Source organism: Streptococcus atopicus, from assembly GCF_049166725.1.
GTDB lineage: Bacteria > Bacillota > Bacilli > Lactobacillales > Streptococcaceae > Streptococcus > Streptococcus hominis.
In genome coordinates, this window is the sequence record NZ_JBMHFC010000004.1 from 115,344 (window position 1) to 171,481 (window position 56,138).

Sequence of the window (56,138 nt, forward strand, 5' to 3'; positions counted from 1 at the left end):
GAAGCAGAATTGCGTGAGAAAGCATTGAAATTGCTAAAAATCTTTGACCTAGACGGTGAAGCAGAAACGCTTGCTAAGAATTTAGCTTACGGTCAACAACGCCGTTTGGAAATTGTGCGTGCTCTAGCAACAGAACCAAAAATTCTCTTTCTTGATGAGCCTGCTGCAGGAATGAATCCACAGGAAACAGCAGAATTGACAGAGTTAATTCGTCGCATAAAAAATGAATTCCAAATCACAATCATGCTGATTGAGCATGACATGAGCCTAGTTATGGAAGTGACGGAACGAATTTATGTATTGGAGTATGGTCGTTTGATTGCACACGGAACTCCTGACGAGATTAAAAATGATAAGCGTGTTATTGAAGCCTATCTGGGAGGTGAAGCCTAATGTCTATGCTAAAAGTTGAAAATCTTTCCGTCCATTATGGCATGATTCAGGCTGTCCGAGATGTCAGCTTTGAAGTCAACGAGGGCGAAGTTGTTTCTCTCATCGGTGCCAATGGTGCCGGAAAAACAACGATTCTTCGAACCATTTCAGGACTGGTTCGTCCAAGTGCAGGAAAAATTGAGTTTCTAGGAAATGAAATTCAAAAAGTTCCTGCTCAGAAAATTGTAGCAGCAGGGCTTTCTCAGGTACCCGAAGGACGCCATGTTTTCTCAGGCCTGACTGTTTTGGAAAACCTAGAAATGGGTGCTTTCTTAAAAACAAATCGTGATGAAAATCAAGCGAATCTAAAAAAAGTCTTCTCACGCTTTCCGCGTTTAGAAGAACGTAAAAATCAAGATGCTGCAACTCTTTCGGGAGGTGAGCAGCAGATGCTTGCTATGGGGCGAGCTCTCATGTCTACGCCCAAACTCCTGCTTTTAGATGAGCCTTCAATGGGACTGGCTCCTCTCTTCATTCAAGAAATTTTTGATATTATTCAAGATATTCAAAAACAAGGCACAACTGTTCTATTGATTGAGCAAAATGCTAACAAAGCCCTCTCAATTGCCGACCGTGGCTATGTTTTAGAAACAGGAAATATTGTCTTGTCTGGCACAGGAAAAGAATTGCTCGCTTCCGATGAAGTCCGCAAGGCTTATCTCGGTGGGTGAAAAAAGGAGAAAGAAGTGGTTTTCTACTTCTTTTTTATTCACTAATAATATTCTTGAAAACATAGGTAAGTAGATTGAAAGCGTTTGAAATAAACTAGAAAATACAGTATAATAGAACTGAAAGATCAAAGATAAAGGAGATTCCCATGGCAGTTAAAGATTTTATGACACGAAAAGTAGTGTACATTAGTCCAGACACGACGGTAGCGCATGCGGCGGATATTATGCGGGAGCAAGGATTGCACCGGCTTCCTGTTATTGAAAATGACCAATTGGTCGGTTTGGTGACTGAAGGAACGATTGCCGAAGCAAGTCCTTCAAAAGCGACCAGCTTGTCTATCTATGAGATGAATTATTTGCTAAACAAGACCAAAATTAAAGATGTCATGATTCGTGATGTGGTGACGGTGTCACAATTTGCTAGCTTGGAAGATGCTACTTACTTGATGCTGAAAAATAAAATTGGCATTTTGCCAGTGGTGGACAATCAGCAAGTATACGGCGTCATTACAGATCGTGATGTTTTCAGAGCCTTTCTTGAAATTGCTGGCTATGGTGAAGAAGGCATTCGCGTGCGTTTCATTACAGAAGATGAAGTCGGTGTGTTGGAGAAGATAGTGCATTTGATTGTCGAAGAAAATCTCAACATCTCTAACGCTGTTAATATTCCACGCAAAGATGGCAAGGTTATCATTGAAGTTCAAATTGATGGCAATGTGGATTTGCCGGCTTTAAAAGCGAAATTTGAAGACAAAGGTATTCAGGTAGAAGACATTACCCGTACTTCAGCAAAAGCTTTATAAGACAATAAAAACGCATGAAAACAGTTAAAAGACTGTTTTCATGCGTTTTTTATACTAATTGCAAGATTATTTCTGAATTGGTTGCTTATTAACATCTAAGGTAAATCCTTCACCAAGGATTTCATGGGCATCTGTAATGGTAATAAAGGCATGTGGATCGACGCTATGAATAACTTTTTTCATGGATTGCATTTCGTTTCGTCCAACAACGCAGTAAATGAGTTTCAGATCATTCTCGCTGTAGTAGCCTTGTCCATTGATAAAAGTAATTCCACGACCGAGATCTTCGTCAATTTTCTTTGCTAATTCTTCTGGATGGCTAGTGATAACCATGAAGCCCTTGCCGGCATAACCGCCTTCACCAATCAAGTCAATTACTCGTGAAGCGATAAAGACAAAAATCAAGGTATAAGTCACTAAGCGAACATCTTTAAAAACAAGTATAACGAAAATAAGGACGCAGAAGTCTACAGTAAACATCAATTTTCCCATGGAGATATTCGTATACTTGTTAGCGATTCGAGCAATAATATCGGTACCGCCAGTCGTACCACCGGCATTGAAAACAATTCCTAGTCCAACGCCAGCAATAATCCCTGTCAGAAGCGTCACAATCACGAGGTCGCCTTCAAGGTTAATCACGAAAGGGATTTTTTCAAAGACCGCCAGCCAAGCAGAAACGGCAAAAGTTCCTAAGATACTAGAGTACAAAAGCCGCGATCCAAAAATTTTCCAAGCAATAATGAAAAGAGGAATGTTGATGATGAGATTCATCAGTGAAACAGGAATCTTAAAAAGATAGTATGTAATGAGGGTCACACCAGTTGCGCCTCCCTCATACAAATGATTCGGAATAATCAGATAATTGATTGCAAAAGCAAAAATTCCAGCTCCTAGAATAATCGTTAGATAGTTTTTAAACTTAGACATAATAACCTCCTAATAATTTCTGTACATTCTATTGTATCAAATCTTGAAAACTTATGTATCATTTTGAAAAAATTTTTTTAAACTTTTTCTGGCAATGATTTTTCTGGAGTTTTTTGTTAAAATAGAAAGGAGAAAAAGGAAGAAATGAGTTAGTATGGCAAAAGGAATATTCATCTCTTTAGAGGGACCAGATGGTGCAGGAAAATCAAGTGTTTTAGAAGCCTTGATTCCGATTTTAGAAGCAAAAGGGCAGGCGTTTGTCACTACGCGTGAGCCTGGTGGAGTGGCAGTTGCGGAGAAGATTCGCGATGTTGTTTTAGATCCGAAGCATACGGAAATCGATGAAAAAACGGAATTGCTCCTCTATATTGCCAGTCGTAGGCAACATTTGGTGGAACGTATTTTACCTGCTTTAGATCGTGGTGAAATGGTGCTGGTGGATCGCTTTATTGATAGTTCGGTGGCGTATCAAGGTTTTGGTCGAGGCTTGAAGGTGGCTGATATTGATTGGCTGAATGATTTTGCGACCGACGGTTTGAAGCCAGATTTGACCCTTTATTTTGATATTGAAGCAGAGGAAGGCTTGGCTCGTATTGCTAAGAGCAAAGAGCGTGGTGCGGACCGCTTGGATCGTGAAAGTGTGGAATGGCATCGGCGCGTGCGTGAGGGGTATTTGTCTATTCTTGAAAAAGAGCCAAATCGTGTGAGAAAGATTGATGCTAGTCAGCCATTAGAAAAGGTCGTTGCAGATACTTTAGCAGTATTGGCAGAACGAGTTGAGAGTTTAAGATGAAAATAGAAGAATTAGCTCAGTTGCAGCCAGTTTTGTTTGAGCGTTTTGAGCACATTTTACAGCAACATCGGCTGAATCATGCTTATCTGTTTACAGGGGCTTTCGGCAGTTTTGAAATGGCTCAATGTTTGGCACAGAGCTTGTTTTGCACCAATAAAAATGGCGTTTTTCCTTGTGGAAAATGTCGAAATTGTCGGTTGATTGAGGAAGAGGATTTTTCAGATGTGACAGTCGTCCGTCCTGTCAATCAGATTATCAAGACAGAGCGTGTCCGAGAACTAGTGCGTAATTTTTCTCAGTCAGGGTTTGAAAGCAGCAAGCAAGTGTTTATCATTTGTGATGCGGACAAGATGCATGTCAATGCAGCTAATTCGCTGTTGAAGGTCATTGAAGAGCCGCAAAGTGAAGTGTATATTTTCTTGTTGACAGCGGATGAAAATCTTATTTTGTCCACGATTAAAAGCCGAGCGCAGCTATTTCATTTTCCAAAAAATCAAGTCTATTTGCTTGAAAAATTGGAGCAGGCTGGGCTGATAAAGACACAAGCAGAATTGTTAACTGCTTATAGTCAAACAGAAGAAGAAGCCCTACGTTTGGCGGCCAGCCCAGCTTTTTTTGACTTGGCAGCAGAATGTGAGCGTTTTGCATCGCTTTGCTTAAATCGAAAAGAGGCCGCTTATTTGCAGGTTGCGAAGTTGGCTAGTCTGGCAGATGATAAGGAAAAGCAAGAACAGGTTTTGAAACTCTTGGAGCTTCTCTGTGCAAAAGAAATACAAACAACGTGGGGACGCTTCTATTTAGAAGGTATATTTACAGCAAGAAAAATGTGGCAAGCCAATGTTAGTTTTCAAAATGCACTAGAATATATGGTGTTACAAGAAAGAGAATGATGTGCTACGTTGGCACAGGGAAATGGTAGTGAGGATGAATAAAAAAGAATTATTTGATGCCCTTGATGAATTTTCTCAAAATCTGCTTGTTACTTTGGCAGAGGTAGAGGCGATTAAGAAAAATCTGAAAAGTGTGGTGGAAGAAAACGTAGCGCTTCGCTTGGAAAATGATAAATTAAGAGAGCGATTAGGTCAAGTGGAGCACGCAGCAGCACCAAAAACGAAAAGAAATCGAGATAATCTGCGCAAACTCTATGAAGATGGATTTCACGTGTGCACGGATTTTTATGGTCAACGTCGTGAAAATGATGCAGAATGTATGTTTTGTGATGAATTGCTTTTTAGGGAGTAAGCATGCAGATTCAAAAGAGTTTTAAAGGTCAGTCTCCTTATGGGAAGCTCTATCTGGTGGCTACTCCGATTGGGAATATGGACGATATGAGTATCCGTATGGTGAATACTCTGAAAGAAGTTGACTTCATTGCAGCAGAAGATACCAGAAATACTGGTCTGTTGCTCAAGCATTTTGACATTGCTACGAAGCAGATTAGCTTTCATGAGCATAATGCCAAAGAAAAAATCCCTGATTTGATTCGTTTGCTGAAAAGTGGTCAGGATATTGCGCAGGTTTCGGATGCCGGCTTGCCTAGCATTTCGGATCCAGGGCATGATTTAGTCAAAGCTGCTATTGCTGAGGAAATCGCAGTAGTGACTGTACCTGGTCCCAGCGCAGGTATTTCAGCTTTGATAGCTAGTGGTCTTGCTCCGCAACCTCATATTTTTTATGGATTTTTGCCACGCAAGGCCGGTCAGCAAAAAGAGTTTTTTTCTAATAAAAAAGCCTACCCAGAGACACAGATTTTTTACGAATCTCCTCATCGGGTTAAGGCTACTTTAGAAAATATGCTTAGTGTCTATGGAAATCGCTCCGTTGTTCTGGTACGGGAATTGACTAAGATTTATGAGGAATACCAACGTGGTTTGATTTCCGAAGTGATAGACCATATTTCAGAAAATCCGCTCAAGGGTGAATGCTTGCTGATTGTAGAAGGAGCGAGCGAAGAAGTGGTTGAGCAGTCAGAAGCGGATTTGTTGGCAGAGATTGATTTTCTAGTAGCAGCAGGAGCAAAGAAAAATCAAGCTATCAAAGAAGTGGCTAAAAAATATGGTTGGAATAAGAGTGAATTATATGCTCGTTATCATGAGCAAGTCAGTGAGTAAAAATGACTTTTTATAAACAAATTTATACTTCCCCTTTAGGAGAAATGTCTTTAGTTGCTGATGAGACAGGGCTGGTTGGAGTCTGGTTTCTCAAGCAGAAATATTTTGAGCGCGGTTTAGAGGAGAATTTACTCTTAGCAGAAAATGAGGTTTTAAAAGAGACGAAGAATCTGCTAGATTGCTATTTTAACGGAGATTGTCCAGACTTTTCGAGTCTTGTTTTGGCTCCTGTTGGGACGGATTTTCAACAACGGGTCTGGGCTTATCTGCAAACTATTCCTTATGGGGCAACGGTTACTTATGGTCAGATAGCAAAGGAGTTAGATGTTCGCTCGGCGCAGGCTGTTGGTGGTGCTGTGGGTAAAAATCCTTTTTCAATCATCGTTCCCTGTCATCGAGTGCTGGGAAGTCAAGGACAATTAACTGGCTATGCTGGGGGATTAGACAAGAAAATATGGCTCTTGGAGCATGAAGGCGTAGAGCTTAGCGAGAAAGCTTTAGATAAATGATACAAATGGAGAAAATGATATGTTACGATTTATTGAATATCCAAAATGTTCGACCTGTCGCAAAGCCAAGGCTGAATTAAACCGCTTGGGTTTGGACTTTGAAGCGGTGGATATTGTCAAGGAAACACCGAGTAAAGAGGAAATTTTAACTTGGATGGAAACTTCTGATTTAAACATCAAATCTTTCTTCAACACTAGCGGGCTCAAATATCGTGAGCTAGGTTTGAAAGATGAACTATCAGGATTGTCCGCCGAAGAAGCCGCAGAGCTTTTAGCAACCGATGGTATGCTCATCAAACGACCAATCTTAGAAAAAGACGGAAAAATCCTGCAAATAGGCTACCGCACAGAGTATGCAACATTAAATTTGTAAACACAAAAGAAGTGAGGCAACAATTGCGATTTTAAAGAAATCCATTTTGTCGTCTCACTTCTTTTTAAGCTCTCTATTTTGGTATCATTGGTGTTCATGTTATAATGTTTTTATATACTGAGAAAATTTCTTCAAACCTTGTTAGCTTGATAGTGAGATAGATCTAAAATTTGAAAATGTTAATCGTCAGTCTCTTAATTTAATCATCCAATACAACATATCCCGCTAGATATTTTGTATAGTCTCACTTTGCAAGGTTGCTAAACAGTCTATGAGACTGTTTGATTTTCAGTGAATATTAGTAAAAAACGAAAAGAGAAAAAATGGTTTTATCAAAAAAACGTGCGCGAAAGGTAATTGAGGAAATCATCGCTCTATTTCCAAATGCGAAACCTAGCTTGAATTTTACCAATCATTTTGAATTGTTAGTAGCGGTCATGCTGTCAGCTCAAACGACCGATGCAGCAGTCAATGCTGTTACACCAGCCCTTTTTAAAACCTATCCAACTCCACGGGAAATGGCGGCGGCATCAGAAAGCGAGATTGCCAAGTATATCGCTCGTCTTGGACTTTATCGCAATAAGGCTAAGTTTTTGAAAAAATGTGCTCAGCAGTTGCTAGATGACTTTGGCGGTCAAGTCCCACATACACGAAAGGAATTGGAAAGTCTTGCGGGTGTAGGACGCAAAACAGCCAATGTGGTTATGAGTGTTGGCTTTGGTATTCCGGCTTTTGCAGTAGATACCCATGTGGAGCGGATTTGCAAACACCATGATATTGTCAAAAAGTCGGCTACCCCTTTAGAAGTCGAACAACGTGTGATGGAAGTGTTGCCCAAAAATGAATGGCTTCCAGCTCACCAAGCTATGATTTGCTTTGGTCGTGAAATCTGCCACCCAAGAAATCCTGAATGTGACCAATATCCACAACTGTATCATTTTGATTGAAAAAAAGAGGAGAAACCTCTTTTTTTATAACTCAATTTCCAATACAATTGGTGTGTGGTCTTGCCTTGTACCTGAGTCAATCATTTCTGACTTGGTTACTTTATCTGCAATTCGATTGCTGGTCAGCCAGTAGTCAATTCTCCAACCACTGTTATTGATTTTGCTGGTCTTGCTGCGTTGTGCCCACCAGCTATAAACATTTGGAATATCGCCGTGAATGTAACGGAAAGTATCAGTAAAACCACGATTTAACAGATTGGTAAATCCGGATCGTTCTTCATCTGTAAATCCAGGTGAGCGACGGTTGCTAGAAGGATGAGCGAGGTCAATCTCATTGTGGGCTACATTGTAGTCCCCTGTAGCAAGGACAGGTTTTTCTATGTCTAAAGCTGTTAGATAGTCAGCATATTTTTTGTCCCAGATTTGTCGTTCTTCTAAACGTTTTAAACCATCACCTGCATTGGGAGTGTAGACTTGTGTGACAAAGAATTTTTCAAACTCAAGGGTAATAATACGCCCTTCGGCATCCATAGTAGAAGGTGCACCGATTTCTGGGAAGGTTATTTTTGGAGATAGATTCTCTTTGTATAAAAACATAGTTCCGGCATAACCTTTACGTGCAGGTTCTATAGAAGAGCGCCATGTAGTTTCATAATGTGGGAATAATTCATCCAAAACTTTTAGATGTTTTTTAGTTGGTCCGTTAGCAGATAATTTAGTTTCCTGAATGGCGATAATATCAGCGTCTAATCTTACTAAAGTTTGTAAAACAGCTTGTGACAATTGCGCGCGTGCAGAGTCGCTGGTCAAAGCTGCGTTGAGAGAGTCAATATTCCAAGAAATGAGTTTCATACGGATACCTTTTCTAGATTTATTTTTTCTATTGTATCAAAAAATGACTGGCTAAGCGAGTTTGAGGTTGTAAAAAGGATAGTAAGGTGTATAATATTAGTCAAAGGGGATAAAAATGGGTGAATTATTATTACTATTATTATTGAAAGTCGTCTTATTCATATTCTTTCTTTGGTACCTTATTAAGTTACTTCGTTTGAGGGGAAAACAAACATCTTCTGAGCCATTTTGGGTACCGAAGAAAATTGGTGTTGGAATTGGGGTCAATCCAAGGAATACAGCTGGTTTTTGGGTAAGTCTGGCTGTGACACTTTCGGTCCTGATTGTTCTTTCTGCCTTGATAGTCTCTTTCTTTTTGTAGAAATCATTTGAAGGTGCAGGACCTTCTTTTTTATTTAGAAAGTTAACTAAATATCTATTGTATTTTTTAAAAATAAAGCGTATAATTCTATTTAGAAGAATATCTAAATAGAAAGTGGAAGTGATGAAGATGTCAAAAAAGAGTAGTATCTTTGCCTTTATTGTTCCTTACGCTAGCCATTTTACAAAAGGAAAGGAAGAGTAGACATGAGTTTTACTAATACCTTCAAGGCCCTATCTCATCCTGTGAGAAGAGCAATTTTAGATTTGTTAAAAATGGGCAAGATGTCTGCTGGGGAAATAGCAGACCAGTTTGAATTGACAGGAGCTACCATTTCGCATCACCTTAATATTTTAAAAAAAGCAGATTTGATTTTGGAGACGCGCCAGAAAAATTATATCTATTATGAACTCAATACTTCAGTCTTGGAAGACGTTGTAGTTTGGTTAGCTGAATTGAAAGGAGATAAGGCTAATGAAGATTGATAAAAAACTATTGATACTAACGAGTGCTAGTATTTTGGTGCCTATGTTGATAGGCTGCTTTTTCTGGCAACAGTTGCCCCAAACAGTCGCAACGCATTTTGATTTTTCGAATCAAGTAAATGGATTCAGTAGTCGAGGGTTTACAGTTTTTGGGATTCCTAGTTTTCTGCTGCTTATACATTGGTTTTGTTTATTTGTGACTAGCAAGGATCCTAAATCTAAGAATATTAGCTTGAAAATGTGGCATCTGGTTTATTGAATTATTCCTTTGACATCTTGTTTAGTCATGACAGCTATTTACGCGCAAGCCTTGGGTTATGCAGTTAATCATGCTCTGATGAATGGTATGTTTTTAGGAGTTCTATTTATTGCTATTGGGAATTACATGCCAAAAACTCGTCGCAATTATACGGTTGGTATACGTCTCCCATGGACTTTGGATAATGATGATAATTGGATGAAGACACATCGTCTGGCTGGTAAAATTTGGGTGATTGGTGGTATTATCATTTTCTTTAATGGTTTCGTTCAGATTGCAGTTACGTTTGTGCTTGTTTTTACTCTAATCATTATGATTGTAGTGCCAATGATTTATTCTTACTGGTTATCTAAAAGGATACATTGATTCATTTGCTGTTTAGCTTGAAACTTTTTTAGTCTAATTATCGTTGTGGGAGCGGGACGACAAAATTGAACTCTTTGAGTTGCTGATTTTTGTCTCGCTCCTATTATCTTGTTAAAATACGATTTCTAGAAATATTGAAAAATATTGAAAAATTTTCTATAATAGGCCGAGAAAATAGAGGGAGAAAAAATGAAATTTTATTCTTATGATTATGTTTTGAGTCAAATCAGCCAGCAAAACTGGGTGACGATTGGACTTTCTATTTTGTTGTTACTTGTGACAGGTTTTTTTGCTTTTAAGGCCTATCGAAATAAGCGCGATTCGAAATTTCGTGAATTGGCGATTATCTCCATTTTGTCTTTGATTGCTATCGTTCTGATTGGGATTAGTACTTTTCAGACCAATCAAGCCTCTAATAACCAGTTTCAAACTTCTCTTCATTTTATTGAAGTTATTTCAAAAGATTTGGGAGTAGATAGGTCAGAGGTTTATGTCAACACTTCAGCTGCGACGGATGGAGCGATTTTAAAAGTTGGAAAAGATTTTTATCGAGCTATGAGTGGCAGTGAGCCAGATAAGTATTTACTGGAAAAAATTAAATTGCATAAGACAATAGATATCAAATTAGTGGAGGTTAAAAAATGACATTGAATTTTCTTGAAATCCTGATTAAACTAGCGTTGGGACTGTTTTCACTCGTGTTTGTTATCAATGTGACAGGAAAAGGAAATCTGGCACCTAATTCCGCAATCGACCAGATTCAAAATTATGTTCTAGGTGGTATTATTGGTGGGGTGATTTACAATAGTTCTATTAACATTCTCCAGTATGCGATCATCCTCATTATGTGGACGATTTTGGTCTTGACTCTAAAATGGCTCAATAACAATATTCGGACAGTCAAGCATTTGATTGATGGTAAACCGACTACCCTGATTCAGCACGGGAAGTTGAGCCCTGAAGCCTGCCGCTCCGTTGGCCTTTCAGCGGCTGATGTGGCTCTGAAGTTGCGTAGCCAAGGAATTTTTCAACTAAAGCAAGTTAAACGAGCAGTCATGGAACAAAACGGTCAGCTTATTGTCGTACAGGCAGGTGAAGAAAATCCTAAATACCCTGTTATCACAGACGGTGTTGTCCAGATTGATATTTTAGATTCTATTGACAAAACAGAAGAATGGTTAATCGAGAGGCTTGCTAAGGAAGGCTATACTGATATTTCTAATATCTTCATCGCAGAATATGAAAGTGGTAACTTGAGCGTTGTGACGTATTAAGACTATTTTCCTTTTTGAATAGATAAAAGCAAAAAAGAGAAAAGGAGATCTTGCTAGGAATCTTGCAGAGAAATCAGGATAAAGGTGCTGCGAAGCTTATTTGAGATAAAAAGGTGAAAAATGAAGCTGCTGTTGAAATTATAGTTTAAAAACAGATAGCATTAAAGATAGCAAAGGAATATTAAAAAATCTTTTTCTAAAACGGCACAAATATAAAAAATAAAGCTCTATCTGACTAGTCCATCCAGATAGAGCTTTTGTTTTTGAGTAAATCAGAGTTTTTGTTTGTAATTCTATTCTTGTAAGAACTGTCAACAAAAATCCTTACTGTCAGATAGGACAGTAAGAGAATTCAATCAGGGTTAGAACATTGCTGTTAGTACAGTAATAAGTCCAAATACAATACCTGGAGCATTTGCGGCAGCAAGTGGTAAATCGCGTTCTTTTTTAAACAAACCATAATAAACCCAAAGGCTACAGTTGATTGCAGCTACCAAAGGTTGGATAAAGTTTCCCTTATGTCCAGCTAAATTATCCATAATTTGTGGTATATAAGATACATACATCATGACAGACATGAATGTTGCCATCCATCCTATCATTTTCATTCGTTTTTCGTCCATTTATATAATTTCTCATAAAATGTAGTGTAGAAAACTAGAATTCATTTATAACTAAATTAATGTAAAATAATTAATGCAATATCACTATTTTATACTAATCATAAAATTTAAGCAAGAATAATATACTAATAACTATGAGTGTAGCATAAATCAACTCTATTTTTTATTTAAAAAACTATGTAATATGTTATAATAAAGTGTTATCAAATATGAGGTTTCATTTGCCTTGAAAGGAAAAGCTATGACTGAAAAGAATTTTTATATTACAACGCCAATTTACTATCCAAGCGGTAAGCTCCATATTGGGAGTGCTTATACGACCATTGCTTGCGATGTCCTTGCTCGTTACAAACGTCTCATGGGTTATGATGTTTTTTATTTGACAGGGCTTGATGAGCACGGTCAAAAGATTCAGCAGAAAGCGGAAGAAGCAGGTATTACACCGCAAGCCTATGTTGACAGCATGGCAGTTGGTGTTAAGGAACTTTGGAAACTTCTTGATATTTCTTACGATAAATTTATCCGTACGACGGATGATTACCATGAAAAAGTAGTAGCAGATGTTTTTGAACGTCTTCTGGCGCAAGATGATATTTATCTAGGTGAGTATTCTGGTTGGTATTCTGTTTCGGATGAGGAATTCTTTACAGAAAGTCAGTTAGAAGAGGTCTTCCGTGATGAAAATGGCAAGGTGACAGGGGGAATTGCTCCGTCAGGTCACGAAGTGGAATGGGTTTCAGAAGAATCGTATTTCCTCCGTCTCAACAAATATGCTGATCGATTGGTAGCCTTCTTTAAAGCCCATCCTAACTTTATCCAACCAGATGGTCGGATGAATGAAATCATCAAAAACTTTATCGAGCCAGGCTTGGAAGATTTGGCAGTATCACGGACTTCTTTCACTTGGGGAGTGCCTGTACCGTCCAATCCAAAACACGTGGTGTATGTCTGGATTGATGCTCTGCTCAATTATGTGACAGCTCTGGGCTATGATCAAGATGCAGATGCCAACTTTGAAAAATTCTGGAATAATGGAACAGTCTTCCACATGGTTGGAAAGGATATCTTGCGTTTCCACTCTATCTACTGGCCAATCATGCTCATGATGCTGGATATGAAATTGCCAGATCGCTTGATTGCCCATGGTTGGTTTGTCATGAAGGACGGTAAGATGTCTAAATCTAAGGGCAATGTCGTCTATCCAGAAATACTGGTGGAACGCTTTGGGCTGGATCCGCTTCGCTATTATCTCATGCGTAGTCTTCCAGTCGGTTCTGATGGCACTTTTACGCCAGAAGATTATGTTGGTCGTATCAACTATGAACTTGCCAATGACCTTGGAAATCTCCTCAACCGTACGGTTGCTATGATTAACAAGTATTTTGACGGTCAAGTGCCGATTTATAAAGAGAATGTGACAGAATTTGATGCGGACTTGGCAGCAGTAGTAGCAGAAAATATCGCAATCTACCACAAACAGATGGATGCCGTGGACTATCCACGAGCCTTGGAAGCAGTGTGGAATATCATTTCTCGTACTAACAAGTATATTGACGAAACAGCACCTTGGGTGTTGGCTAAAGATGAAGCCAAACGTGATGAATTAGCGGCAGTTATGGCACATTTGGTAGCTAGTCTACGTGTGGTAGCTCATCTTATTCAACCGTTCATGATGACGACATCAAATGCTATCATGGGGCAACTTGGCTTAGGTACAGATTTTGACCTTGAAAATCTAGATTTGGCAGAACTGCCAACAGGCTTGACTGTTGTTGCTAAAGGTACACCTATCTTCCCACGTCTAGATATGGAAGAAGAAATTGCTTATATCAAGGAGCAAATGGAAGCCAATAAGCCAGCCATTGAAAAGGAATGGGAGCCAGAAGAAGTAGAACTCAAACTCAACCGCAAGGAAATCAAGTTTGACGATTTTGACAAAGTAGAACTCCGTGTTGCAGAGGTTAAAGAAGTTTCTAAAGTTGAAGGTTCTGATAAATTGCTTCAATTCCGCTTGGATGCGGGAGACGGCGAAGATCGTCAAATTCTGTCTGGGATTGCTAAATACTATCCAAACGAGCAAGAATTGGTTGGCAAGAAAGTCCAAATCGTAGCGAACCTCAAACCACGCAAGATGATGGGACGTATCAGCCAAGGCATGATCCTCTCAGCAGAATATGGTAATCAACTAACTCTGCTCACAGTAGATCAAAATGTACCAAATGGTAGCTTGATTGGGTGAGCCCACAGGAAGATTAGAATTAAAAATGAGCCTGGGACAATAATGTCTCAGCCTCGCTTTGTTTATCGTTTTGGTCAATGGAATAAAAGAAATTGGTAGTCTATTACCTACATCAACGGCTTATCTAAGAATTGTTTCCCCACGTCTGATGGTCGGATAATTTTCCTAAAAAGTAGTTCACTTCGTCCGAGGGTCGGATAGTCTTCCTAAAAAGTAGTTCGCTCCGTCCGAGGGTCAGATAGCCTGCCTAAAAAGTAGTTCACGTCGTCCGAGAGTCGGACAGTCTGCCTGAAAAGTGGTTCACTTCGTCTGAGGCTCGGATAGCCTGCCTGAAAAGAAGTTTGCTCCGTCTGAGGGTCGGACGACCTTCACGAAAATAGATTTACTTCATCCGAGGGTCGGACGACCTATTTGAGTAGTAGTTAAAAAAAGGGAGTGAGACAGGACTCCCTTTTGTAGTATAAAACATGATGATGCACTATTCATCTTTATTTAAAAATGAAAATCTCTCCGTCAGGCTCGCCCAATTTCCCCGCATATCGGTCATAAAAGTGGCTGGATTGGGTGTTTTAAAATCATCAATCCAAGCTTGGTAACGGATTGAAATGAGGAGCCGAGTTAAGCGGTTCAGCATTTCTTTTTCTTGCTCGGTAAGGGCGTGGGCATTTTGGACGATAGTTAGCACTTTCTTGATACTGTTGGGTTGGAAAAATTCATCAATGGACGTAATCTGAGCGTCTAAAATGAGACCGAAAAAGATATCAAAGAAATCTTTGAGCTCGTCATCAGGAACAGTTTCCACCCATTCTTTTAGAGTTTTGTCTGTCTGAATGCTGTCTGGGTTGAGCGTGTCAAGTAAGATAAAGTGCTCATTTTCAATTTGCCAAGAGAAAGTGTCATGCTGGGCAATTCCACCAATGGCTACGCTTTTAACGATGTGAGCTTGTTTAGGCGTTTCCAGCATCATCCCGACGATAGAGCCTTGAGGAATGTAGCGTTTGATTTTTGAAGCAATGCTTTGATAACCCTCTGTTTCAATAATCGTATGGTTTAATCCTGGAGCATCAAAACTGTAGATTTGCTTGATTCTATCTTGCAAAGAAGGCTCTACTTGGCTGCTAGCATAAGTCGCCAGATTACCACCTTTGGAATGTCCGGTCAAGATAAAGGTGGCTGTTGGAAATGCCTGCATGACCTTTTGAACGTAGCGTACAGCAGTTTGCTGCGCAGGGACATGCTCCATATAAGTCATGTGAAAATCTTCTTTCCAACCGATAATGGAATCATCCGTTCCGCGAAAAGCAATGACGAAGGTATCCAAATCAATCTTATAAGTCATAGCAGCAAATTGTTTTTGCACATCTAAGTCAATATCATTCACATAACCTAAGAGTTTGATGTTCTTATAGCGTTTGACACTTGCTGCCTGCTGCAAGAGTGCCAAGCGGTGTTTGGTATTCATCATGGAGTTTTCTTGGGGCATATATTGTGGCACATCAGTTAAACGGCTGGCTTTTTGCAGGTCAAGACCGTCCGTGACGATTGTGTTATAGTTTAGATACGTAATCTCGGTCAAAAGCAGAATATCCAGCTCTGTAAAGGGCTGATCGTAGATACTGTCGTATTGTACATCTTCTAAATAGTTAAAAATATTTCCCATAAAGGCTCTCTTTTCTGAAAATCTATTGTTAGTATAGCATATTTTCCCAAGTCTTTGTTATAATAGAGAAAGAAAGCGGAAATGAGGGATAGAATGCACAAGATATTATTAGTAGAAGACGATGCCGTCATTCGCCAACAAGTCAAAAAAATGCTGGAGCAATGGGGATTTGAAGTGGTTGCAGTAGAGGATTTCATGCAGGTTTTGACGATTTTTGCCAAGGAAGAACCACATCTAGTGCTAATGGATATTGGTCTCCCACTTTTTAATGGTTATCATTGGTGCCAAGAAATTCGCAAGATTTCTAAAGTGCCTATTATGTTTTTGTCATCAAGAGACCAAGCAATGGATATCGTCATGGCTATCAATATGGGGGGAGATGACTTTGTCACCAAGCCTTTTGACAACAATGTTCTTCTTGCTAAAGTGCAAGGATTGTTGCGGCGGTCTTATGAGTTTGGAACGGATCAAAGCTTACTGGAATATCATGGAGTTATTCTCAATCTCAAGTCCATGGATATGGTTTATGAAGGTGAAGTCATTACCTTGACCAAAAATGAATTTCAGATTTTGCGCGTGCTGTTTGAGCATTCTGGCAGTATTGTCGCGCGTGATGACCTGATGAAAGAGCTCTGGAATAGTGATTTTTTCATTGATGACAATACCTTGTCGGTCAATGTGGCACGGTTGCGGAAAAAATTAGAAGAAGTCGGTCTCAAGAATTTCATTGAAACAAAGAAAGGTATAGGCTACGGATTAACCAATGGATCATCAGAATAAGCGTCTATTTTTCAAATATTATTTCTGTTCGCGTCAGTTTTTATGTTTGTTGCTACTTATTTTTTATAGTCTACTGTTTGCTTTTTCTTACCTTTTTGAAAGTGAACGTGCTGTTTTACGGTATGTCATGTTGCTCTTGCTCTTGGTTAGCTTGATAGGATTCGTCTTTGACTTTGTTAAACAATATCAAACTTTTCGTCGCGCTGTTTTATATGGAGAAAGTCAAGTAAAAACTCCCTTGGAAGCATTACTTTTCTCCAAAATCGAAACTTTAGAAAAGGACAAAAAAGAGCTGCAATTACAGCATCAAGCAAAGCAGAATGATCTATTAGATTATTATACACTTTGGGTGCACCAGATCAAGACGCCGATTGCTGCGAGCAAACTCTTGGTGGAGGATTTACAAGAGCAGACACTGAAAAATCAGTTAGAGCAAGAACTGTTTAAGATTGATTCTTATACAAACTTAGTCTTGCAATACCTGCGTCTGGAAAGTTTTCATGATGACTTGGTCGTGAAAAAAGAAAATATAGAGGACTTGGTCAAAGATGTTGTCAAAAAGTATGCGATTTTCTTTATTCAGCAAGGCCTTCGTCTAAATTTGCATGATTTGAATCACACCATTATCACGGATAAAAAATGGTTTGTCGTCATTTTAGAGCAGGTGCTCTCAAACAGTCTCAAATACACCAGCCAAGGTGGTATTGAAATTTTCTTTAAGGAAGATACCTTGTATATGAAAGATACTGGTTTGGGGATTCAAAATTCCGATCTTCTCCGTGTATTCGAGCGTGGCTTTTCCGGCTACAATGGGCGTCTAACGCACCAGTCATCCGGTTTGGGACTCTATTTATCTAAGAAAATTGTGGATGAACTGGGGCATGAGTTGCATTTGCAGTCGGTGGTTGGTGAGGGCACAACCGTTATGATTACTTTTAAAGAAAAGAAATTATTGTTTGAATAAATGCAATCTTACAAAATTGTAAGGTTAGCCTCTAAAAATGAAAGGTTATGTTATGGTAGCAGCCTTTCTTTTTTTGTATCATAAGTTTAGAAAATGAATGATGTTTAACAGAGGAGACAGTCATGAAAACAAAAGGATTGAACGCTTTTCAGCTCAAGCTCTTAATGGCTTTTTTAATGGTCTTTGATCACCTTGAAAAAATACCAGGCTTACTGTCAGGTGAATGGGCGAGCATTTTTCATGCTTTAACACGCTGTGTGGCGGTTTGGTTTGCATTTGCAGCGGTCGAAGGCTTCTTATATACTCGAAGTCGTCTGCTTTATAATATACGCCTCTTTTTCTGGTCAGCTATCATGTTTGTCGGAAATACGATTCTCAATTTGCTGTTTCAGTCTAAAGGAGTTCAGATATATAATAATATTTTCTTAACCTTGGCTTGCGGTGTACTTGTCCTCAATATCTTTTTTGGCATAAACCAAACGAGCAATCCAGTTGATATTAAACGCCAGCCCATTCGCTTTATCTTAGGCATTGTTGTTTGCTTGCTGGTTTTGTGACAGAAGGTGGTATGGTCATTATTCCATTTATGTTGATTACCTATACTTGCAGGGAAAAGAAAAACCTACGCAATCTTCTGTATGGTATTTTAACGGTTGTCCTATTTTGTATGAGCATTCAGATTTATCCGTCATGGAGTGACACGCTGTTAATGATGTTTTATAATTCAGATTGGCTCTTTATTACAGTACTGCCTTTCATTTCACTTTATAATGGTGAGCGCGGTCCTGCGACCAAGTGGAGCAAGTATTTCTTTTATATCTTTTATCCAGCACATTTATGGTTGATTACATGTATCGCTTACCTCGTACACAAGTAGATGAAAAATTGGACGATGATGAATTGGCTACAATAGGAAGATTGGAAAAAGAAAGCTGAGGATAAATATGGTAAAATTTTATTGAAACAAGACAAGCAATTGCTTCAACCAAGTGTTAAAAGATATTGAAAAAGCGCAATTTGGCTATGAAGTGAGTCAATCAGCGCAACAGTTATATTTTAGATTTTAAAAAAGGAGAAAATGATGACACTATTAGACGTACAACATGTGAAGAAAATTTACAAAACCCGCTTTCAAGGCAACCAAGTAGAAGCGCTGAAAGATATCCATTTTACGGTGGACAAAGGTGATTATGTCGCTATCATGGGTGAATCGGGTTCTGGGAAATCCACTCTGCTCAATATTCTTGCCATGCTAGACAAGCCAACCGAAGGACGTGTCTTTCTTAATGGCACCGACACCGCGACAATCAAAAACAGCCAGGCTTCGAGCTTCCGTCGGGAAAAATTAGGCTTCGTTTTTCAAGATTTCAATCTGTTAGACACGCTCTCGGTCAAGGACAATATCCTCTTGCCGCTCGTTCTGTCACGCCGCCCGATTACAGAAATGATGCAAAAGCTAGTCACGACTTGTAATGAACTGGGGATTAACCAATTGCAGGAAAAGTTTCCCTATGAAATTTCAGGTGGTCAAAAGCAACGGGTGGCAGTAGCGCGTGCTATTATCACCAATCCAGAAATTCTGCTGGCAGACGAGCCGACAGGTGCGCTCGACTCTAAGTCTTCGGCGGCGCTTTTAGATGTATTTGATGACATCAATGATCGTGGACAAACCATTCTCATGGTAACGCACTCGACTTCGGCGGCAAGCCGTGCCAAGCGCGTACTATTTATCAAGGACGGCATTTTGTATAATCAAATCTTCCGAGGAGATAAGACGGAGCGGCAGATGTTCCAAGAAATTTCAGATACCTTAACGGTTATGGCAAGTGAGGTGAGTGGTTATGTTCAAACTAACGAATAAATTAGCAGTCTCAAACCTGATAAAAAATCGCAGTCTGTATTATCCATTTGCTCTAGCAACGATTGTGGCAACAGCGATTTTATATAGTTTTGTATCGCTCGCTTACAGTCCAAATCTGGAAGCCAGCTATGGTGGCTCGGCGGCTCGTATGACCCTGCAATTTGGGATTTGGGTCGTTCAGATTGCAGTTCTTATCCTTATCACCTATGCCAATAGTTTTGTCATGAAGAATCGCTCACGGGAGCTTGGTTTGTACAGTATCTTAGGAATGGAGAAGCGGCATATGCTGCTGATGACTTTCTTTGAAATGTTTTACTTTTTCTTAGTGACTGTCGGACTTGGGATTGGCTTGGGTTTTCTTTTAGACAAATTGCTTTTTGCAGTTTTACTGAAATTTATGGGAATGAAAGTAGTGATTGCCTCAACTTTCCAATGGTCGAATATCTTCACCGTTTTAGCTAGTCTGGGTGTGGCTTTTGCGCTGATTCTCTTTTTAAATTCCACGCGCCTGCTTCGTTACAGCTCGCTTCATTTGATGAGAGAAAAGAAGGCTGGGGAGAAAAAAGGACGATTTCTTGGCTTACAGACACTTGTGGGGTTAGGATTTCTGGCTGCGGCTTATTATATCGCACTCACAGTTGAGAAACCAGTTGCTGCGATTTTGAATTTTTTTATCGCAGTTCTCATGGTCGTTTTAGCAACCTACCTCCTCTTTAACGCTGGAACGATTACGCTTTTGCAATTTTTAAAGAAAAGAAAGAAGTACTATTATAAAACGCAGAATTTTATTTCTGTTTCTAATTTGATTTCTCGTATGCGTAAGAATGCTGCAGGCTTAGCTACGATTTCAATCCTTTCAACCATGCTACTGGTGACCTTGGTTGGCTCTATTAATATCTATGTGGGTGGGAAAGACTATCTGACAACTTTGTATCCAAAGGATTATAATATCATGGTTACAAGCGCAAAGACGGATAAAAATGCAGCAATTTTACAAGCAGTCAAAGAAGTAGCACGGGAAAAAGGCTTGACAGATGCCAAGTATGAAAATTATAGTTATCAATTTTCTATGATTTCAAAAATCAATGGCAATCAGCTGACTATTGCCGAAACGACGGATGGACTAAGTGTAGAAGAAGTTCAAAATATGATTGCTCCTCTCCTTGTCATCAGTCGTCAAGAGTACGAAAAAATGACAGGAAAAACCGTTGATTTGGCTGATAATGAAGCACTTCTATATGCAAAAAATCTTCAAATCAATCAAAAGCAAGCTCTTACCATCAATGGAAAATCGTGGAATATCAAAGAGCATTTGACAACGGATTTTGCACATGGCAAGATTGTCAATACATCTGGTATGGTATCAGAAAAAAACATGTATATGGTTGTCAATAATCCTAGTCAAGTCGGTCTGAAATCTTTCTATACTTACTACATCGGTATCCAATCTTCCAATAAACAGGTTGATCTCCAAGAAAGTATTTTCAATGCTCTTCAGCAACAAGGTCAGGAAAGTGGCAATATCAGTCTTTCTGAGCGTTATCACATTGAAAAAGAATATCAGGGTGTGATTGGGACTCTTCTATTTATCGGAATTTTCCTTTCTACGATTTTCCTGCTTGGGACAGTTCTTGTGATTTATTACAAACAAATTTCAGAAGGTTATGAAGATCGTGAAGGATTTATCATTTTGCAGAAAGTCGGACTGGATGAGAAGCAAACGAAAGCAACGATTCGCAAACAAATTTTAACAGTTTTCTTCTTACCACTTATCTTTGCCTTTCTTCATATCGCTGTTGCTTTTCATATGTTGCAGCTGATTGTCGCTCTCTTAGGTGCAACAAATGTGCCGTTACTCATTCAAACAACAATAGCCACTTGCGGTGTCTTCCTCTTAGTTTACATCTTAGTGTTTGTGATAACCTCCAGAAGCTACCAAAAGATTGTAGCACGATAAGTATTTTGAACCATTCGTCTTTTGGCGAGTGGTTTTTATCTTGTAAATCTGACTTCTTATCTAGTTAGTAGAACCTCTTATCCAAAAGTGCGAGATTTTTTTAAAAGTGAGGAGTATGATAAGTTCGTAAAATAAATTATTGGAGGAACGTTATGCTACTAGAAACACGCCATCTTAGCAAAGTCTATGATAATAAGCAAGCTGTGAATGATTTGAATCTTCAGATTGAAACAGGAAGTTTTACCGCTATTTTAGGACCAAACGGTGCTGGAAAGTCTACAACGATTCAAATGTTGACAGGGCTTTTGCAACCTACGGCAGGAGAGATACTGTATGATAACCCCATTAAATTAGGTGTTGTTTTCCAAAACAGTGTTTTAGATGATATGCTAACGGTGCAAGAAAATTTAGAAATCAGAGCAGGTCAATATAAGGATATTGATAAAGGAAAAGTTGATAACTTAGTGAATCAATTGGGATTGCAAAATTTCTCAACGCAATTATATGGGACTTTATCAGGTGGACAAAAACGACGAGTGGATATTGCCCGTGCTCTGCTGAATAGCCCAGATATTCTCTTTCTTGATGAACCAACTACGGGTTTAGATATTCAAACTAGGAAAGCCATTTGGGAGCTGATTCACCAGTTGCAAATAAAAGAGAAGATGACGGTTATCTTAACCACTCATTATTTAGATGAAGCAGATGATGCAGATATGATTTATATTGTGGATCACGGTCAAGTGATTGCTAAAGGCTCTGCTAATCGGATTAAAGAGCAGTATGCTCAGAATTTTCTCAAGGTATTCGTGACCGATACTGCTGATTTTAAAGAAATTTTGAAGGAAGAGATTCCTTTTGAGGAAGTAAGAGTGAATGAACTGTTGATTCACCCAGAAACGACAGAAAAGGCTTTAGAGATTCTAACGTGTGGTCGCTCTTTTATTCGACAATTTGAATTTCGACCAGGAACAATGGACGATGCTTTTATGGCGTTGACAGGAAGAGAGGTACGTTAAAATGATAATGCTCATTAAAAGAAATTTTTTACTATATTTTCGTAATCGTAGTGGGGTTCTTTTCTCCCTTCTTGGAGCAATGATTTCCTTTATTTTATACTTGGTCTTTTTGAAAGCAAATATCAAGACCTCTTGGAGTCAAGTCCCTCACACTAATCAGTTATTGGATTCGTGGTTGATTGGTGGAACGCTTGCCATTACAGGATTAACCACAACCTTTTCTAGTTTTTCCCAACTAGCGAAAGATAGAGAAAGTAACGTAACACAAGACCTAGTTCTGACAGATTTAGGACGCTGGGGCTTGTCTATCAGTTACCTTCTGAGTACTGCCATCATTGGATTTTTGATGCAAATCATTATGTTTGCTGTCATGGAAGGCTACTTTATCTGGGACGATCAGATTATCTTTGATTGGACTTTGCTTCCTCAGGTTCTCCTTATTATGGTGCTCAATGCACTCTTATGCTCGATTTTCAATGGTATTCTTGTGAATCGCTTCAAATCAGTAGATACGCTTGGAAAGCTAGCAACGATTATCGGAGCTGCCTCTGGTTTCTTAGTTGGGACCTATATTCCAATAGGGGTTCTTCCGTCATTTGCTCAAACGATAATGAAATGTACTCCCTCCACATATATTGCTTCTCTCTTTAGACAAGTAATGATGAAAGATAGCTTAGCTACTGCTTTTCATCATAATACAGCAGCGCAAGATTATTTTGAAAAGATGATGGGCATTCAATTAAAATGGGAATCTCTATTGACAATGAAAGAAACATACTATATAGTTGTAGTAGTTTTAGTTACCTTGCTTGTCATTTGGATAATCCAACAGCTTGCTACCAATCGGTGGACTAAAACTGCTTAAATTGATAGAAAGTTAGAGAAATTTTTTGCAGACTAAATTCAAAATGAATCCAACCATTCCTTCAAATGATCCACTTGTTGTGATTCAAGCGGGCGAGTTAGAAGCTGAAGCCAAAGAAATTTTTGAATATTTACATCAGTACAAGTCGTCTTATGTGAATGCTATTCCCATTAAAACAGATGATAAAATTGTTATGGTAAAGACGGATCAGATTATTTTGGCAGACATCAATCAGACAACATTGATGGTGTATTGTGTGGATGGCATCTATGCGACGACCGAAACACTCACACATTTTCAAAGTCGAGTTAATCGTAAAAACTTTATTCAAATTTCAAAACACGCTGTCATCAATATTGACCATTTGTTATCATTATCGGATAGCTTTTCAGGAAATATGACGGCTAGATTGACAAACAAAATTAAGTCAAGTGTCAGTCGAAAATACGTCAGATTGTTGATGGATTATCTCGGTTTGTAGAAAGGAAAAAACATGAAAAAAATTGTAGTGTCTATGTTAGAAGGCCTGCGTACGGGTTCTTTAGCGTATTTACTTGTTTTGGCTTTTCGAATCCAAGAATCACCTGTTACGACTTCTAACATTCTCAGTATTTTGATAATGAGTGCTTTGATTGGCTTGTTTTCCTTGCTGTTTGAAATTGAACGTTTTTCTTATTTAGTGCAGTTGACGATTCATTTTTTTCTTACTTTAATGGTGGTTAGTGTCATGATGGTCTATAATGGTTGGGCTTTTAATTTGGCACGGACTGAATTTTGGTTGGATTTTATTGTTATCTACATTTTAATTTGGCTGTTCGTTCGTTTAGACATTTATCTAAAAACAAAGAAAATCAATGAATCACTTGTAAAATTAAGAAAAAACCGTACAAAAGAATAGCTTAGGTCTTGTAGTTATATCCAGAGGGCTGGGGACACATTTGTCCAAGCCTTTTTTCTTACAAAAATGTAAGGTTATATGCATCAAATGAAAGGTTATGTTATGGTAGCTTTGCCAAGAGTTTTGTATTATATAAGTGTAAAGAAAAATAAAGGAGAAGCATCATGAAAACAATTTTATTTCACAAAAAATCAATGCCAAAAACTGCAAAAATTTCCAAAGAAGAAATTGAAAAGACAAAAATTGGCTGCGCTTCTAGTCAATACTATTTCTGGTTGCAGTATAGTCATTAAAAGATTGAATAAATTAAAAAATCATGTTCATCAATCTTACAAAAATGTAAGATAAAAGTGAAAAATGAAAGGTTAAAGTATGGAAAGTTGCTTTTCTTTTCAGTATGATAGATGTATAAGAATTTGTTAGGAGAAAATGATGACACTATTAGACGTACAACACGTGAAGAAAATTTACAAAACCCGCTTTCAAGGCAATCAAGTGGAAGCACTGAAAGATATTCATTTTACAGTAGATGAAGGCGATTATGTCGCTATCATGGGGGAATCTGGTTCTGGGAAATCCACTCTGCTCAATATTCTTGCCATGCTAGACAAGCCAACCGAAGGACGTGTCTTTCTTAATGGCACCGACACCGCGACAATCAAAAACAGCCAGGCTTCGAGCTTCCGTCGGGAAAAATTAGGCTTCGTTTTTCAAGATTTCAATCTGTTAGACACGCTCTCGGTCAAGGACAATATCCTCTTGCCGCTCGTTCTGTCACGCCGCCCGATTACAGAAATGATGCAAAAGCTAGTCACGACTTGTAATGAACTAGGAATTAACCAATTGCAGGAAAAATTCCCTTATGAAATTTCCGGTGGTCAAAAGCAGCGGGTGGCAGTAGCGCGTGCTATTATCACCAATCCAGAAATTCTGCTAGCAGACGAGCCGACAGGTGCGCTCGACTCTAAGTCTTCTGCGGCGCTTTTAGATGTATTTGATGACATCAATGACCGCGGGCAGACGATTCTCATGGTAACACACTCGACTTCGGCGGCAAGCCGTGCTAAGCGCGTACTGTTCATCAAGGACGGCATTTTGTACAATCAAATCTTCCGAGGAGATAAGACGGAGCGGCAGATGTTCCAAGAAATTTCAGATACCTTAACGGTTATGGCAAGCGAGGTGAATCAAGGTGCTTAGATTAGCGGGAAAATTAGCGGTTTCTAACCTAGTGAAAAATCGTAGATTATACTATCCATTTACGTTGGCAACTTGTTTAGTCGTCGCTATTTCATATATTTTTAATTCTTTAACGTTTAATCCTCATTTACAAAAAATGCAGGGGGCAAGTTCTATTTCATTTGTCTTGGCTCTTGGAGTGATTATTGTGACGATTGCTGCAGCGATTATCGTTTTTTATGCTAATAGCTTCGTCATGAAAAACCGTTCGAAAGAACTGGGGCTGTATGGAATGCTAGGACTTAATAAACGTCATCTCTTTACCATGGTGTTCATTGAGTTATTGATTTTAGGAGCGACGACTGTCACGATTGGTCTTGGATTTGGTATTGTATTTGATAAACTGATTTATGCCTTTTTACTGAAATTGATGGGGTTAAAAGTTGTTCTAGTATCCACGTTTCAATGGTTAGTTCTTATTTCAGTTGTTGTCATCTATGGCGTTATTTTTGCGGGCTTGGTGCTTGTCAATGGTTTGAGGATTCTACGTTTTAATGCTTTGCAATTGGCCAAGGAAAAGAATAGCGGTGAAAGAAAAGGACGATTTCTTCTGATTCAAACGATTATTGGATCGATTTCTTTAGGCTATGCTTATTACCTAGCTCTGAGTGTCAAAAATCCACTGACAGCAATTGGTATATTTTTTATAGCTGTTCTCTTTGTTATTTTAGGAACTTATCTGCTTTTCAATGCAGGAGTTACGGTATTTTTACGGTTGCTCCAGAAAAATAAACGATATTACTATCAACCAAACAATATGATTTCTGTCTCTAATCTCATTTTTCGGATGAAGAAAAATGCGATTGGCTTAGCAACGATTTCGATTTTGTCAACCATGGTCTTAGTCACCTTGGCTGGTGGTATCAACATTTATGCAGGTGCTGATTATTTGAAAAAAGCGATGTATCCTCAAGACTATACTATAAAGGGAAGAGAAGTATCAGCTGCCCAATTGGAACAAGCATTGACAGAGTTTGCAAATGAAAATCATCTAAAAGTTACTAAGAAAAATGCCTATCAATATTATTCTATGGGAATTAAAAAACAAGACAGTAATCAGCTTGACATTTATCCAAAAGGAGAAACACGAGTTTCTCCACAAGCTTACATTCTTCTGTTTTCAGCTGCTGATTATCAAAAGATGACTGGCAAAACGTTGGACTTAAAAGACAATGAGACAGCCATCTTTGCAAAAGGAATATCTGTAAGGCAAGATCAACCTCTTAAGCTGATTGAGCAAGAATTGACAGTGAAAGAACTTTTAAAAGATGACTTTGTTCTTGGAAATGTCGCGGATCAGTATAATATCGTTGTACCGCAGTCACTTTTTATGGTTGTCAATGATCCACAAAAGATAGTAGATGCACAAAAGGAGCACTACACAATTAATACAGAATTATATGGTGGATTGAATATTAAGGCTTCTGATAAGGAAAAAGGGGATTTGGATACAACTTATCAGAAGAAGTTGAAACAGTTCAATACGACGCTCCCCGATAATGCCGGTGTGTATGGTTATACAAGAATCCAAGGTATGCAGGAAATCATGAGCATGCTCGGTGGGGTTTTCTTTATCGGAATTTTCCTATCTATTGTCTTTATGCTAGGAACGGTTTTAGTAATTTACTACAAACAGATTTCAGAAGGATATGAAGACCATGATCGCTTTGTGATTTTACAAAAGGTGGGACTGGATGAAAAGCAGACCAAGCGAACCATTCGCAAGCAAATTCTGACGGTGTTCTTCTTGCCACTCATCTTTGCCTTTGTTCATCTGGCTTTTGCTTATCATATGCTGAGCCTTATGCTGAAAGTTCTGGGTGTCTTAAATGCTACATTGATGTTGGAAGTTACACTTGGCGTTTGTGCTGTTTTTCTTATCGTCTATATACTCGTCTTTCTGATTACATCACGCAGTTATCGTAGAATTGTGTCGATGTAAGTTAGTGATAAGTATAGATAATCGCGAAAAGGAGTAGGGCTATTCTTGCTCCTTTTTCAATTTATTTAACAAAAAAGAGGGACGTTTGATTCCTTTTTGATTGCTTTTATGGTAGAATAATTCAATCTAATAAATTGGAGTTTAGGATGAATATTTTTCGGAAAAAAGATGTCAGTCGAGATCGGACTGGTATGCGTCGTCATTTACGATTGCTTGATTTGATTTTGTTAGGAATTGGCGCTATGGTGGGAACGGGTGTTTTCACGATTACCGGAACGGCGGCTGCAACTCTAGCTGGTCCCGCTTTGGTAATTTCGATTATTATTTCTGCTCTTTGCGTGAGTATTTCTGCTTTCTTTTATGCAGAATTTGCATCAAGAATTCCTGCAAATGGAGGTGCTTATAGCTATCTCTATGCTGTCCTTGGTGAGTTTCCAGCTTGGATAGCAGGTTGGCTGACCATTATGGAATTTATGACGGCGGTATCTAGCGTTGCCTCTGGTTGGGCTTCCTATTTGAAAGGCTTGCTAAGCGGATTGGGGTTGAGTGTGCCAAAAGCGCTCAATGGAACCTTCAATCCGCAGGCAGGAACTTATGTAGACTTACTGCCGATTCTTGTTTTGGTATTTGTGACTGGTGTAGTGCTGTTAAATTCCAAAGCAGCTCTGCGATTTAATTCCGCTTTGGTTATCTTGAAGTTTTCGGCGCTTGCCCTTTTTATCTTTGTAGGGATTTTCTTTATTAAGCCTGAAAATTGGTCTCATTTTGCTCCGTTTGGCTTTGGTAAACTCTATGGTGGCAATGTTGGAATTATGGCTGGCGCCTCTCTGATGTTCTTTGCCTTTTTGGGTTTTGAGTCTATTTCTATGGCAGTGGACGAGATTAAGGAGCCACAAAAAAATGTTCCACGAGGAATTGTGCTATCTTTGTCCATTGTAACGGTACTTTATATATTGGTGACACTGGTTCTGACAGGGATTGTTCACTACAGCAAGCTAGATGTGGCAGATGCTGTCGCGTTTGCGCTTCGCAGTGCGGGGCTTAGCTGGGCAGCTAATTATGTGTCAGTGGTGGCTATTTTGACTTTGATTACTGTCTGCATTTCCATGACTTATGCTCTGTCGCGCATGATTTACAGCATTGCGCGTGACGGTTTGTTGCCAAAGTCTTTTAGAAAATTAACTGCTACTAGTCGTGTACCGAGAAATGCTACGATTTTGGTAGGAATAGCCGCAGCAGTTTGTGCGGGGATTTTTCCGCTAGCCAGTATCGCATCCTTTCTAAATATCTGCACCTTGGCTTATCTGATTTTGTTAGCAGTGGCTATTTTGAAGTTGCGCAAGGATAAAGGACTTCCTCAAGCAGGGGAATTTAAAACTCCCTTTGTACCTCTGACGCCTGTCTTATCCATTATTATCTGCCTGTCTTTCATGAGCCAATATGGCTCTGATACTTGGCTAGCATTCGGGCTTGCCTTACTAGTTGGAACAATTATCTATTTTATCTATGGATATCAACATTCGGAAATCAATTGATGAGTTTTAATCCAGACAGCCAGCTAGGCTGTTTTTTGATATAATAGAAGCAGAAATGAGGTGTTTTGATGATTTGTCATGCAAAATTGTCAGATGTAGCAGCTATCCAAAAAATCAACTTGGAGATCTTGGATTACAATTATGATGTTGGAGCAACGAAAGCTCAATTAGCACGAGTTTTGCAGCAGCCAGAACAGATTATTTTAGTAGCCAAAAACCAAGCTGGACAAGTGATTGACTATGCCCACGCAGCTAGCTATGATTGCTTATATTTTCCGTCTTTGCTCAATTTGCTGGCTTTGGCTGTTGCTCCAGATTTTCAAGGTCAGGGATATGGCAAAGCTTTGATGCAGGCCATTCGTGAAGAGGGTGTGGCAGCTGGTTACACAGGTATTCGAATAAACTCTGGTATTTCACGAATGAAGGCTCATGAGTTTTATCGAAAATTGGGTTGTGAGGAAAAAGCTGATCAGAAACGTTTTTATTGGGAATTTTGAGAAATGATATCTATGAAGATTGAACCATTAAGGCAAAGTAATGCAGAAGGAATTGCTAATAATTGGCATTATGAAGGAATTTATAGCTTTTATGATATGCAAGCAGATCCTGAGGATTATGAAGAAATTTTATCTCCTGAAGCGCGTGGCAATCACTATTATCAAATTCTCAAAAATGATGAATTGTATGGTTTTTTCTGTCTTTTCCCAGTTGGCAAAGACAATCAAGAGCTAGGTTTAGGGATGAAGCCAGAGTATTGTGGTAAAGGTCAAGGGGAAGAGTTTTTACAAACCATTCTGCAGTTTATTGAAGAAAATATCTCAGTAAAAAGCCTAACTCTCTCAGTTGCAGATTTTAATCAAAGAGCTCAAAAGCTCTATCTTCGCTGTGGTTTCAACGTGATTGGGCGGCAGCCTCAGGAAAGCAATGGCGATAGTTACCTTTTTGTCAAAATGGAAAAGGAGTTGAAATGAGAGTTGCGGTTATCCAAGGAACCACTCGAAGAAATATGAATTCGTTGCTATTTGAATCTGTAAAAAAGCAGTCCAATCGTCTGACGAAGTGCTGAATTTTGGTATTTTTGAGGAGGAGAATGAACAGTATTCTTATGTTGAGATAGCGATGACGATTAGTCTCTTAATAGAAAGTGGAGCAGTAGATTTTGTTGTAACAGGTTGTTCTTCAGGTCAAGGTATGATGCTTGCCTGTAATAGTTTACCAGGTCTTTTGTGTGGCTATATAGAGCCCCCACAAGATGCTTTCCTCTTTGGACGAATCAATGGAGGAAATGTTGCTTCCCTGCCATTAGGGCTAAATTTTGGTTGGCAAGGCGAATTGAACCTGCAATATACATTAGATAAACTATTTGATGGTGAATTTGGTATGGGCTATCCTGAACATGAAGCAGAAAGAAAAAGGTTGGAAGCAAGTGCCTTAAAGAATTTGAACCGTTTAACGAAACGCAGTTGGGAAGAATTAGTAGAACAACTTCCAACTGATACTTTCACTAAATTGTTGCAAAGAAAGATAGTGATGAATCTATTATAACGAATGGAACCAATGAAGAGTTCATCCGTTTGCTGAAAGCAAAAATAGGTAAAAAGTGAAATGAAAAAGCGGAGGCACTAAGTAGATGTCCCTACACATTTCATTATCCTTGCAATTTTGACTGTTTATGGTAAAAATTGAGCTTGACATTATAACGTCATTTTAAAACAATAAAAAGACTGGGATTTCCAGTCTTGTCTTGTTTTATGCTAATGTTGTAATATTGACTGCTTGAAGACCGCGCTGACCTTCTTCAATGTTAAACATTACTTTGTCACCTTCATTCAGTGATTTGAATCCGTCGGATTGAATCGCTGAAAAGTGAGCAAAAACGTCTGATCCGTTTTCTTGTGAAATAAAGCCGAAGCCTTTTTCAGCATTGAACCATTTTACTGTACCTTGTGCCATACATCTTACTTCCTTTCTCTAAAATGTTGCGTAAAAAATAGAAAAAGTAAAGATGAAAAACAAAAATACTCACTCAAAATTCATTTACTCTTGCAAGTCTAACAGAAGTAGCAGCAAAAGGCAAGGAAAAAACAGCGTAGGACATCATATTTTGCTATACTAGTTATATGAAAAGAAAAAAGAGGTATAAGATAATGACATTTGAAGAAATTTTACCAGGTCTGAAAGCTAAGAAGAAATACGTTCGTACTGGTTGGGGTGGGGCAGAGAACTACATCCAGCTTTTTGACAGTATTGAACAAAATGGAGTGACACTTGATGTGACTCCGTACTTTCTTATCAACGTGTCAGGCGAAGGGGAAGGCTTTTCCATGTGGAGCCCAACTCCTTGTGATGTCTTAGCAGATGACTGGGTGGAAGTTCATGACTAAGACAGTACTGGTGACGGGAGTCAGTTCAGGGATTGGACGAGCACAGGCACAGCTCTTTTTGGGAAATGGCTGGCGCGTCTATGGTGTAGACCAGTCTAAAAAACCAAACCTGACAGGAGATTTTCATTTTCTTCAACAAGATTTAACGCTGGCGCTTCAGTCAGTTTTTAACTGGTGCCCGCAGGTGGATGTCCTCTGCAATACAGCTGGAGTGCTGGATGATTACAAGCCACTTCTTGAGCAATCCGCTCAGGAGATCCAAGAAATTTTCGAGATTAACTATGTAACACCAGTAGAGCTAACTCGTTATTATCTGACGCAGATGTTGAAGAAACAATCAGGCATCATTATCAATATGTGCTCTATTGCATCGAGTTTAGCTGGTGGTGGCGGGCATGCTTATACCTCTTCTAAGCATGCTTTAGCAGGATTTACCAAGCAATTAGCACTTGATTATGCTGAAGCAGGAATTCAGATTTTTGGAATTGCACCAGGAGCAGTTAAAACCAAGATGACTGCGGCAGATTTTGAACCAGGTGGCTTAGCAGATTGGGTTGCTGAAAAAACGCCGATCAAGCGCTGGATAGAACCAGAAGAAGTCGCTGAGCTGACCCTCTTTCTTGCCTCGGGAAAAGCTCAGTCCATGCAGGGAGAGATTGTCAAGATTGACGGTGGCTGGAGTTTGAAGTGAGGTAGCAAGTAGAATGAAAGCAACGACCATTGAGCCAAGACTGCAGAATTCTTTCCAATATTGGAAAAAGAATATGGTGAGATATGGTTTGAAGGCGAAGCTAGGGCAGTTTTATACAAATGAAGACGAGACCGCCATTTTGTACGAACAGGGAGATTTTCTCTTTTTGGCTGGACGGGCAGATATGGCGTTGCTGGCTGATTATAGAGACATCTGTGAGCCAGACTACCGAATTCTCATAACAGAAGAGGTTTCTTGGCAGGTCTGCTTATCCTCTTGTCCAGCCTTATCTACCTTTACCCGCTATGCTTTTAAAGATGAGGCAGATTTTGATGACAAGGTATTGAAAAACATCGTGGAGCAGCTATCGAAGCAGCTCGTTATTGAGGCAATCAATTCAAAAACCTATCAAGAACTAGCTCAGGAAGAATGGTCTCAGGATTTGCAGGGGAATTTTGCAACTTTTAAAGACTTTCAAGAAAGCGGAGCTTTTGGCTTTGTGATCCGGAAGGGTCAGGAAATCGTCGCTGGGGTCTCGACAGCACTTGTCTACCAAAAAGCCATTGAAATTGAGATTGCAACAAAACCGACTTGTCAACAGCAAGGTTTAGCTACTGTTCTTGGGGCGAAGATGATTTTGGAATCCCTGCAGCGTAGCGTTTTTCCGCTCTGGGACGCTCATAATGAAGCCTCAAAGAAAATAGCTGAGAAGCTAGGCTATCAATGTTTAGGAGCTTATCCAGCTTATGAGTTGAAATCAGTAATAGATAGGAGAAACCATGACCCCAGAACAATTATGGAATGAATACAAAACAATCAACCCCGCAATCGGCGACAAAATAGACGCCTGGGCATTTGGTGTAGAGCCAGATCAGCTGGCGGATTTAGTTTTGAAAGGAGAGAAGACTGCGACGGCTTCGGTCTACGATTTGTATCAGATAGATGGCGAGCCGATTCCTCAAGCAGGAACCTTTGATGTGATTTTAGACGGTCAGGGTCAAGCTGTCTGTATCATTAAAGTGACCAAGGTAGCGGTTGTCCCTTTCAATCAAGTGTCTGCAGAGCACGCTTTTAAAGAAGGAGAGGGAGATAAATCTTTGGCTTATTGGCGGAAGGTGCATGAGGAAGTTTTCCGACCTTGGTTGGAGGAAGTGGGATTTACCTTTAACCAAGATTCTAAAGTTGTTCTTGAGGAATTTCATAAGGTTTATCCACTATGAAACAAACATATATATGTGTCATGGAGAAAATCTTAACAAATGACACAAAAAGTGATATAATAAAGTAAATTTACTTTGATAAAAGGAACTATTATGACAAACTATGCAATTATTTTAGCAGCTGGAAAAGGCACTCGCATGAAATCAGATTTACCAAAAGTGCTTCACAAAGTTGCTGGAATTTCGATGTTAGAACACGTATTTAGAAGTGTTGCTGCCATTGCACCAGAAAAGACTGTGACAGTGGTCGGGCACAAGGCAGAGCTGGTGGAGCAGGTATTGGCGGGGCAGACAGAATTTGTTCGTCAAACAGAGCAATTAGGAACTGGTCATGCTGTGATGATGGCAGAGCCTGTGCTGGAAGGTTTGGCAGGGCAAACATTAGTCATTGCAGGAGACACTCCGTTAATCACAGGTGAAAGCCTGAAAAATTTGATTAACTTTCATGTCAACCACAAAAATGTTGCAACGATCTTGACAGCAGAAGCGGAAAATCCATTTGGTTATGGGAGGATTGTCCGTAATCAGCAGGAAGAAGTGCTCAAAATTGTGGAGCAAAAGGATGCTTCGGATTTTGAAAAGCAAATCAAAGAAATCAATACAGGAACGTATGTTTTTGATAACGCTCGTCTTTTTGAAGCCCTGAAAAATATCAATACCAACAATGCGCAAGGAGAATACTACATCACAGATGTAATCGGCATTTTCCGTGAGAATGGCGAAAAAGTCGGCGCTTATACTCTGAAAGACTTTGATGAAAGTCTTGGTGTCAATGACCGCGTGGCATTGGCAACGGCAGAAAGTATTATGCGTCGTCGAATCAATCAAGCTCACATGGTGAATGGCGTTAGTTTTGTAAATCCAGAAACGACTTATATTGATGTAGACGTACAGATTGAACCAGAAGTACAAATTGAAGCCAATGTTACCTTGAAAGGTCAAACGAAAATTGGCGCAGGCAGCATTCTGACAAATGGTACGTATATTGTTGACTCTGTTATTGGTGAACAAACGGTTATTACCAATTCGATGATTGAAGAGTCTACAGTTGCAGACGGTGTAACGGTGGGACCTTACGCTCATGTTCGCCCAGATTCAAGCCTTGCTAAAAATGTACATGTTGGTAATTTCGTTGAAGTGAAAGGTTCTTCTATCGGTGAAAATACCAAAGCTGGGCATCTGACCTATATTGGTAATTCTGAAGTGGGTGCGAATGTTAATTTTGGTGCTGGAACGATTACAGTTAATTATGACGGACAGCACAAATTTAAGACCGTCATTGGGAACAATGTCTTTGTAGGTTCTAATTCAACCATTATTGCGCCGGTAGAACTTGGGGACAATTCTCTTGTAGGTGCAGGCTCAACCATTACCAAGGATGTGCCAGCTGATGCGATTGCTCTTGGTCGTGGTCGTCAGATCAATAAAGAAGAATACGCTAAACGCTTGCCGCATCATCCAGATAATAAGTAGGAATTGCTATGGATTTTGAAGAAAAAACACTAAAGCGAACAGAAATTTACCAAGGTCCTATTTTTAAACTTGTAAAAGACGAAGTTCAGTTGCCAGCAGGAAAAGGAACAGCTTACCGTGATTTGATTTTCCATAATGGAGCGGTGGCAGTTATCGCGCTAACACCAGAAGATAAACTGATTTTGGTCAAGCAGTACCGCAAAGCTATTGAAGCAACCTCTTATGAAATTCCGGCAGGCAAGTTAGAAGTCGGTGAAAATGCGGATCCTGAGGCTGCAGCTTTGCGTGAATTAGAAGAAGAAACGGGTTATACCGGTGAGTTAGAACAGCTCTATGATTTCTATTCGGCGATTGGCTTTTGCAATGAGCAAACCAAACTTTATAGTGCTAGCCATTTGACAAAAGTTGAAAACCCTCGTCCACAAGATGAGGACGAGACCTTAGAACTCTATGAAGCGACTTTGGAAGAAGCGAAAGCTCTCCTTGCTAGTGGTGATATTTGTGATGCAAAAACCATTATTGCACTCCAATATTGGGAAATGAAAATGAATCGAAGATAGGGGAACGCTCATGGGAAGACCTTTATTAACAGATGAAATGATTGAAAGGGCAAATCGTGGTGAAGATATTTCAGGTCCACCTTTGCATGATGAGGAAGAAACCAAAATTTTAAAAACGACTAGAAGTCAGTTTGTTTATTCTTCTCCAACTAGCGGTTTCAATCAAGATACGCTGCAAATTGATGTAGAACCAACGGTGACCAAAAGCCGACGCATTGAAAATGCAAAACGCGGAGTATTCCAAGCGAAATTAAACAAAATTCTATTTTGGATTGTCCTGCTTTTGATTGCTTTGATTGCTGCTATTATTTGGCTATAAAAAGCGATAAGCTCGACTTTCGCTTTTTTTGTGATAGAATGAGAGGAAATAATGAAAATCGGAATTATTGCAGCTATGCCTGAGGAATTAAAAATCTTAGTGGAAAACTTAGAAAATGCTGAAAAGCACTTACGTTTGGGACATGTTTATCATACGGGAAGTATCGGTTGTCATGAAGTTGTGCTGGTCGAAAGCGGGATCGGAAAGGTCATGTCTGCTATGAGTGTGGCTGTTTTGGTCAATGAGTTTAAAGTGACAGCTGTCATCAATACAGGTTCTGCTGGGGCAGTAGCTGAAGGCCTAAAAATCGGCGATGTTGTAGTGGCTGACCGGCTAGTGTACCACGATGTAGATGTAACAGCTTTTGGCTATGAATACGGACAAATGGCGCGCCAGCCACTGTATTTTGAAGCGAGCCGCTATTTGGTTTCTGAAATGAGAAAGATTTTAGAAAAGACACATCAGACAAGTCGCGTTGGCTTGATTGCAACAGGAGACAGTTTTATTGCGGGACAAGACAAGATTCAAGCTATTAAGCAGCATTTTCCAGATGTTTTAGCGGTAGAAATGGAAGGAGCAGCCATTGCGCAAGCAACCCATTCTATCGGTCTGCCTTTTATGGTCATTCGTGCCATGAGTGATACAGCTTCTCATGATGCAAATATCAGCTTTGACGAATTTATCCATGAAGCTGGCAGGCGATCAGCTGAGACCTTGATAGCGTTTTTGAAAGAATTAATTTAAAGAATGAGTTAGCAGTTGTAGATGGAGAGCTTGGCTTTATCAGGCTTTATAGTTGGCTGTTTAATATTATGAAATAAGAATGGAACAAAATCAGCGTTTTGTCAGCAATTGATTTTGTTGTCCCAGCCCTGCAAGGTTGAGTAAGTCTGAAAAAGCTGATAGTATCAGCACATTAGAAGGTATTCAACTAAAGTGCATTGAGTTTTATCGAGTCTGGAATACTGTTATTCCAGACTATTTTTTCTGTCCTTGCCAATTTGACCAAGAAGATGATATAATTTTTGAAGTGCAGATTCTATCTCACGCTCAATAAATCAGAAAGTTTTATAAGAATGAGTATTTTAGAAGTAAAAAATTTGAGCCACGGTTTTGGTGACCGGGCTATTTTTGAGGATGTATCTTTCCGCTTGCTTAAGGGTGAGCATATCGGTTTAGTTGGAGCAAACGGTGAAGGGAAATCCACCTTTATGAGCATTGTAACTGGTCAATTGTTGCCAGATGAAGGCAAGGTTGAGTGGTCTAAGTATGTGACAGCTGGTTACTTAGATCAGCACGCTGTGTTGAAAGAAGGTCAATCCGTGCGTGATGTGTTGCGGACGGCTTTTGATGAACTTTTCAAGACTGAAGATCGGATCAATGAGATATATCTAGCTATGGCAGAAGACGGAGCTGATGTTGATGTCCTTATGGAAGAAGTGGGTGAATTGCAGGAGCGATTGGAAAGTCGAGACTTTTATACTTTAGATGCTAAGATTGATGAGGTGGCCCGTGCTTTAGGGGTTATGGATTACGGTATGGAAACGGATGTCACCGCTCTTTCTGGAGGTCAACGAACCAAGGTGCTCTTAGCAAAACTTCTCCTTCAAAAACCAGACATCTTGCTCTTAGATGAGCCTACCAACTATTTGGACGCAGAGCATATTGATTGGCTCAAGCGCTATCTGCAAAATTATGAAAATGCTTTCGTGCTCATTTCCCATGATATTCCTTTCTTAAACGATGTAATCAATATCGTCTACCATGTAGAAAATCAAAACTTGACCCGCTATTCTGGTGATTATTATCAATTCCAAGAAGTTTATGAGATGAAGAAATCTCAGCTGGAAGCAGCTTACGAGCGCCAGAAAAAGGAAATTGCTGATTTAAAAGACTTTGTAGCGCGCAACAAAGCTCGGGTGGCTACCCGCAATATGGCTATGTCCCGCCAGAAAAAATTAGACAAAATGGAGCTGATTGAATTGCAGGGTGAGAAGCCTAAGCCTTCCTTTGACTTCAAAATGGCTCGTACACCAGGGCGCTTTATTTTTCAAGCAGAAGAGTTGCAAATTGGTTACGATTGTCCTTTGACAAAGCCCCTTAATCTAACCTTTGAGCGCAATCAGAAAGTTGCCATTATCGGAGCCAACGGAATCGGGAAAACAACTCTCTTAAAAAGTTTGCTTGGAATCATTCCTCCTCTTGCTGGTCAAGTAGAGCGTGGAGACTATTTGGAATTGGGCTATTTTGAGCAGGAGACAGCTGGTGGTAATCGCCAGACCCCTTTGGAAGCTGTTTGGGATGCTTTCCCGTCACTCAATCAAGCGGAAGTTCGTGCTGCTCTGGCTCGCTGCGGTCTGACCTCCAAGCATATTGAAAGCCAGATTCAAGTTCTCTCAGGAGGTGAGCAGGCTAAGGTTCGACTTTGTCTCCTCATGAACCGAGAAAATAATGTCTTAGTACTGGATGAGCCTACGAATCACCTCGATGTGGATGCCAAAGATGAGCTCAAGCGCGCTCTCCAAGCATACAAAGGGAGTATTCTCATGGTCTGCCATGAGCCTGACTTCTACAAAGGATGGGTAGATCAGATTTGGGATTTTAATCAATTAACGTAGGCATAAAGAAAACGGGGTGTAGGACAAAAATCAGTATTTCGTAAGAAATCGATTTTGTCGTCCCACCACTCCGTAAGGTTGAGTAGGGCTGTAAAAGCTGATAGCATCAGCACATTAGAGACCACTCAATGAGTTTTATTCTAGAAAGTAAACGAGTCTGGAACATTTTTGCCCAGACTCGTTTTGTGATTATTTCTTAAATGTATAGTCCTTGATGACTTCAATTTTCTCAATTTTAATTTCTTTTTTGGGTTTGTCGTTTTCGCCAGTCTCGGTAGCAGCGATTTTATCCACGACCTCCATGCCAGAAATGACTTGCCCAAAGACAGTGTAATTTCCATCTAAACTTGGATTTCCACCTTTTTTATAGGCTTCAATGATTTTTTCAGGATAAGTTGTACTAGAGAGCTGATTAGAACTGTCCTTGGTATTTTGGTTGATGAAAAATTGACTACCGTTGGAATTTGGATTGGAAGAACGAGCCATGGCTAATGCGCCACGGATATTGTAGAGATAAGACGAAATCTCTGTTTTAAAGCCACTTCCAGAGTCGATCTTAGAATTTTTGCCTTTCCAAATGGATTCACCACCAGTACCGTCTCCCTTAGGGTCTCCTGTTTGAATCATAAAGTTCTTAATGACACGGTGGAAAGTCACGCCGTTATAATAACCTTCCTTAGTATGCGTTAAGAAATTTTCAACTGCAAGTGGAGCATATTTTGGAAAAAGCTTCATAGAAATAGCACCTTCAGTTGTGGTTATTTTCACTTCCGCTTCATCGTCAGCGACCTTGTCAGACAGCTGTGGAAAGTTAGCATTTTTATCGCTCAAAGCAGCTTTTTGCTCTTCTTTTTGTTTTTCCGCTGCTCTTGAGCTGGATTCGGAAGCAAGGCTGGAGTCTACATAGTCATTTCCTCTAATAGCTCTTTGTAAGTTTGTACAGCCTGTCAAAAATAAACCAGCAGCCAGTCCTAAGATAAGTAATTTTTTCATAGATTTCCTTTCTGAATGTTGAACTATTCACATTTTACTATAAATAAAAGCCTTTTTCAAACCTTTTGAGAGTTTGTCCATGCTAACTGAAAGGCACTATCGGGCTACTTTTTTGATGTAAAGATAGTTCAATCGTTTAAAGTATGAAAACATTTTCTTATGAAAAGTTTTGTAAATTTGCTTACGAGAAAAAAATTTTTTGTGCTAAAATAGCGTTTATCAACAAAGAAATGGAGTTTTTATGCCGAAGAATTTTAAGGAATCATTATTTTTTTACAGCCCTTATGTGCAGCATGATGGTATTTGGAATGAGCATTTGGAACCTGTCCGTTGTAGGATATTTTTCATGGGCTCATCTAGCAATGGGATATGTTCCTGGATTGATTACCACTTTTCTCTTAGACCTTCTTGTGGCAGGACCAGTTGTGAAGGGAGTTGCTTTTAAATTTTTAACAGAACGCCATAAACCTTGGCAGAAGATCCTCGTTGTTTCAGGTGGTATGGTTCTGATTATGGTTTCATTGATGCCTTTTTATGGTATATTTTTTAACAGCGTACCGCTTTCAGTATCCAATTACTTTGGAGCTTGGTTGACCAATTTTATTGTGGCTTTTCCCTTGAATTTTCTGATTGTTGGACCAATTTCTCGCTTTATTCTAGGTCAACTGCAACAGCAACTTTTTTAATCTTGCTGCCGATAATATCTGTCAACCAGATTATGGAACTTCTTTATGATATTTATTTAGTGGTAAAAAATTTATGTTATAATAAATTTATAAAGGAGGGATAGAGAATGGCTAAACGATTGACAAGAGATGTGCGGAATAAGAAAATTGCAGGTGTCTGTGCAGGCGTAGCAAATTATTTTGACATAGATCCTACCATTGTGCGACTGATCTGGGGAGTAGCATTTTTTGTATATGGAATCGGTCTAATCCCTTATTTGATTTTGTGGTTTGTTTTACCAATAGATGATGGTGATGGTGATGTGATTTGGAAGTAAAGATTATTATTTAAAAGCAGGAACATTGATTTTCTGCTTTTTTCTTTCATTGGATTAGTGTCCGACTTATGGTATAATAAAAGTTATGGCAAGTAAGAAAAATAGTAAAAAAGGTCGGACAACGAGACGACCTACAAAAGCAGAGTTAGAACGGCAAAAGGCCATTCGGAGGATGTTGATAACTTTCGGAGTAGCTTTTTTGCTTCTTTTTGCAGCATTAAAATGGGGTGTCGTTGGGATCACTCTTTACAATCTCATTCGCTTATTGGTAGGAAGTTTAGCTTATGTAGTTATTATAGCCAGTCTCATTTATCTTTTCTTTTTTAAGTGGGTCAATAAGCATGAAGGGTATAAATCAGGCTTTTTCAGTATTTTTATTGGCTTGCTGCTTATGTTTCAAGCTTATTTTGTAAATGTTTTAAATTTAAAAGGACAGGTTCTAAGTACAACCTTGTCACGGATTTTAACGGATTTGACAGCTGTTAAAGTCAGTGCTTTTGCTGGTGGTGGTTTATTAGGAGCGACACTCTATACTCCTATAGCCTTTTTATTTTCAAATATTGGCACCTACTTTATCGGGCTCCTCTTAATATTGCTAGGGGCGCTACTCATCAGTCCATATTCGATTTATGATATTTTTGAAAAATTAAGTGAAACCTATTATGCTTGGAGTGAGAAGCGAGAAGCAAAGCGTCAGCAACGTTTTATAGAAAAAGAAGAAAAAGCTGCGCAAGCAGCGATGAATGCTATTCAGGTAGAGCAAGACGAGCCACAAATTGATTCTGAAACGGGAGAAATTTTAGATGATGAGGTCTTAGCTCATACGCCGATTCAGTTTGAAGAAGCAGAACCAGAAATTTATGATTATGATGAGAGTTTGTCTGAGAAACAACACAAAGAAGAGCAGCAAGATAACACAGATGAAGATGTTGAGGTTAATTTCACCCCCAAAGAAAGTTTAGATTACAAACTTCCAACAATCAATTTGTTTGCGCCAGACAAGCCTAAAAATCAATCTAAAGAAAAGAAAATTGTTCGCGAAAATATCAAGATTTTAGAAGAAACATTTGCTAGCTTTGGCATTCGTGCTAGCGTTGAACGTGCTGAAATCGGACCGTCTGTGACTAAGTACGAGGTCAAGCCAGCTGTCGGAGTGCGGGTCAATCGCATTTCCAATCTGGCTGACGATTTAGCTCTGGCTTTGGCAGCTAAAGATGTGCGGATTGAAGCACCTATTCCGGGAAAATCTCTAGTCGGAATTGAAGTTCCGAATTCCGAGATTGCGACGGTTACTTTCCGTGAGCTCTGGGAGCAGTCTAAGACAGACGACAAGAAATTACTCGAAATCCCTTTGGGGAAAGCAGTCAATGGCTCTGTTCGGACATTTGATTTGGCAAAAATGCCTCATTTGCTAGTAGCAGGTTCGACTGGTTCAGGGAAATCTGTTGCAGTCAACGGTATTATTGCTAGTATTCTCATGAAAGCACGACCAGATGAAGTCAAGTTCATGATGGTCGATCCTAAAATGGTCGAATTGTCTGTCTATAATGATATTCCCCACTTACTGATTCCTGTTGTGACCAATCCTCGCAAAGCGAGTCGGGCTTTGCAAAAAGTGGTCGATGAAATGGAAAATCGCTATGAGCTCTTTTCTAAGGTTGGCGCGCGCAATATTGCGGGTTACAATGCCAAAGTAGCCGAGTACAATGCTAGTCAACCAGAATATAAACAAGTTCCTCTTCCTTTGATTGTGGTTATTGTGGATGAGTTGGCAGACCTTATGATGGTAGCCAGCAAAGAAGTGGAAGATGCCATTATTCGCTTGGGACAAAAAGCTCGAGCAGCTGGTATTCATATGATTTTGGCCACTCAGCGACCGTCTGTTGATGTTATCTCTGGGCTCATCAAGGCAAATGTTCCTTCGCGGATTGCTTTTGCTGTCTCTAGTGGAACTGATAGCCGAACGATTCTAGATGAAAATGGTGCAGAGAAACTCTTGGGACGTGGGGATATGCTCTTTAAGCCGATTGATGAAAATCATCCCGTTCGTCTGCAAGGATCGTTCATCTCTGATGAAGATGTGGAGCGCATTGTCACTTTTGTTAAGAATCAAGCCGAAGCAGACTATGATGATAATTTTGACCCAGGCGAAGTATCTGAGAATGACATGGATTCAGGTAGTGAGAGTGAACAAGGTGATCCACTCTTTGAAGAAGCCAAGGCTTTGGTCATAGAAACTCAAAAAGCGAGTGCTTCAATGCTCCAACGTCGATTGTCCGTCGGATTTAATCGTGCGACTCGACTGATGGAAGAGTTGGAAGCTGCAGGTGTCATCGGTCCAGCAGAAGGCACCAAGCCAAGAAAAGTTTTAATGAATAACTAAAACTAAATAGGTGTGGTTTAAAAAATGTAACATCCTTTCCCAACAAATTTCTGTTGGGATTTTTTTGTAGCTGTTCTATTTTAAAGTTTTGTAGAAAAGGTATGAAAAATCTCATGTTTTCCAGTTTTATGACTTTTCTATGACCTAAGGATAACTTTTTTGATAGAATACTAATATGATTTGTAAATGGAGGCTATATGTCAGAACAGATATACACAGGGCTTAGTCAAAAAGAAGTTAAAGCACGCGTCCAAAAAGGCTTGGTCAACGAAGTAACGGTTAGCACGGAAAAAACAACTTGGCAAATCATTCAATCCAATGTTTTTACTTACTTTAATTTCATCTTTTTTGTTCTTGCTCTATTGTTGATAATTGTACAATCGTGGAACAATCTACTCTTTTTGCCTATTGTTATTATCAATTCTTTGATTGGAATTGTTCAAGAGCTTAGAGCGCGCAAAATATTGAGCAATATGCAGTTGCTTCATCACTATACAGCGATTGTCGTGCGAGACGGTAAAGAAATCCAACTAGAGACAAAAGATTTAGTACAAGATGATATCGTTCTTTTCTCGACAGGAGACCAAATCTATGCAGACGCTAAGATTGTATCAGGTGAATTGAAAGTCAATGAATCACAGTTGACAGGAGAAGCAGATGAAATCGCAAAGAAAATAGATGATACTGTCATGTCAGGCAGTTTTGTCGTATCTGGCAAAGCCTATGCTCGCTTGGAAAAAGTAGGCGATGAATCCTACATCAATCAACTGACATTGAAAGCAAAAGAAGTCTCTGGAAAAGAAGAATCGGAAATGGTACGTTCGGTCAATAATCTGGTTAAAGTGATTGGATTTTTGATTATTCCTTTAGGGCTTCTTCTGTTTTTCCAAAGTTATGTGACCAATCACGAAAGTTTTCAAGTTAGTATTGTCTCCACGGTAGGAGCTATTATTGGGATGATTCCAGAAGGGCTTTATCTTTTGATGACTCTGGCGCTGGCTTTGGGAGCAGCTAGTCTAGCAAGACAGCAGGTTTTATTAAATAGTATGAAAGGGATTGAGTCTCTTTCTCGTGTAGATGTTTTGTGTGTAGATAAGACAGGAACCATTACGGAAAATACGATGAAAGTTGCACAAGTACTCTCTGTTCAGCAAGACAATAATGCCTCACAGGAAGCTCTTAAACAATATTTGGCAGCAAGTCCAGATGAAAATGAAACGATTGTAGCAATTCGAGACTTTTTTGCTTCAGAAGTAGTAGAAAAGGCTTGGACCGTAGTGAAGGCCCTTCCGTTTAGTTCAAAGACCAAGTTTGGTGCTATTTCTTTCAAAGAAGGCAATTTTATTTTAGGTGCTCCAGAGTTTGTATTAAAAGAAAAGTTGAAAGAATATCGCAACTATTTTCAACAATATGCAGAAAGTGGTTCACGAGTTCTTGTTTTTGCTGAATCAAAAAATCATCCATTTACAGGTGATTTGACTCAAACAGTAGACCCCCTACTCTTCATCTTATTAGAAAATCCAATTCGAGAAAATGCAGCTGAAACCTTTTCCTATTTTGCTCTTCAAGGTGTGGAAGTCAAAGTTATCTCAGGAGATAATCCTGTCACAGTTGCTGCAGTGGCTGCCAAAGCAGAGATTCCTCATGCAGAAAATTATGTAGACGCGCAAAACTTGGATACTGATGAAAAAATCACTCAAGCAGTTGAAAAATATACGGTCTTTGGTCGAGTGACCCCTCAACAGAAACAAAAATTAGTCCAAGCACTTCAAGCTAATCAGCACAAAGTCGCCATGACAGGTGACGGTGTAAATGATATTTTAGCAATGAAGACTGCAGATTGCAGCATTGCTATGGAGTCAGGCAACGGTGCTACCAAACAGATTGCACAAGTTGTTTTGCTGGATTCTGACTTTTCGCATATGCCGCATATTGTGACAGAAGGACGTAGGGTTGTCAATAACATTCAGCGTTCCGCTAGTTTATTTCTTGTAAAAAATATCTTTTCCATTTCACTAGCTATTTTGTCCAGTTTGTTTGTTTTTACCTATCCTTTGCAAGCATCACAGGTTTCCTTGATTAGTGCGTTCACTATTGGTATACCTGGATTTATGTTAGCTTTGGAGCCCAACAAGCAGCGCATTCGAGGGCGTTTCATCAGAACGGTTTTACAGAATGCGATACCAGCAGCTTTTGTTGATTTACTAGCCGTTTTGATTGTCATGGCTTGTGGTCGGATTTTTCGGTTATCTACGCAAGAAGTGGCGACATCGTCTGTTATCTTATTAGCAGTAGTTGGTTTCATTATCATCATCAAGCTTATTCAGCCGCTCAATCGAATGAAAACCATTGTCGTACTCTTTAACATCATCGGTTTGGTGATTTCAGGCTTGTTATTTCACTCTATCTTTTTGTTATCCAAAATCTCACCGATTACCATTATCCTCACAGTCATTCTCTCCTTGATGTTAGAATCACTTATGAGATTGTTCCAATTCATAACAAATAAGTTATTTGCTCTATTTGATAAGTTCTCAACAAAATATTAAATATAAAAATATCGGACAGACTCATCTGCTTCCGATATTTTTTATTATTTTGCTAAAAATAAGCCAATCACCATGGCGAGGTAGAGAAAGAAGGTCAAAATAAAACCAGCTCGCCAGAAAAATTTAAAGAACTTAGGATAGTAAAAACTGCGTTTAACTCGAAGAAAGTAGACAGTAATGGCAATTGCTAAAGCAGAGAGAGCTAACGCCAATTCTGGCAAGAGACTGTGGTAGAAAGCTCTATCAGAGATGATATAGAATTCCAACACAAAAAGTGGAAAAGCCAGATCCGCAAAATTCAAGCCAAACCGTTTCAGGCGAAATAATTTAGTGATAATAATGGTTAAAATAATAGTTAAAAAGATAAATAAAATAGATGCGATTTTTAATAATGTCATAAGTTTATTTTACCATAAAAACTGGAGAAAGATAGAAAAATTTTTCGTGTTTTTTCTTGCAATTTAGCAGGTTTAGTGTATAATAGAAAAGTATGCATAAGCATACTTGTGGGAGGTAAAAATATTACGTTACCGCCAAAACCACAAAGGAGGATTTAAAAATGGCTAAAAAAGTCGAAAAACTTGTAAAATTGCAAATCCCTGCTGGTAAAGCTACTCCAGCTCCACCAGTTGGTCCTGCGCTTGGTCAAGCTGGTATCAACATCATGGGATTTACGAAAGAGTTCAATGCTCGCACAGCTGATCAAGCTGGCATGATTATTCCAGTTGTCATCTCTGTATACGAAGATAAATCATTTACTTTCGTAACAAAGACACCACCAGCTGCTGTTCTTTTGAAAAAAGCTGCAGGTGTTGAAAAAGGATCAGGTACACCAAACAAAACAAAAGTTGCAACAGTTACTCGTGCACAAGTACAAGAAATTGCTGAAACTAAGATGCCAGATTTGAACGCTGCAAACCTTGAGTCTGCAATGCGTATGATCGAAGGTACTGCTCGTTCTATGGGATTCACTGTTGTTGACTAATCAATAACACCCAAACCCGCAAGACTTCATCAGACGAGAAGGACGTGGGAGATGAAAATCGATTGAACCACTTACAAGGAGAATAGAAAATGGCTAAAAAAAGCAAACAACTTCGTGCTGCTCTTGAAAAAATCGACAGCACAAAAGCATACAGTGTAGAAGAAGCTGTAGCACTTGCAAAAGAAACAAACTTTGCAAAATTTGACGCAACTGTAGAAGTTGCTTATAACTTGAACATTGATGTGAAAAAAGCGGATCAACAAATCCGTGGTGCAATGGTTCTTCCAAACGGAACTGGTAAAACTCAACGTGTGCTTGTTTTCGCACGTGGTGCAAAAGCAGAAGAAGCAAAAGCTGCTGGTGCAGACTTCGTTGGTGAAGATGACCTCGTTGCAAAAATCAACGGTGGCTGGCTTGACTTTGATGTCGTAATTGCTACACCTGATATGATGGCACTTGTCGGACGTCTTGGACGTATCCTTGGACCACGTAACTTGATGCCAAACCCTAAAACTGGTACTGTAACAATGGATGTTGCAAAAGCAGTTGAAGAGTCTAAAGGTGGTAAAATTACTTACCGTGCAGATCGTGCAGGTAACGTACAAGCTATCATTGGTAAAGTTTCATTTGACGCTGATAAGTTGGTTGAAAACTTCAAAGCATTCCACGATGTGATTGCAAAAGCTAAACCAGCTACAGTAAAAGGAACTTACATAACAAATCTTACTATCACCACTACTCAAGGTGTGGGTATTAAGGTTGATGTTAACTCACTTTAATTTAGAATCTAAAACTCTATCTTCGGATGGAGTTTTTCTTTTGCAAAATCAAAAGCGTTGGATTGATGAAATTCATCGCTTTTTTATGCTTTGGATTTTTTGGCGAATACATATGTGAAATAGTAAACGAAAACCGGTAATGTTATATTTTCTTACATATTTTTATAAAAACTATTGCATGAATTTTTGTAAAATTGTATAATATAAAATAATTATTCCTAATGGGAGGTTTCTCATGCTAACATATCAATCTATATTATATCAAGATAAGCGAGAATATAGCTATATTGATCTCGAAAAAGCTGCATTAGATATGGGTGGAGACTTAGACAATCTTCCTTATTCTATTCGCATATTATTAGAAAGTCTTTTGCGAAAAGAAGATGGTGATGTTGTAAGAAAACATCACATAGAGAATCTAATGCACTATCAAGCTGTTAAACCGAGAGGTGAAGTGCCCTTTAAACCAAGTCGTGTTATTTTACAGGATTTTACGGGAGTACCAGTTGTTGTTGACTTGGCAAGTATGCGCGATGCAGTTGTAACAAATGGGGGAGATCCAGAACTTATCAATCCTGAAATTCCTGTGGATTTAGTCATTGACCATAGTGTGCAAGTTGATTGTTATGGCTGTGAGACTGCTTTGGAAGAAAATATAACAAAAGAATTTTCACGTAATAATGAGCGGTATGAATTTTTGAAATGGGCTGAGCAATCTTTTGATAATTATCGTGCAGTTCCACCTGCAACTGGGATTATTCACCAAGTTAATATTGAATTCCTTAGTGATGTTGTTATTGAAAAAGACGGCATGCTTTATCCAGATTCAATGTTTGGAACAGACAGTCATACAACAATGATCAATGGAATAGGGGTTCTTGGCTGGGGAGTTGGAGGAATTGAAGCAGAGGCTGCTATGTTGGGAGAAGCTTCTTATTTTCCAGTTCCAGAAGTGATTGGTGTACGCTTAGTTGGGGAATTGCCCAAGATTACAACGGCAACTGACTTAGCTTTAAAAGTAACGCAACGATTACGACAAGAAAATGTAGTTGGAAAATTTGTAGAATACTTTGGGGAAGGACTAGCAACACTTAGTTTGGCAGACCGCGCAACAGTTGCAAATATGGCGCCAGAATATGGAGCAACTTGCGGTTACTTTCCTATTGATGAAGAGACCCTTCGTTATATGCGATTAACAAATCGGAAAGAAGAACATATTGCGTTAACGAAGCTCTATGCTCAAAAGAATCATCTATTTTATGATGAAAAAGTGGAGCCAATTTATTCAAAAGTTGTTGAGATTGATTTATCCACCATTGTTCCAAGTATTTCTGGTCCCAAACGGCCACAGGATTTAATTGAATTGACAAATGCTAAGCAAGAATTTCAAGCGAGTCTTATCCGAGAAGCGGGTGTTCGAGGTTTTGGTTTGCCGAGAGAGGAATTGAGGAAAACAGCGACGGTATTGTTTGACGATTATGAAGAAGAAATTAAAACGGGTCATGTCGCTATTGCAGCAATTACTAGTTGTACCAATACTTCCAACCCGTATGTCCTAATGGCGGCAGGCTTAGTAGCTAAACGTGCTGTGGAAAAAGGATTGCGTGTTTCAAAAACAGTCAAAACGTCACTTGCACCAGGCAGTAAGGTTGTTACGGCTTATTTGAAGGAGAGTGGTCTCCAAGTCTATCTGGACAAATTAGGTTTTAATGTTGTTGGATATGGCTGCACCACTTGCATTGGCAATTCTGGAAATTTGTTACCAGAAGTGGCAAAAGCAATTACGGATACGGATTTACTTGCTAGTGCAGTCTTATCAGGTAATCGGAATTTTGAAGGACGAATCAATCCTTTGGTTAAAGCAAATTTTTTAGCCAGTCCGCCACTGGTGGTCGCTTATGCTTTAGCTGGGAATACAAATATTGATTTAACAAGTGAACCGCTTGGATATGATAGAAATGGACTACCTGTTTACTTCATGGATCTTATGCCAAATCATGATTTGGTAGCAGATTATGTACAAAAATACGTTACCAGTAGTTTGTTTAAAAAAGAGTATGAGCATGTTTTTACTGATAGTGAAAAATGGAATCAAATTCCAACAACAAAATCGAAAATCTATCACTGGAATCAAGCCTCTACTTATATACAAAATCCTCCTTACTTTGATGGTTTGGAAGATGATACAAGCATTCAACCGTTGAAAAATCTAGCTGTTTTAGCAAAATTTGGAGATACAATTACGACAGACCATATTTCTCCAGCAGGAAATATTGCTAGAAATAGTCCAGCAGCATCATATTTAGAGGAACATGGTGTAAGCTATCAAGACTTTAATTCTTATGGTAGTCGTCGCGGGAATCATGAAGTGATGATGAGGGGCACCTTTGCCAATATTCGGATAAAAAATGAACTAGCAGCTGGAAAACTTGGTGGTTATACAAAGTATAAGGATGAACTGATGCCGATTTATGAGGCTGCTATGTGTTATAAGAAAGAAAAAGTGGATACGATTATTTTGGCAGGCCGCGATTATGGTATGGGTTCTAGTCGTGATTGGGCAGCTAAAGGAGCAAATCTTTTGGGTGTTAAAGTGGTTTTAGCTGAAAGTTTTGAAAGAATTCACCGCTCCAATTTAGTCATGATGGGCATTCTTCCTCTTCAATATTTGGACGGCGAAAATGCTCAAAATCTTGGATTAACTGGAAAAGAAACGTTTGATATTCAATTGCCGAAAGAGCCACAGGTAGGACAAGTCATAACGGTTATTGCAAAAGAAGGCGATCGAATTGCACGATTTAAAGCACGTCTTCGTTTTGATGCAGACGCGGATATTCGTTATTATGAAAATGGGGGAATTTTACCAATGGTGGTTAGAAAGAAATTGCAAGAGGTAAAACAATGACACAAAGCAATGGTTTAAAAGATACGATTGCCTGTGAGACTCGTATCAGTCAGATTATAGATGATACTCTTTCTTATGCAGGCTATAATATTTCCGAATTGATGGAGAATAATGCAAGTTTTGAAGAAGTTATTTACCTACTTTGGAATTTGCATTTACCAACTCAGATTGAATTGAAACATTTTGTGAACGATTTACGTGCCAACTATGCCATTAGTGATGCGGTGGAACAATGTATTCTCATCCAGTCGCGCAAGCATCTGCATCCAATGAGTGTATTACGTTCTACAGTTAGTCTTTTAGGAGTCTATAATATCCATGCTGAAGAGACGTCTCTAGAAGCAACTTATGAACAAAGTATTCAATTGATGGCTAAGATTCCAACGATTATTGCAACATTTACAAGGTTGAGATCGGGGCAAACTCCGATTGAACCGAGAAAAGATTTAGGATTTGCAGCGAACTTTTTATATATGTTAAATGGGCAGGAACCATCAGAATTAGAAATTCGAGCTTTCAATCGTGCTCTGGTTCTTCATGCAGATCACGAGCTAAATGCTTCAACTTTTGCAGCGCGGGTATGTGCTTCCACTTTAACCGATATTTATTCTTGTGTGACGGCGGCAATCGGCGCTTTAAAAGGGTCACTTCATGGGGGTGCCAATGAATGCGTCTTTGACATGTTAAAGGAAATTAAAGCAGAGGGCGATACGAATGCATATTTGGATCGAAAATTAGCCTCACATGAAAAAATCATGGGCTTTGGTCATCGTGTTTATAAAACACAGGATCCTCGTGAAAAATATTTGCGAGAAATGGCAGAGGAATTGACAAAGGGAACAGAAAAAGAAATTTGGTACCAGATTTCAGAAGAAATCGAACGTTATATGAAGCACACCAAGCATTTAATACCGAATGTAGATTTTTACTCAGCAACGGTTTATCATGTTTTAGGTATTGACAGTAGTATCTATACATTGATTTTTGCAATGAGTCGGGTATCTGGCTGGATTGCTCACATTCAAGAGCAACGCAAAAATAATAAGTTGATTAGACCTCGCTCTCATTATGTTGGCGCTCAAAATTTACATTATATTCCTATTGGGAGGAGATAAAATGGCAGAAAGAATTCGCCTTGTGAATAAGCAGTTGCTAGTTCCAGATAAACCCATTATCCCTTATATCGAAGGTGATGGAATTGGGCATGACATTTGGAAAAATGCACAGCTTGTCTTGGATAAAGCAGTGGAGATAGCTTATAAAAGCAGTAGAAAGATTTTTTGGAAAGAGATATTGGCGGGAGAAAAAGCCTTTCGTTTGACAGGAGAATGGTTGCCAGAAGAGACTTTAACGACAATCCAACATCATTTAGTTGCGATTAAAGGTCCTCTTACAACTCCTGTTGGTGGTGGCATTCGTTCTTTAAATGTTGCCTTGCGTCAAGAACTAGATCTCTACGCTTGTGTACGTCCCGTACGGTATTTTGCGGGCGTTCCTAGCCCACTACGACATCCTGAAAAGACGAATATGACAATTTTTCGTGAAAATACCGAAGATATTTATGCAGGAATCGAATGGGAAAGTGAGTCTGATGAGGCTCAAAAAGTGATACAATTTTTGCAAGAGAAAATGGGAATTGATAAAATTCGTTTTCCGAAGACGAGTGCTATTGGTATTAAACCAATTTCACGCCAAGGAAGTGAACGGTTGATTCGTGCAGCGATCCATTATGCTCTATCTGCCAATGTAAAAAACGTAACTCTGGTTCATAAAGGGAATATCCAAAAATTTACAGAAGGTGGTTTCAGAAAATGGGGCTATGAGCTTGCAGAGAAGGAGTTTGCAAAGGAATTAGCAGCTGGGAAATTGATTGTGACAGATGTGATTGCAGATAATTTTTTACAACAAATTCTATTAAATCCTGAAAAATTTCAAGTAGTAGCTTTGACAAATTTGAATGGAGATTATGTTAGTGATGCTCTGGCTGCTCAAGTTGGCGGCATTGGTATTGCTCCTGGAGCTAATATCAATTATGAAACAGGTCATGCTATTTTTGAAGCAACGCATGGAACAGCTCCTGATATCGCAAATCAAAATAAAGCAAATCCTTGTTCACTCTTGTTGTCTGCCTGCATGATGTTTGATTACATTGGGTGGTCCGAAGCTGCGCAAGTTATTATAAAAGCGATTGAAAAAGCGTTAGCACTTCAAAAGATGACAGATGATTTTGCTAGTCAGATAGAAGGTGTTCCTGCGCTTTCAACGAGTGATTTCACTCAGGTTTTATTAGATTTTTTAGCTTAGGTTCTGATTTTTACACATGAAACAAACGGCAAAGAAGCTGAGACAAAAGTTTCTGATTTCAATATTCGTTGCATAATGAATGAACGACACCATAGCTGGTTGCTCAAATAGCATAGCAAACTATCTTCTCCCTTTTATCGAAATTTTTATTTTTTAAAGAATTTGACTATATAAAAATCTCAAAATATGGTAAAATAGTACAGATAAAATAAGGAGAATAAAAATGGTAGCCCCGAAATATAAACGTATTTTAATCAAATTATCAGGTGAAGCTCTTGCTGGTGAGAAAGGGATTGGAATTAACATTTCAACCGTTCAAAAAATAGCAGAGGAAATCAAGGAAGTACATGATTTGGGTATTGAAATTGCCCTTGTTATCGGCGGTGGGAATCTCTGGCGTGGAGAGCCTGCGGCAGAAGCAGGAATGGATCGTGTGCAGGCTGACTACACAGGAATGTTAGGAACAGTCATGAATGCCTTGGTCATGGCGGATTCACTTCAACAAGTGGGTGTGGATACGCGAGTACAAACAGCGATTGCGATGCAGCAAGTAGCAGAACCTTATATTCGTGGACGCGCTCTGCGACACTTGGAAAAAGGACGTATCGTTATTTTCGGTGCTGGAGTTGGTTCTCCCTACTTCTCAACAGATACAACAGCTGCCCTTCGTGCGGCTGAGATTGAAGCTGATGCGATTCTTATGGCAAAAAATGGTGTAGACGGTGTTTATAATGCTGATCCGAAGAAAGATAAGACTGCGGTGAAATTTGATGAATTAACCCACCGTGATGTGATTAACAAAGGCCTTCGTATCATGGATTCAACAGCTTCAACTCTTTCAATGGATAATGACATTGACCTTGTTGTCTTTAATATGAACGAACCTGGTAATATCAAACGCGTTGTCTTTGGTGAGCAAATCGGAACAACCGTTTCAAATAATGTAGAAAAAGAAGAGGAATAATTTATGGCAAATGCAATTGTAGAAAAAGCGAAAGAAAGAATGACACAATCACACCAAAGTTTGGCGCGTGAATTTGGTAGCATTCGTGCTGGTCGTGCCAATGCCAGCCTTTTGGACCGGATTTCAGTTGAGTATTATGGAGTAGAAACTCCACTCAATCAAATCGCGTCTATCACGATTCCTGAAGCGCGTGTCCTTTTGGTGACGCCGTTTGACAAATCTTCTATCAAAGATATTGAGCGCGCACTCAACGCTTCTGATCTTGGTATTACCCCTGCAAGCGATGGTACGGTTATTCGTTTGGTCATTCCAGCTTTGACAGAAGAAACTCGTCGTGATCTTGCTAAGGAAGTGAAGAAAGTCGGCGAAAATGCTAAAATTGCTATTCGTAATATTCGCCGTGACGCTATGGATGAAGCTAAAAAGCAAGAAAAAGCAAAAGAAATTACTGAAGATGAATTGAAGACACTTGAAAAAGATATTCAAAAAGTGACAGATGAGGCTGTTAAGCATATTGATGATATGACTGCCAGCAAGGAAAAAGAATTGATTGAAGTGTAAGCTTTTCTCTGTATGTAGTAAAAAATAGAAAGCAAGGAGGGTGGGACGAAATCAGTCGTTTCCTAGAAACTTGATTTCGTCCCACTTCCGCAAAGTTGAGTAGGGCTGTAAAAGTTGATTGATCAATGAGTTAGAGCTCACTCAGCAGTGATTGATTAGGCACTAAAGTGCCATTAATTGTGTATGGGAAACTCTAGTTGACTAAAGTCAACATAGTTTCTCCAAACTACTGCGTCTTAGAAATGATAACTATATAAACAAAGGAAGCTGAACACTTTTGTTCCAGCTTCTTCTTTTGAAGTGGGAAGACATGTTTCATATCTACTTCAAACGATAGAAAGATAAAAAATGAATACAAATCTTGCAACATTTATAACAGGTCTTGTAACCGATGAAAATGATCGTTTTTACTTTGTCCAAAAAGACGGGCAAACGTATGCTTTAGCTAAAGAAGAGGGTAAGCATCAGTTGGGCGAATCGGTCAAGGGCTTTGCCTACAGCGACATGAAGCAGAAACTTCGCTTGACGACTCTTGATGTAACAGCGACCCAGACGACTTTTGGCTGGGGAACAGTGACTGATGTTCGCAAGGACTTAGGTGTTTTTGTTGACACAGGACTTCCAGATAAGCAAATTGTAGTGTCTCTTGACATTTTGCCAGAAATAAAAGAACTTTGGCCTAAAAAAGGCGACTGCCTCTATATTCGTCTGGATGTAGACAAAAAAGATCGCATTTGGGGGCTTTTAGCCTACCAAGAAGATTTCCAGAAATTAGCTCGTCCAGCTTATAATAATATGCAAAATCAAAATTGGCCGGCTATTGTTTATCGTTTGAAGTTATCTGGAACCTTTGTCTATCTGCCTGAAAATAATATGCTGGGCTTTATCCACCCCAGCGAGCGTTACACAGAGCCGCGTTTAGGTCAGGTCTTGGATGCGCGTGTCATTGGTTTTAGAGAGGTGGATCGGACTTTAAACCTTTCGCTCAAACCTCGCTCTTTTGAGATGCTGGAAAATGACGCCCAGATGATTCTGACATACCTAGAAAGTCAAGGAGGCTTTATGACTTTGAATGATAAGTCGTCTCCAGAGGATATAAAGACTACCTTTGGCATTTCCAAAGGACAGTTTAAAAAAGCTTTAGGCGGTCTGATGAAAGCTGGCAAAATCAGGCAGAGTGGGACAGGGACAGAGTTGATTTAAAAAGAAAATGCTTGTTGTCAATTGAAACAAGCATTTGTTTTTTGTACAATAGAGAGTAGTAAGAAAATGAAGGAATGAATATGTCAATACATAATACAGAAGCTAGTCAGAGAGCAGAATTACACCGTAAAATCTGGGCGATTGCTGACGATGTACGTGGAGCTGTGGATGGATGGGATTTCAAACAGTATATACTGGGAATCCTTTTCTACCGTTTTATTTCCGAACACATGGCAGACTATTTTGACCATGCTGAGCATGAAGCTGGCGACTTAGAATTCTGTTATGCTGAATTGAGTGACCAAGAGGCTGAGCAAGATTTTAAATCTGGGACAGTTGAGGCTAAGGGATTCTTTATCCTTCCTAGTCAACTATTTGAAAATGTAGTCAAGGATGCTTCACAAAATGAAAATTTAAACGAAGAATTGGCCAATATTTTCCAATCTATTGAGAAGTCAGCGATTGGATTCAAATCGGAAGATGATATCAAGGGCTTGTTTGATAACTTGGATACACGAAGCAACATCCTTGGTGGAACTGTCCCAGAAAAAAATAAACGCCTTTCTGATATTCTTAACGGTATCAATAGTATTAACTTTGGCAACTTTGAGGACAATGACATTGATGCCTTTGGGGATGCCTATGAATTCTTGATTTCAAACTATGCCAGTAATGCTGGTAAAAGTGGTGGTGAATTTTTCACTCCTCAGACAGTTTCTAAATTACTGGCACAGCTAGTCATGGTTGGTAAGGACAAGATTAATAAGGTCTATGACCCAACATGTGGTTCGGGGTCGCTCCTCCTTCAAATGAAAAAACAATATGAAGATCATATCCTAGAGGACGGTTTCTTTGGTCAAGAAATCAATATGACCAACTACAACTTAGCTCGCATGAATATGTTCTTGCATAATATTAACTATAATAGTTTCAATATAAAGAGAGGAGACACGCTTTTAAACCCTCAGCATCTGGAAGAAAAGCCTTTTGATGCTATTGTTTCTAACCCTCCGTATTCTGTCAAATGGGTGGGAGACGGAGATCCGACCCTTATCAATGATGACCGCTTTGCGCCAGCAGGGAAACTAGCTCCTAAGTCAAAAGCTGACTTTGCCTTTATCATGCATAGTCTTAACCACTTGTCTAATAAAGGTCGGGCAGCCATTGTTTGTTTCCCAGGCATTTTCTATCGTGGGGGTGCTGAAAAGACCATTCGTCAGTATCTGGTAGATAATAACTTCGTTGAAGCAGTCATTGCTCTTCCAGATAATCTCTTCTTTGGAACCTCTATCGCAACTACGATTTTAGTTTTGGCGAAGAATAAACTTGAAAATAAAATACTCTTTATTGATGCGAGTAAAGAATTCAAAAAAGAGACCAATAACAATGTTTTGACAGATAGCAATATCGAGCATATTGTTGAATTGTTCACTAATTATCAAAGTGTAGACTATAAAGCAGCTCTTGTTGATAATGAGGAGATTGGCTCTGAGCAA

The 56,138-nt window shown here is 39.2% G+C and carries 58 protein-coding genes and 3 pseudogenes (2 of these 61 cut by a window edge); 54 read left to right on the forward strand and 7 right to left on the reverse strand.

The genetic code is table 11. The features are described 5' to 3' along the window. From ACOMA9_RS04295 to ACOMA9_RS04305, 3 genes are all read left to right on the forward strand, one after another. Positions 1–393: the 3' portion of an ABC transporter ATP-binding protein gene (locus tag ACOMA9_RS04295; protein ID WP_003034299.1), read on the forward strand. The gene continues 372 nt to the left of window position 1, outside the view; the window shows 393 of its 765 coding nt (coding positions 373–765); its start codon lies beyond the left edge, outside the window; it ends in the stop codon at positions 391–393. Further along, positions 393–1,103: an ABC transporter ATP-binding protein gene (locus tag ACOMA9_RS04300; protein WP_003043423.1), complete on the forward strand. Its 711-nt coding sequence runs from the start codon at positions 393–395 to the stop codon at positions 1,101–1,103. The genes ACOMA9_RS04295 and ACOMA9_RS04300 overlap by 1 nt, the downstream gene beginning before the upstream one ends. 146 nt (positions 1,104–1,249) lie before the next feature. Then, complete coding sequence (locus ACOMA9_RS04305) at positions 1,250–1,906, forward strand: CBS domain-containing protein (RefSeq protein ID WP_003025613.1); 657 nt, start codon at positions 1,250–1,252, stop codon at positions 1,904–1,906. Positions 1,907–1,972: 66 nt separating this feature from the next. Here the strand turns inward: ACOMA9_RS04305 and ACOMA9_RS04310 are convergent, their stop codons facing one another. After that, complete coding sequence (locus ACOMA9_RS04310; RefSeq protein WP_059221034.1) at positions 1,973–2,836, reverse strand: YitT family protein; 864 nt, start codon at positions 2,834–2,836, stop codon at positions 1,973–1,975. 154 nt (positions 2,837–2,990) lie between these two features. Here ACOMA9_RS04310 and tmk point away from each other — a divergent pair, with 154 nt between their 5' ends. The 7 genes from tmk (at position 2,991) to nth (ending at position 7,569) form a co-directional block, all read left to right on the forward strand. Beyond that, positions 2,991–3,629, forward strand: a complete 639-nt coding sequence (gene tmk, locus ACOMA9_RS04315; protein WP_003028324.1) for a dTMP kinase — start codon at positions 2,991–2,993, stop codon at positions 3,627–3,629. Continuing rightward, positions 3,626–4,519 carry a DNA polymerase III subunit delta' gene (locus ACOMA9_RS04320; protein ID WP_106082944.1) on the forward strand — a complete coding sequence of 298 codons (894 nt, stop codon included), beginning with the start codon at positions 3,626–3,628 and terminating at the stop codon, positions 4,517–4,519. The genes tmk and ACOMA9_RS04320 overlap by 4 nt, the downstream gene beginning before the upstream one ends. A 34-nt stretch (positions 4,520–4,553) precedes the next feature. Beyond that, complete coding sequence (gene yabA / locus ACOMA9_RS04325) at positions 4,554–4,871, forward strand: DNA replication initiation control protein YabA (protein ID WP_003043534.1); 318 nt, start codon at positions 4,554–4,556, stop codon at positions 4,869–4,871. 2 nt (positions 4,872–4,873) lie between these two features. Then, entirely contained in the window at positions 4,874–5,740 is an 867-nt protein-coding gene (gene rsmI / locus ACOMA9_RS04330) for a 16S rRNA (cytidine(1402)-2'-O)-methyltransferase (protein WP_106082946.1), read from the forward strand. Positions 5,741–5,742: 2 nt separating this feature from the next. After that, on the forward strand, positions 5,743–6,249 hold the full coding sequence (locus tag ACOMA9_RS04335; RefSeq protein WP_022525179.1) for a methylated-DNA--[protein]-cysteine S-methyltransferase: 507 nt from the start codon (positions 5,743–5,745) through the stop codon (positions 6,247–6,249). Positions 6,250–6,268: 19 nt separating this feature from the next. Next, positions 6,269–6,622 (forward strand): arsenate reductase family protein, encoded by a 354-nt coding sequence (locus ACOMA9_RS04340; RefSeq protein ID WP_330944836.1) that lies wholly within the window; start codon positions 6,269–6,271, stop codon positions 6,620–6,622. A gap of 323 nt (positions 6,623–6,945) precedes the next feature. Then, positions 6,946–7,569, forward strand: a complete 624-nt coding sequence (gene nth / locus ACOMA9_RS04345) for an endonuclease III (RefSeq protein ID WP_330944837.1) — start codon at positions 6,946–6,948, stop codon at positions 7,567–7,569. 24 nt (positions 7,570–7,593) lie between these two features. Here the strand turns inward: nth and ACOMA9_RS04350 are convergent, their stop codons facing one another. After that, the gene (locus tag ACOMA9_RS04350; protein ID WP_070670580.1) at positions 7,594–8,421 is read right to left on the reverse strand and encodes an exodeoxyribonuclease III; all 828 of its coding nucleotides are present in this window, start codon (positions 8,419–8,421) and stop codon (positions 7,594–7,596) included. Positions 8,422–8,536: 115 nt separating this feature from the next. On the opposite strand from ACOMA9_RS04350, the gene ACOMA9_RS04355 reads away from it, so the two are divergent. From ACOMA9_RS04355 to ACOMA9_RS04375, 5 genes and pseudogenes are all read left to right on the forward strand, one after another. Next, positions 8,537–8,782 (forward strand): hypothetical protein, encoded by a 246-nt coding sequence (locus ACOMA9_RS04355; RefSeq protein WP_330944839.1) that lies wholly within the window; start codon positions 8,537–8,539, stop codon positions 8,780–8,782. Positions 8,783–8,988: 206 nt separating this feature from the next. Further along, positions 8,989–9,267: an autorepressor SdpR family transcription factor gene (locus tag ACOMA9_RS04360; RefSeq protein ID WP_330944840.1), complete on the forward strand. Its 279-nt coding sequence runs from the start codon at positions 8,989–8,991 to the stop codon at positions 9,265–9,267. Next, a pseudogene (locus tag ACOMA9_RS04365) lies at positions 9,257–9,892 on the forward strand (SdpI family protein). The gene ACOMA9_RS04360 and the pseudogene ACOMA9_RS04365 overlap by 11 nt, the downstream one beginning before the upstream one ends. A 189-nt stretch (positions 9,893–10,081) precedes the next feature. Next, positions 10,082–10,537 (forward strand): DUF3290 family protein, encoded by a 456-nt coding sequence (locus tag ACOMA9_RS04370; RefSeq protein WP_330944841.1) that lies wholly within the window; start codon positions 10,082–10,084, stop codon positions 10,535–10,537. Further along, entirely contained in the window at positions 10,534–11,166 is a 633-nt protein-coding gene (locus ACOMA9_RS04375) for a DUF421 domain-containing protein (protein WP_223350915.1), read from the forward strand. The genes ACOMA9_RS04370 and ACOMA9_RS04375 overlap by 4 nt, the downstream gene beginning before the upstream one ends. A gap of 362 nt (positions 11,167–11,528) precedes the next feature. Here the strand turns inward: ACOMA9_RS04375 and ACOMA9_RS04380 are convergent, their stop codons facing one another. Then, positions 11,529–11,789 (reverse strand): SemiSWEET family transporter, encoded by a 261-nt coding sequence (locus tag ACOMA9_RS04380; RefSeq protein ID WP_330944842.1) that lies wholly within the window; start codon positions 11,787–11,789, stop codon positions 11,529–11,531. A gap of 241 nt (positions 11,790–12,030) precedes the next feature. Between ACOMA9_RS04380 and metG the strand changes: the two genes are divergently transcribed. Further along, a complete protein-coding gene (metG, locus tag ACOMA9_RS04385; RefSeq protein ID WP_330944843.1) occupies positions 12,031–14,028 on the forward strand; it encodes a methionine--tRNA ligase in 1,998 nt (665 codons plus the stop codon). A 478-nt stretch (positions 14,029–14,506) separates the two neighbouring features. On the opposite strand, the gene ACOMA9_RS04390 is transcribed toward metG, so the two are convergent. Beyond that, complete coding sequence (locus tag ACOMA9_RS04390; RefSeq protein ID WP_330944844.1) at positions 14,507–15,688, reverse strand: DUF2974 domain-containing protein; 1,182 nt, start codon at positions 15,686–15,688, stop codon at positions 14,507–14,509. 93 nt (positions 15,689–15,781) lie between these two features. On the opposite strand from ACOMA9_RS04390, the gene ACOMA9_RS04395 reads away from it, so the two are divergent. From ACOMA9_RS04395 to ACOMA9_RS04470, 16 genes and pseudogenes are all read left to right on the forward strand, one after another. Beyond that, entirely contained in the window at positions 15,782–16,468 is a 687-nt protein-coding gene (locus ACOMA9_RS04395) for a response regulator transcription factor (protein ID WP_247937188.1), read from the forward strand. Next, positions 16,452–17,432, forward strand: coding sequence for a sensor histidine kinase (locus ACOMA9_RS04400; RefSeq protein ID WP_421424748.1), 981 nt, complete (start codon positions 16,452–16,454; stop codon positions 17,430–17,432). The genes ACOMA9_RS04395 and ACOMA9_RS04400 overlap by 17 nt, the downstream gene beginning before the upstream one ends. Positions 17,433–17,554: 122 nt before the next feature. Then, positions 17,555–18,309 (forward strand): annotated as a pseudogene (locus ACOMA9_RS04405) (TraX family protein). A 204-nt stretch (positions 18,310–18,513) separates the two neighbouring features. Then, complete coding sequence (locus ACOMA9_RS04410; protein WP_106082959.1) at positions 18,514–19,293, forward strand: ABC transporter ATP-binding protein; 780 nt, start codon at positions 18,514–18,516, stop codon at positions 19,291–19,293. Next, positions 19,274–21,250 (forward strand): FtsX-like permease family protein, encoded by a 1,977-nt coding sequence (locus ACOMA9_RS04415; RefSeq protein ID WP_151379837.1) that lies wholly within the window; start codon positions 19,274–19,276, stop codon positions 21,248–21,250. Before ACOMA9_RS04410 ends, ACOMA9_RS04415 begins: the two co-directional genes overlap by 20 nt. Positions 21,251–21,402: 152 nt before the next feature. Beyond that, complete coding sequence (locus tag ACOMA9_RS04420; protein WP_070671100.1) at positions 21,403–22,269, forward strand: ABC transporter ATP-binding protein; 867 nt, start codon at positions 21,403–21,405, stop codon at positions 22,267–22,269. Between the two features lies 1 nt (position 22,270). After that, entirely contained in the window at positions 22,271–23,134 is an 864-nt protein-coding gene (locus ACOMA9_RS04425) for an ABC transporter permease (protein WP_151379838.1), read from the forward strand. Positions 23,135–23,177: 43 nt separating this feature from the next. Next, positions 23,178–23,615, forward strand: a complete 438-nt coding sequence (locus tag ACOMA9_RS04430; RefSeq protein ID WP_247906335.1) for a LytTR family DNA-binding domain-containing protein — start codon at positions 23,178–23,180, stop codon at positions 23,613–23,615. A 12-nt stretch (positions 23,616–23,627) separates the two neighbouring features. Then, positions 23,628–24,032 carry a DUF3021 domain-containing protein gene (locus ACOMA9_RS04435; RefSeq protein ID WP_247905541.1) on the forward strand — a complete coding sequence of 135 codons (405 nt, stop codon included), beginning with the start codon at positions 23,628–23,630 and terminating at the stop codon, positions 24,030–24,032. A 164-nt stretch (positions 24,033–24,196) separates the two neighbouring features. Then, on the forward strand, positions 24,197–24,325 hold the full coding sequence (locus tag ACOMA9_RS04440; protein WP_003028293.1) for a hypothetical protein: 129 nt from the start codon (positions 24,197–24,199) through the stop codon (positions 24,323–24,325). 139 nt (positions 24,326–24,464) lie between these two features. Continuing rightward, a complete protein-coding gene (locus tag ACOMA9_RS04445; RefSeq protein ID WP_003034280.1) occupies positions 24,465–25,232 on the forward strand; it encodes an ABC transporter ATP-binding protein in 768 nt (255 codons plus the stop codon). Then, positions 25,225–27,213: an ABC transporter permease gene (locus ACOMA9_RS04450; protein ID WP_330944846.1), complete on the forward strand. Its 1,989-nt coding sequence runs from the start codon at positions 25,225–25,227 to the stop codon at positions 27,211–27,213. Before ACOMA9_RS04445 ends, ACOMA9_RS04450 begins: the two co-directional genes overlap by 8 nt. Positions 27,214–27,359: 146 nt before the next feature. After that, entirely contained in the window at positions 27,360–28,748 is a 1,389-nt protein-coding gene (locus tag ACOMA9_RS04455) for an APC family permease (protein WP_003028290.1), read from the forward strand. A gap of 68 nt (positions 28,749–28,816) precedes the next feature. Continuing rightward, positions 28,817–29,245, forward strand: a complete 429-nt coding sequence (locus tag ACOMA9_RS04460; RefSeq protein WP_151379839.1) for a GNAT family N-acetyltransferase — start codon at positions 28,817–28,819, stop codon at positions 29,243–29,245. A gap of 12 nt (positions 29,246–29,257) precedes the next feature. Continuing rightward, positions 29,258–29,719 (forward strand): GNAT family N-acetyltransferase, encoded by a 462-nt coding sequence (locus ACOMA9_RS04465; protein ID WP_151379840.1) that lies wholly within the window; start codon positions 29,258–29,260, stop codon positions 29,717–29,719. Next, a pseudogene (locus ACOMA9_RS04470) lies at positions 29,716–30,352 on the forward strand (RpiB/LacA/LacB family sugar-phosphate isomerase). The gene ACOMA9_RS04465 and the pseudogene ACOMA9_RS04470 overlap by 4 nt, the downstream one beginning before the upstream one ends. A 145-nt stretch (positions 30,353–30,497) precedes the next feature. Here the strand turns inward: ACOMA9_RS04470 and ACOMA9_RS04475 are convergent. Then, positions 30,498–30,701 carry a cold-shock protein gene (locus tag ACOMA9_RS04475; protein WP_330944847.1) on the reverse strand — a complete coding sequence of 68 codons (204 nt, stop codon included), beginning with the start codon at positions 30,699–30,701 and terminating at the stop codon, positions 30,498–30,500. 194 nt (positions 30,702–30,895) lie between these two features. Between ACOMA9_RS04475 and ACOMA9_RS04480 the strand changes: the two genes are divergently transcribed. From ACOMA9_RS04480 to ACOMA9_RS04520, 9 genes are all read left to right on the forward strand, one after another. Next, a complete protein-coding gene (locus tag ACOMA9_RS04480; RefSeq protein ID WP_003028259.1) occupies positions 30,896–31,132 on the forward strand; it encodes a DUF2829 domain-containing protein in 237 nt (78 codons plus the stop codon). Then, a complete protein-coding gene (locus tag ACOMA9_RS04485) occupies positions 31,125–31,823 on the forward strand; it encodes a 3-oxoacyl-ACP reductase (protein WP_151379841.1) in 699 nt (232 codons plus the stop codon). The genes ACOMA9_RS04480 and ACOMA9_RS04485 overlap by 8 nt, the downstream gene beginning before the upstream one ends. A gap of 13 nt (positions 31,824–31,836) precedes the next feature. Next, a complete protein-coding gene (locus ACOMA9_RS04490) occupies positions 31,837–32,628 on the forward strand; it encodes a GNAT family N-acetyltransferase (RefSeq protein ID WP_049533632.1) in 792 nt (263 codons plus the stop codon). Continuing rightward, positions 32,603–33,043 carry an ASCH domain-containing protein gene (locus ACOMA9_RS04495; protein WP_151379842.1) on the forward strand — a complete coding sequence of 147 codons (441 nt, stop codon included), beginning with the start codon at positions 32,603–32,605 and terminating at the stop codon, positions 33,041–33,043. The genes ACOMA9_RS04490 and ACOMA9_RS04495 overlap by 26 nt, the downstream gene beginning before the upstream one ends. A 93-nt stretch (positions 33,044–33,136) precedes the next feature. Further along, positions 33,137–34,516 (forward strand): bifunctional UDP-N-acetylglucosamine diphosphorylase/glucosamine-1-phosphate N-acetyltransferase GlmU, encoded by a 1,380-nt coding sequence (glmU, locus tag ACOMA9_RS04500; RefSeq protein WP_330944848.1) that lies wholly within the window; start codon positions 33,137–33,139, stop codon positions 34,514–34,516. Between the two features lie 8 nt (positions 34,517–34,524). After that, positions 34,525–35,076: an NUDIX hydrolase gene (locus ACOMA9_RS04505; protein WP_330944849.1), complete on the forward strand. Its 552-nt coding sequence runs from the start codon at positions 34,525–34,527 to the stop codon at positions 35,074–35,076. 10 nt (positions 35,077–35,086) lie between these two features. Next, positions 35,087–35,395 carry a cell wall synthase accessory phosphoprotein MacP gene (gene macP, locus ACOMA9_RS04510; RefSeq protein ID WP_247905546.1) on the forward strand — a complete coding sequence of 103 codons (309 nt, stop codon included), beginning with the start codon at positions 35,087–35,089 and terminating at the stop codon, positions 35,393–35,395. Positions 35,396–35,446: 51 nt separating this feature from the next. Then, entirely contained in the window at positions 35,447–36,139 is a 693-nt protein-coding gene (locus ACOMA9_RS04515) for a 5'-methylthioadenosine/adenosylhomocysteine nucleosidase (protein ID WP_247905547.1), read from the forward strand. Between the two features lie 332 nt (positions 36,140–36,471). After that, positions 36,472–38,013: an ABC-F family ATP-binding cassette domain-containing protein gene (locus tag ACOMA9_RS04520; protein ID WP_330944850.1), complete on the forward strand. Its 1,542-nt coding sequence runs from the start codon at positions 36,472–36,474 to the stop codon at positions 38,011–38,013. Between the two features lie 189 nt (positions 38,014–38,202). Here the strand turns inward: ACOMA9_RS04520 and ACOMA9_RS04525 are convergent, their stop codons facing one another. Then, positions 38,203–39,006 (reverse strand): peptidylprolyl isomerase, encoded by an 804-nt coding sequence (locus tag ACOMA9_RS04525; RefSeq protein ID WP_003028228.1) that lies wholly within the window; start codon positions 39,004–39,006, stop codon positions 38,203–38,205. Positions 39,007–39,149: 143 nt separating this feature from the next. Between ACOMA9_RS04525 and ACOMA9_RS04530 the strand changes: the two genes are divergently transcribed. From ACOMA9_RS04530 to ACOMA9_RS04545, 4 genes are all read left to right on the forward strand, one after another. Continuing rightward, positions 39,150–39,692 carry a DUF2798 domain-containing protein gene (locus ACOMA9_RS04530; RefSeq protein ID WP_003040012.1) on the forward strand — a complete coding sequence of 181 codons (543 nt, stop codon included), beginning with the start codon at positions 39,150–39,152 and terminating at the stop codon, positions 39,690–39,692. Between the two features lie 107 nt (positions 39,693–39,799). Beyond that, on the forward strand, positions 39,800–40,009 hold the full coding sequence (locus ACOMA9_RS04535; RefSeq protein ID WP_151379846.1) for a PspC domain-containing protein: 210 nt from the start codon (positions 39,800–39,802) through the stop codon (positions 40,007–40,009). Positions 40,010–40,094: 85 nt separating this feature from the next. After that, positions 40,095–42,392, forward strand: a complete 2,298-nt coding sequence (locus tag ACOMA9_RS04540) for a DNA translocase FtsK (RefSeq protein ID WP_330944851.1) — start codon at positions 40,095–40,097, stop codon at positions 42,390–42,392. Between the two features lie 197 nt (positions 42,393–42,589). Then, on the forward strand, positions 42,590–44,941 hold the full coding sequence (locus ACOMA9_RS04545) for an HAD-IC family P-type ATPase (protein WP_330944852.1): 2,352 nt from the start codon (positions 42,590–42,592) through the stop codon (positions 44,939–44,941). Positions 44,942–44,985: 44 nt separating this feature from the next. Here the strand turns inward: ACOMA9_RS04545 and ACOMA9_RS04550 are convergent, their stop codons facing one another. Continuing rightward, complete coding sequence (locus tag ACOMA9_RS04550) at positions 44,986–45,339, reverse strand: DUF3397 family protein (RefSeq protein WP_049533623.1); 354 nt, start codon at positions 45,337–45,339, stop codon at positions 44,986–44,988. Between the two features lie 161 nt (positions 45,340–45,500). Between ACOMA9_RS04550 and rplK the strand changes: the two genes are divergently transcribed. The 9 genes from rplK to ACOMA9_RS04595 all read left to right on the forward strand — a co-directional run. Next, a complete protein-coding gene (gene rplK / locus ACOMA9_RS04555; protein WP_003025466.1) occupies positions 45,501–45,926 on the forward strand; it encodes a 50S ribosomal protein L11 in 426 nt (141 codons plus the stop codon). Positions 45,927–46,015: 89 nt separating this feature from the next. Beyond that, positions 46,016–46,705, forward strand: coding sequence for a 50S ribosomal protein L1 (gene rplA / locus ACOMA9_RS04560; protein WP_003025463.1), 690 nt, complete (start codon positions 46,016–46,018; stop codon positions 46,703–46,705). 235 nt (positions 46,706–46,940) lie between these two features. Beyond that, a complete protein-coding gene (gene acnA / locus ACOMA9_RS04565) occupies positions 46,941–49,610 on the forward strand; it encodes an aconitate hydratase AcnA (RefSeq protein ID WP_330944853.1) in 2,670 nt (889 codons plus the stop codon). Then, positions 49,607–50,725: a citrate synthase gene (locus ACOMA9_RS04570; protein ID WP_003025458.1), complete on the forward strand. Its 1,119-nt coding sequence runs from the start codon at positions 49,607–49,609 to the stop codon at positions 50,723–50,725. Before acnA ends, ACOMA9_RS04570 begins: the two co-directional genes overlap by 4 nt. After that, positions 50,712–51,914 carry an NADP-dependent isocitrate dehydrogenase gene (gene icd / locus ACOMA9_RS04575; protein WP_330944854.1) on the forward strand — a complete coding sequence of 401 codons (1,203 nt, stop codon included), beginning with the start codon at positions 50,712–50,714 and terminating at the stop codon, positions 51,912–51,914. The genes ACOMA9_RS04570 and icd overlap by 14 nt, the downstream gene beginning before the upstream one ends. 223 nt (positions 51,915–52,137) lie before the next feature. After that, entirely contained in the window at positions 52,138–52,878 is a 741-nt protein-coding gene (pyrH, locus tag ACOMA9_RS04580; RefSeq protein WP_195672966.1) for a UMP kinase, read from the forward strand. Between the two features lie 3 nt (positions 52,879–52,881). Beyond that, positions 52,882–53,439 carry a ribosome recycling factor gene (gene frr, locus ACOMA9_RS04585; RefSeq protein WP_003034284.1) on the forward strand — a complete coding sequence of 186 codons (558 nt, stop codon included), beginning with the start codon at positions 52,882–52,884 and terminating at the stop codon, positions 53,437–53,439. Positions 53,440–53,787: 348 nt separating this feature from the next. Then, a complete protein-coding gene (gene cvfB, locus ACOMA9_RS04590; RefSeq protein ID WP_330944855.1) occupies positions 53,788–54,642 on the forward strand; it encodes an RNA-binding virulence regulatory protein CvfB in 855 nt (284 codons plus the stop codon). Positions 54,643–54,722: 80 nt separating this feature from the next. Beyond that, positions 54,723–56,138, forward strand: the 5' portion of a protein-coding gene (locus ACOMA9_RS04595; RefSeq protein WP_421424763.1) for a type I restriction-modification system subunit M. Its footprint extends 162 nt past the window's final position; only the first 1,416 of its 1,578 coding nucleotides appear in the window; it begins with the start codon at positions 54,723–54,725; its stop codon lies beyond the right edge, outside the window.

Bases quoted from the DNA above. Each gene is read 5' to 3' on its own strand.
- ACOMA9_RS04300 (WP_003043423.1), top strand. From the start codon at position 393: ATGTCTATGCTAAAAGTTGAAAATCTTTCCGTCCATTATGGCATGATT.
- ACOMA9_RS04305 (WP_003025613.1), top strand. From the start codon at position 1,250: ATGGCAGTTAAAGATTTTATGACACGAAAAGTAGTGTACATTAGTCCA.
- ACOMA9_RS04310 (WP_059221034.1), bottom strand. From the start codon at position 2,836: ATGTCTAAGTTTAAAAACTATCTAACGATTATTCTAGGAGCTGGAATT.
- tmk (WP_003028324.1), top strand. From the start codon at position 2,991: ATGGCAAAAGGAATATTCATCTCTTTAGAGGGACCAGATGGTGCAGGA.
- ACOMA9_RS04320 (WP_106082944.1), top strand. From the start codon at position 3,626: ATGAAAATAGAAGAATTAGCTCAGTTGCAGCCAGTTTTGTTTGAGCGT.
- yabA (WP_003043534.1), top strand. From the start codon at position 4,554: ATGAATAAAAAAGAATTATTTGATGCCCTTGATGAATTTTCTCAAAAT.
- rsmI (WP_106082946.1), top strand. From the start codon at position 4,874: ATGCAGATTCAAAAGAGTTTTAAAGGTCAGTCTCCTTATGGGAAGCTC.
- ACOMA9_RS04335 (WP_022525179.1), top strand. From the start codon at position 5,743: ATGACTTTTTATAAACAAATTTATACTTCCCCTTTAGGAGAAATGTCT.
- ACOMA9_RS04340 (WP_330944836.1), top strand. From the start codon at position 6,269: ATGTTACGATTTATTGAATATCCAAAATGTTCGACCTGTCGCAAAGCC.
- nth (WP_330944837.1), top strand. From the start codon at position 6,946: ATGGTTTTATCAAAAAAACGTGCGCGAAAGGTAATTGAGGAAATCATC.
- ACOMA9_RS04350 (WP_070670580.1), bottom strand. From the start codon at position 8,421: ATGAAACTCATTTCTTGGAATATTGACTCTCTCAACGCAGCTTTGACC.
- ACOMA9_RS04355 (WP_330944839.1), top strand. From the start codon at position 8,537: ATGGGTGAATTATTATTACTATTATTATTGAAAGTCGTCTTATTCATA.
- ACOMA9_RS04360 (WP_330944840.1), top strand. From the start codon at position 8,989: ATGAGTTTTACTAATACCTTCAAGGCCCTATCTCATCCTGTGAGAAGA.
- ACOMA9_RS04370 (WP_330944841.1), top strand. From the start codon at position 10,082: ATGAAATTTTATTCTTATGATTATGTTTTGAGTCAAATCAGCCAGCAA.
- ACOMA9_RS04375 (WP_223350915.1), top strand. From the start codon at position 10,534: ATGACATTGAATTTTCTTGAAATCCTGATTAAACTAGCGTTGGGACTG.
- ACOMA9_RS04380 (WP_330944842.1), bottom strand. From the start codon at position 11,789: ATGGACGAAAAACGAATGAAAATGATAGGATGGATGGCAACATTCATG.
- metG (WP_330944843.1), top strand. From the start codon at position 12,031: ATGACTGAAAAGAATTTTTATATTACAACGCCAATTTACTATCCAAGC.
- ACOMA9_RS04390 (WP_330944844.1), bottom strand. From the start codon at position 15,688: ATGGGAAATATTTTTAACTATTTAGAAGATGTACAATACGACAGTATC.
- ACOMA9_RS04395 (WP_247937188.1), top strand. From the start codon at position 15,782: ATGCACAAGATATTATTAGTAGAAGACGATGCCGTCATTCGCCAACAA.
- ACOMA9_RS04400 (WP_421424748.1), top strand. From the start codon at position 16,452: ATGGATCATCAGAATAAGCGTCTATTTTTCAAATATTATTTCTGTTCG.
- ACOMA9_RS04410 (WP_106082959.1), top strand. From the start codon at position 18,514: ATGACACTATTAGACGTACAACATGTGAAGAAAATTTACAAAACCCGC.
- ACOMA9_RS04415 (WP_151379837.1), top strand. From the start codon at position 19,274: ATGTTCAAACTAACGAATAAATTAGCAGTCTCAAACCTGATAAAAAAT.
- ACOMA9_RS04420 (WP_070671100.1), top strand. From the start codon at position 21,403: ATGCTACTAGAAACACGCCATCTTAGCAAAGTCTATGATAATAAGCAA.
- ACOMA9_RS04425 (WP_151379838.1), top strand. From the start codon at position 22,271: ATGATAATGCTCATTAAAAGAAATTTTTTACTATATTTTCGTAATCGT.
- ACOMA9_RS04430 (WP_247906335.1), top strand. From the start codon at position 23,178: ATGAATCCAACCATTCCTTCAAATGATCCACTTGTTGTGATTCAAGCG.
- ACOMA9_RS04435 (WP_247905541.1), top strand. From the start codon at position 23,628: ATGAAAAAAATTGTAGTGTCTATGTTAGAAGGCCTGCGTACGGGTTCT.
- ACOMA9_RS04440 (WP_003028293.1), top strand. From the start codon at position 24,197: ATGAAAACAATTTTATTTCACAAAAAATCAATGCCAAAAACTGCAAAA.
- ACOMA9_RS04445 (WP_003034280.1), top strand. From the start codon at position 24,465: ATGACACTATTAGACGTACAACACGTGAAGAAAATTTACAAAACCCGC.
- ACOMA9_RS04455 (WP_003028290.1), top strand. From the start codon at position 27,360: ATGAATATTTTTCGGAAAAAAGATGTCAGTCGAGATCGGACTGGTATG.
- ACOMA9_RS04460 (WP_151379839.1), top strand. From the start codon at position 28,817: ATGATTTGTCATGCAAAATTGTCAGATGTAGCAGCTATCCAAAAAATC.
- ACOMA9_RS04465 (WP_151379840.1), top strand. From the start codon at position 29,258: ATGAAGATTGAACCATTAAGGCAAAGTAATGCAGAAGGAATTGCTAAT.
- ACOMA9_RS04475 (WP_330944847.1), bottom strand. From the start codon at position 30,701: ATGGCACAAGGTACAGTAAAATGGTTCAATGCTGAAAAAGGCTTCGGC.
- ACOMA9_RS04480 (WP_003028259.1), top strand. From the start codon at position 30,896: ATGACATTTGAAGAAATTTTACCAGGTCTGAAAGCTAAGAAGAAATAC.
- ACOMA9_RS04485 (WP_151379841.1), top strand. From the start codon at position 31,125: ATGACTAAGACAGTACTGGTGACGGGAGTCAGTTCAGGGATTGGACGA.
- ACOMA9_RS04490 (WP_049533632.1), top strand. From the start codon at position 31,837: ATGAAAGCAACGACCATTGAGCCAAGACTGCAGAATTCTTTCCAATAT.
- ACOMA9_RS04495 (WP_151379842.1), top strand. From the start codon at position 32,603: ATGACCCCAGAACAATTATGGAATGAATACAAAACAATCAACCCCGCA.
- glmU (WP_330944848.1), top strand. From the start codon at position 33,137: ATGACAAACTATGCAATTATTTTAGCAGCTGGAAAAGGCACTCGCATG.
- ACOMA9_RS04505 (WP_330944849.1), top strand. From the start codon at position 34,525: ATGGATTTTGAAGAAAAAACACTAAAGCGAACAGAAATTTACCAAGGT.
- macP (WP_247905546.1), top strand. From the start codon at position 35,087: ATGGGAAGACCTTTATTAACAGATGAAATGATTGAAAGGGCAAATCGT.
- ACOMA9_RS04515 (WP_247905547.1), top strand. From the start codon at position 35,447: ATGAAAATCGGAATTATTGCAGCTATGCCTGAGGAATTAAAAATCTTA.
- ACOMA9_RS04520 (WP_330944850.1), top strand. From the start codon at position 36,472: ATGAGTATTTTAGAAGTAAAAAATTTGAGCCACGGTTTTGGTGACCGG.
- ACOMA9_RS04525 (WP_003028228.1), bottom strand. From the start codon at position 39,006: ATGAAAAAATTACTTATCTTAGGACTGGCTGCTGGTTTATTTTTGACA.
- ACOMA9_RS04530 (WP_003040012.1), top strand. From the start codon at position 39,150: ATGAAAACATTTTCTTATGAAAAGTTTTGTAAATTTGCTTACGAGAAA.
- ACOMA9_RS04535 (WP_151379846.1), top strand. From the start codon at position 39,800: ATGGCTAAACGATTGACAAGAGATGTGCGGAATAAGAAAATTGCAGGT.
- ACOMA9_RS04540 (WP_330944851.1), top strand. From the start codon at position 40,095: ATGGCAAGTAAGAAAAATAGTAAAAAAGGTCGGACAACGAGACGACCT.
- ACOMA9_RS04545 (WP_330944852.1), top strand. From the start codon at position 42,590: ATGTCAGAACAGATATACACAGGGCTTAGTCAAAAAGAAGTTAAAGCA.
- ACOMA9_RS04550 (WP_049533623.1), bottom strand. From the start codon at position 45,339: ATGACATTATTAAAAATCGCATCTATTTTATTTATCTTTTTAACTATT.
- rplK (WP_003025466.1), top strand. From the start codon at position 45,501: ATGGCTAAAAAAGTCGAAAAACTTGTAAAATTGCAAATCCCTGCTGGT.
- rplA (WP_003025463.1), top strand. From the start codon at position 46,016: ATGGCTAAAAAAAGCAAACAACTTCGTGCTGCTCTTGAAAAAATCGAC.
- acnA (WP_330944853.1), top strand. From the start codon at position 46,941: ATGCTAACATATCAATCTATATTATATCAAGATAAGCGAGAATATAGC.
- ACOMA9_RS04570 (WP_003025458.1), top strand. From the start codon at position 49,607: ATGACACAAAGCAATGGTTTAAAAGATACGATTGCCTGTGAGACTCGT.
- pyrH (WP_195672966.1), top strand. From the start codon at position 52,138: ATGGTAGCCCCGAAATATAAACGTATTTTAATCAAATTATCAGGTGAA.
- frr (WP_003034284.1), top strand. From the start codon at position 52,882: ATGGCAAATGCAATTGTAGAAAAAGCGAAAGAAAGAATGACACAATCA.
- cvfB (WP_330944855.1), top strand. From the start codon at position 53,788: ATGAATACAAATCTTGCAACATTTATAACAGGTCTTGTAACCGATGAA.